Here is a 56238-nt window from a genome sequence, read left to right on the forward strand (position 1 = left end):
TGGATTAGAAAGCGTACGCATATTGAGCAAGTGGACTAAAAGATGAGTGAATTGTTGCAAGCCGTGGCTCTTTTGTTGCCTATTAAAATTGAAAGAGTATTTTGGGATGGCGATACTTTGATGCTTTTTTCGGCGGACTGGAGCTTTCGGACTGAGAGTGCGTGGCGCGTTTCTAAGGGGCGGGAACTGCTTTTCGGTTGTTGGGATGACGACGCCCTTGACCATGTTTCTGATCTTTTAGGTTTGTCTATTATTGAGGTGGGTTGGCTTATTGATTCTCAGCCAATCGATCCATTTTTCAAATTGTCTGATGGCCGCATCTTGAATGCATTTTGTTCGTTATCAACTGAGCCTTGGCTGATGGAGTTCTCGGACGGGGCCGTTTATTTAGGTAATACTTAATGCTATAAGATTTTTTTGGTGCAAAAGGATCGGCAATTGCTCTCCAGAATTTCGGTGGACGCACTAGTAACGTACTGATCGCTACGACGGGTGAACCTATCAACAAAGAAGGCTTGACTAAAGCTGCTAGAGCGCTAACAAAGCATGCTTGGTGTGGAGGGCATAAAGACGGTGCTGATCAATGAGGTGTTGCACGATGTCAGAGTCCGCTCATTTTTTATGGTTGGTGATCTGTTTTGTGAGTTCTTGATATTTTTTAAGTTGTGTGATTCAGGCTGGGTCTCATTAACAGTTAGCGAGGGAGTGTCAAAGTTTTTTAAAGCTGGATTCAGATCTGGAATTGCTGAAGCTGTCTGAGATAAATGATGAGTTTGCGTATCCAATCAAGTCACTAAGTGGGGTTGATAAATACCCGGGGTTGAAATTATTGCCGGTATATGAGTATAGGATAAGTGATGTAGGCGAAGTCCGTGTTGGCGTTTATTTGGGTTTCGGAGGCTGCGGTCTTAGCGTGACTGAGTCTGATGAGTGTCTGTCAGTTACAAAAGGTGTGGTTAAATTTTCAGATAGTAAAATTTCACTGCATAAACTAATAGTTTAGTTGGTGCAAAACCCGGTAAGCACGTTGAGGATTTTGGCGGCAACGCGGCTAGCCCAAGAGATCGTAAAATGGTACTCGATAAAATTTATGACGTTGGAGGTAATCCTGAAAAGGTAATCCCCGGGACTTTTGCTGGGCAAGGTGTAAATGGCGCACGAGGTGATGTGTTTTTCAGAGTTAAGGGTAATGATGTGGTTGTTACCAAGCCTGATGGAACGTTCGTTACTATACTGAAGGATGGGGTAGCTCTGAATCCATCTGTACAGAGTGCATTGAAGGAGGGCATCAGGTAATGAACTCTCCTGAGCTTATGATTACCTGGATGTTAACAGTGCTCGGGAAGAAATTACTGTCAGTAAATGCTCTATTCCATGTTTTCTGTTTCGAGAGGGATTCTGCCCCTCAAGAGGTTGGCCTTCTATTCGAACAGTCTGAGTTTGGGAGGCTCTATGGAGGGCCTGATGGTGCGTCTCTCTGTTTTTCTTTGAGTCCGATTTCAAACTGCGATTTAGGTGAATACGGTAGGCAAGATATTTTTTGTATCTCTGGTGAGCTTTATTTCTCCGATGTTGTAGGACGGAGGTTGGTGTCAGCATTACTTGTGCAGTCCTTAGCAGAAGACATAGTGGTGGGCGTTGCTCTTTCGTTTGATAACGGTTTTTGCCTATCCATTTTAAACTTAGGAGATGAGCTTTTTATCTATGATGAGATCCCAGAGGAAATAGTGATCAGTGAGGGGCTGAGCCTTATCTCTGTGAGTTGATGGGGGCAAAGAGGCATGTATCCTTGCTAGCGTCAAAGGCAGTCCTTCCGAAATCAATGCTCAAGGTCAAAAAATAGCTGATGATATTCTGAGTAATCCCGCGTCGACCGTAACCTACAAAGACTCCGGGAGGTTTGGGAAAGCTATAGATGTAGTTGCTCCCGACGGAAGGGGGCTTCGCTACGATGCGAGTGGGGGATTTATTGGTCTGCTGGAACCACCGAAGCCATGACACATCTATCCTCTTTGATGAGCAGCCCTCCAGATCGAGAAAATTTAGTATTCGAAATCTGGATGGACGCTGATCAACTAGCTGAAGTATCCCACGAGCCTGGAAGATCAGTTGAGATAGAAATATAACCGTCTGCTAAAGACGGGACTTGGAGTTTTGAGCTTGAAGAATTTATGTTTCTGTTGAATCAGGCAGTTGAAAAAATTAAAATAGTTATAGTTAAGAGGGTGCAAAAGGAATATCTATAGCAATCGAGTCAAAAAATTGCCGGTCAAATGGGTAAACGAGGATGGACGGAAAATGCTATCCAGTCTGTAATTGAAATCCAGCAAAAACTATTGTGACGACAGATCTTCGTTTTGATTGCATTTCAGGCAGCTGCTTGAATGATTCCGCCACAGCGTATATTACTCTGCGGGCTGAAAATCCGCGTCAGTAGCAGCATTGCAACAACCGCCACAACCAGAACCCACCAGACAGTAACAAAACTCCCCGTGAGTTCGCGAAGCCAACCCGTCAGCCATGGCGATACCGCATTGACAAGAAATCCCGCGCCTTGCACGAACCCTGCAAGCTGAGCGGCTTCGCTGGGTTTGCGGCAATGGTCCAGGGTCAGGATCAGGCTCAGGGCGAAACAGGCACCCAGGCCAAAACCAATCAAGGCCACCCACACATACGGCGATTCCAGCGGCCACATGACCAGTCCGCTATAGCCCAGTGCCTGCGCTCCCAGGCTGACCGCCAAGAGCGGGCGCCTGTCCGTGCTGCGGTGGGCCAGCGCAGGCATCACCAGCGCAGCCAGTACCTGAAAAATGGTCATGAACGCCAGAAGCGAGCCGCTTTGTGCTGCACTCCAGCCCATCTGCAAATAGTAGGCGGGCAACCACGCCACCATGCTCATATAGCCACAGTTGACGAGGCCGAAGTACAGCGCCAGTAACCATGCGCGCCGGTTGCGCCACGGGCGCATGGCTGGCTCGCCCGCCGTTCGGGCACCGCTGGCAAAGGGCAATAAGCCCCACAGCACCAGTGCGACCAGAGCAGGCGCAAGCCAAATCCCCAGACCGGCCTGCCAATGGCCAAAATGGCCGGCCACCAGCGGGCTGACGAGTGCAGCCAGGCCGCCGCCGGCCATAAGGGAGGCGGAGTACACCCCTAAAGCCAGCGCAACCCGCTGCGCAAACTGGCGCTTGATCAGCGCCGGAACCAGCACCTGGATCAGCGCAACCCCGGCACCGCCCAACAAGGCCGTGGCCATCAGGGTTTCTGCCTGATCGGCAGACAAGCGCCACAGGCAGGCGCCCAGGATCATCGACAAGCCCAGGGCCACGCCACGGCGCTCACCCAGGCCTGCCTGCAGGCGTACGCCGAGCAAGGCCACCAGACCCATGCAGATCACTGGCAGGCTGGTCAGCCAGGCACTGCTCTGGAAACTCATGCCCGTGTCATGACGGATCTCAAGCAACAGCGGGCTGATGGAGCTGAGCAGCGGACGCAGGTTAAGCCCCAGCACCACCAGCAATGCCCAATTGGCGAACACCCGCGCAGGGTGTTTATCCAGGCTCATGGCAGGCTTTCCAGTCACTATAGATCTCGACCATGGCCGGTTGGGGTATGTGTTGTATCGCCAGTGTCTGTTCGCTCAACGGCAGCGCCAGTTGCTGATAAATCGCTGCCGTAGACAACCCGAAGGGTTCCCCCTGCGGGTTGCTGGCGGCATACACCACTCGGGTTACGCCACACAGGTGCATGGCACTCAGGCACATGGGGCAAGGCTGGCCACTGGCATAGATCACGCAACCCTCCAGGCGCGGGCCCAGTTGCTGGCTGGCAGCCCGTATGGCCAAGAGTTCTGCGTGTGCAGTCGGATCCTGGCTGATATGGAGGGTGTTGACGGCCTCAACGATCACCTGGTCGTCTTTGACCAGTAGCGCAGCAAAAGGCCGGCCACCGCCGGCAACGTTGTTGGCGGCCAGGGCCACGGCGCGTTGCAGGTAAAACTCATCGCTATGCATAACAACTCCAGGGTGTGATTCAGTGCGCGCCGGCATCACGCAGCAATTGTGCGGTCACGCCCTGGCCGCGCTGCTGCGCTTGTTGCAGGGGGGTGTGGCCGTCGCTGTCCGGCAGGTTCAGGTCGGCACCGGCATTGATCAGCTGGGTGATGATCTGCTGATGCGCCGGGCCGCCGTCGGAGAGCACGATGGCTTCCATCAGGCAGGTCCAGCCCAGGCGATTGACATGGTTCAGATCAACCCCTGCTGCGATCAGCAGGCGTACCGTTTCAACATGTCCGCGCTCGCATGCCGGGATCAGGGCGGTGCCGCCATAGCGGTTGGTACTCTGCAGATCGGCACCGTGAGCCAGGGTCATTTGCAGGATTTCGTTACGCCCACTGGCGCCTGCCAACAGATAGGGGCTGTCACGCATCAGGTTCTTCTGGTTGACGTCGGCCCCGGCCTGGATCAAGGCCCGGGCGATTTCGATCTGGTTCGATCGGGTTGCCAGCAGCAGCGCGCTGCTGCCATCCAGCGCCTGTACGTTGAGGTCCGTGCCTTCACTGATCAGTTGCTGGACCCTGTCCAGTTCGCCGTCGCTGACGGCATTGAGGAGTGTCTTGTCGCTTGCCATCACCGCTCCCATTATCAACAGCGCGACCGTCAGCAGGCCGCATTTGCGTGTCAGGCTGCCCATGGTTGAGCCCTCTTTTACATCCCGTGAAAAGCCAGTATGGTCAGCGCAGCAGGTATTCTGAAATTAAATATAGCCATGCCTTAAAGTGGCAATGTGAATGGTGAGGCGGATGCTTGATCCCATACTGTTACGCAGTTTTGTCGCGGTGGTGGACTGCGCCAATTTCACCCGGGCGGCGCAGCGTCTGCATCTCACCCAGTCGACGGTCAGCCAGCAGATCCGCCGTCTGGAGGACAGCCTTGGCTGCAAGCTGCTCGACCGCGAACAGCGCCGGGTGATTGCCACCCCTGAAGGTGAGCGCCTGCTGGCCTATGCGCGGCGCATTCTGGCGCTTGATCAGGAAGCCCGCGATGTGCTGTTCAACCAGGCCAGTGAGGGGGTGTTGCGCCTCGGCGTGCCTGAAGACTTTGCTGCCGAGCGCTTGATGCCGATCCTTTCGCGGTTCGGCCTGGAGCACCCGGGAGTGCGCCTGGAAGTCACCAGCGGCTTGGGCCCTGAACTGATGCGGCTTTATCGCCAGGATGAATTCGACCTGTTATTGGTCAAGCAGATGGGGCAGGGCGATGATTGCCTGGCTTGCTGGCCCGAACCCATGTGTTGGGTGGACAGCCGTTCAGCGCCCGCACTGGGGCGCGAGCCCTTGCCGCTGGTGGCGTTTCCGGTGGGCGGTTTGTACCGCAATGAAATGCTCCATCACCTTGAAGTGGGGGGATGGCGCTGGCGCATCAACTACTCCAGCGCAAGTCTGGCCAGTGTCTGCGCCGCCGTGGCGGCGGGCCTGGGTATCAGCTTGTTGCCGTTGCGGGTGATCAGTCCGGAACACAGGGTAATTGATGCCGGCAGCGGCCTGCCGGATATCCAGGGGGTATTTCTGGCGTTGTATGGGCAAAACGGTCTGAGCCATGCGGGCAAATTGCTGCAATGCCAGCTGCTGGATCTGTGCCAGACGCTTGCTAACGATGAGCAGGCTGGTGAACGAGCCCTTCAAAACGCGGCCAGTTGAGTGAGAGTGAAACAATTTGATCCTGTGATTCCAGAATGTTTGGAATTTATGGGTGATTATCTTGTGCTGGAACATGACTAAAGTAGAGGTTTTACAGGTCAGGAGCTGATTGTCCTGAGCAGGCCAGCGCCTTCACAGGCAAGCCAGTCACTACAGAGGTCACAGGTTATGGATACCAAACTCAAAGCGTTGCTTGATCGCGAAGAGATTCGCAATCTCAGAACCCTCTATGCACATCATCTGGACAGCAACACTATCGACGCCCTTGACGAAGTGTTCTCGGCAGATGCGGTGGTGGAGGTTACGGTCGGCAAAATGACGGGTATAGATGCCATCCGCAGTGGCCTTAATGATGCCTTCAAACTCTTCGATCGCGACCACCAGGGCAGTTATCCGTTTTTGCATGCGATCGCCAACCACTGGATCAAGTTGACCGGGCCCGATACCGCGCAAGGGCGTTGCTACCTGATTGATTTCGAGACCGCATCCAAGCCCGATCCGAACCCGCTGCTGTTGCTCGGGCTGTACGCCGACACGTACCGGCGTATCGATGGCGAGTGGCGTATCACCCATACCCGCCTTGAAGTGGTCTGGCCTGAGCGTGCAGCCTGATCCAGGGCCAGCTCCGAGGATTGAGCATGAACGATGCGCCTTTATCCAGGGCGCATTTTTGTTTGCGCAGAAGGTAAGCCCCGGGGTTTTACCCCTCTATTACTGCATGGCTTTGCTATTGTTCAGCTGCAGATCCTTAAACTTTAGCCTTGGACGCCATAATGACGGGCAACCCATTTGACGGTATTCGTGAGTTTGTGTCTGCGGCCCAGTCACTGAGCTTTACAGCGGCAGCCCTGGAGCTTGGCGTGACCAGTTCCGCCGTTGGCAAGAGCGTGACTCGCCTGGAGGCGCGCCTTGGCGTCAAGCTTTTGCATCGCACCACCCGGCGCCTGAACCTCACCAGCGAGGGTGAGGCCTATCTGGCCAGTTGCCTGCGGGTAATGGATGAACTGGCCGAGACCCAGGGCTTTTTGACCACCGGCCAACAGGAGCCTGTCGGTCGGTTGCGGATCGATCTGCCGGCGGCCTTTGGTCGCCGACATATTTTGCCGACCTTGATCGATATGGCGGTGCGATACCAGCAGCTCGATCTCTCCATCAGCTTCAGTGAGCGGCTGGTGGATATCGTCAATGAGGGTATCGATCTTGTGGTCCGAATCGGTTCATTAAAGGATGACGCTGAAATAGTGGCCCGCAAGCTGGGCAGCCAGAGCCTGTTGATTTGCGCAACCCGCGAATACCTGCACAGGCATGGCACGCCCCAGGCACCGGCTGATCTCCTGCGGCATGACTGCATTGTCGGCTGGCGCAACGGCACTCGCAAAAGCTGGATGCTGGTGGATGAAAAGGGGCAGACCAACGAGCACGACGTGCGGGTCAAGCATGAGATGGGAGACGGTGAAATGTTGCTGGACATGACACTGGCCGGGGGCGGCCTGGCCCAACTGCCCACCTGGCTGGTGCAGGCGCATATCCAGCAGGGGTTGCTGGTGCCCGTACTTGAGCAATATGCCGGTGCCGAGATGCCTATTCACGTGATCTGGCCACGCACGCGCTACATACAGCCCAAGATCAGAATGGTCGTCGATGAACTGCTGGCACTGGCCCGACGCGATGCCGGGCTTTTTCGCCCGGATCAGGGCCCGCCCAACCCCCAGGGTTCATGAATGCAGCGCCTCAAGCTCCATGACGTGAAGCGCTGCAGCTGAATACCGTTACAGGTTCGGCGAGTGGAAGGGGTAATCGACATAGCCTTTTTCGCCGCTGTTGCCGTAGAACGTGGCGCGGTCCGGGGTTGCAATCGGCCAGTCATTTTTCATCCGCTCCACCAGATCCGGGTTGGCAATAAAAGGCCGCCCAAACGCGACCAGGTCCAGGGCGCCTGATTCCAGTGCGGCTTGCGCCGACTCGCGATCAAAGCCGCCAGCGGCAATCAGTGTGCCTTGATACGACTCGCGAAAAGTCTGCGCAAAGCCTTCGGGCATGCGCTCGGCGCCAATGGTTAATTGATCGCTCAAGTGCACGTAGGCAATGTCGCGTTGATGAATGGCGTGAGCCACCGCGACCCAGGTCTGGGCTTCGTCATCAAACGGCGCCATGTCGAACAGGCGGCCAAACGGCGAGATACGCACGCCAACCTTGCCACGCCCAATGGCGTCGGCAACCGCATCAATGGTTTCCAGCAGCAGGCGAATGCGGTTTTCGATTGAGCCGCCATAACGGTCGGTACGATCGTTTACACACGGATTGATAAACTGCTCGAACAGGTAGCCGTTGGCGCCATGAATTTCGACCCCGTCAAACCCCGCCTCGATAGCCCGGCGGGCAGCCTGAACAAAGTCATTTTTGATCGCTCCGACTTCTTCGGTCGACAGCGCGCGCGGCTGGCTGGCCTGGATCGGGCCCGGTTGACCGTGCTCGTCATAGGCATAGGTCATGGAGTTGGCCGCCAACTTGTTGCTGGATGACACCGGCGCACCGCCGTCCGGTTGCAGCGTGGTGTGGGATACCCGGCCGACATGCCAGAGCTGGGCGAAGATCTTGCCGCCGTCCTCATGCACGGCCCGGGTGACGTGCTTCCAGCCTTCCACTTGTTCCTGATTATAAAGGCCGGGGTTGAACAGATAGCCGCGGCCCTGGATGGAAACCGGCACACCTTCGCTGATGATCAGGCCGGCGCTTGCACGCTGGCGGTAGTACAGCACCGTCAAAGCGTCAGGAATATCGTTCAAGGCGCGGGCACGGGTCATGGGCGCCATCACGACACGATTGTTCAGTTCCATTCCCGACAAGATGTATGGAGAAAACAGAATACTCATAGGGCAGGGACCTCCGGTGTGGGGCGCTGCGTGGCGCCAGTCCGGGTCAATATACGGTGATATTGATCCCGGATAATCGGCCCTGGATTCCAAACATTGCGGAGTTGAATTCCATAATTTGCGGGGTTAATTACTCCAGAACAGTCGGATCGCGGCGGATTTCTTCCCGTGCCATGGCTTCCCACAGAAACGGGAAACCGTTGGCATCGGTGCGCTCTCCAGTGGCGAGGGCGACATGGGCAGGGAGCGGCGCGCCGCCACCGAGTGCCTCGACATGCCAGGCCAGGCGGCTGCGCCACTCCAGTGTGATCGCGCGCAAATGGGCCTGGCGAATGCCATTGGCGACCACTAGCACACCGTGGTTGGCGAGCATGGCCCATTTCTGGGCTCCCAGTGCCGTCACTACGGCGCGGCCGAGGACGGTGTCTTCGACTGTGCCGCGATACTCGTCATAGAGCACCGGGTCACTATCGACCAGGGCGGAGGTCTGGTCGTAAACCGGCGGGATGCGCCCCGCGGCTGACCAGACGCCTGCCCAGCGCGGGTGGTTATGGATGACCACCTCAACATCATGGCGCGCGGCATGTAAATCCATATGCAGGTTGATCGCCGGGGTGATGTTCCATTCGCCTTCGATGACCTTGCCGGTCTGGTCGAGGCGCAGGATGTCCGAGGCGGTTACTTCGCCCCAGGTGAGCTCCCAGGGGTTGGCCAAATAGGTGCCATCGTCCTGCTTGACGGTGACATGACCGGCAATATGGTCGTTATAACCCTCTCGATACAGCACCCGGCACAGCAGCGCCACGCGTTGGTGCGCAGTCAGTTCGGGCAACAGTGCATACCGGCCTGGCCTGGGAATGTAGCGGGCCAGGAGGTCGTGATTAAGTTCATCGTTCTTCATTCTGGTGTGCTCCTCTGCAGCGGTTGTGATCCGTGAATGTTCCTTCAGAACTCACGCCTGCAAGGGTTCGCGGGCGAATACCGAGGTGCGCTGCATGCGCCGTTGATGGGGTTGGTAGTCCAGAATGGCGTTGTGCAACACGCTTCGGTTGTCCCAGAGCACCATGTCACCGACACGCCAGCGATGGCGAAACCCGAATTGCACGTGCTGGCAGTGCGCGTGGAGATAGTCCAGGATCGCGTCGCTTTCAGAGGGGGCCAAGCCGTCGATATGGGTGGTGTAGGTCGGGCTCAGATACAGGGCTTTGCGACCGGACACCGGGTGCTGGATCACCAGCGGGTGCAGGTGGCGGCGGTTCATCTGCACGACCTCGGCATAGCGCTCATGGCTGACGACGCTCTGGCGCAGCGCTGCCGTCATGGGCCCGTTCATGTCGTGCCAGGCGCTGAGCCCGTCGAGGTAGTGCTGCATACGCCCGGACAGGCTGTCATAGGCCGTGGTCATGCTGATCCAGCATGTATCGCCGCCACAGGGGGGAAGGATCTGGGCGTGGGTCATGGTGACAATCGGCGGGTCGGGCAGGAAGCTCTCGTCGTGGTGCCACATATCCGCCCGGTCACCCAGCCTGGAGTCGATCACGGTGATCTGTTCAAAGCCTGCGCCCAGGTTGGGATAGAACGTGTGAACTTCGGGCTCGCCGAAATATCGTGCAATGGCCAGGTGTTGTTCTGGCTGTAGCCATGGGGCGTGCAGTACCAGGGCTTCATGTTTGACCAGCGCAGCTTCCAGTGCCGCCAGGGTTTGCGGCTGAAAAACAGTGGCAGGATCCAGGTCAAGCACTTCGGCGCCCAGGTGTGGGCCAAGGGGCTGGAGGGTGAGTGGTGAAGGCATGGGCAATCTCCCGGCAGGCTGAAATATCCGATCTTATAGAGGGCGTATCACTACACGTTTGGACGATGTCCGAGCGTCTCCAAAGATAATACTGACGTCATCAGGGTTGAGATATTCGCATTCTGCGGGCATCTGATTGCGTATTTAACCTAATGATAAAAAAGGAAAATATCTGAAATTAAGAACAGCAAAAAATACTCCGCTCGGGTTCCCATGAGCAAGCCAGCCGATGACAATACAAAGGGTCTGATGCCTGCGCTGCGCAAGCGGCCGGTGCAATCCCGCTCACGGGCACTGGTCGATGCTGTTGAGCAAGCCTGCCTGCAGATTCTGGATGAAGCAGGAGAGGCGGCGCTGACGGTCGCCCGCATCGCCGAGGTATCTGGTGTCGCGGTCGGCTCGATCTACCAGTATTTTCCCAGCAAGGACGCCATCGTGGCTTTGCTGTACGAGCGTGTGCTCGACGAAGAGTCCGAGCAGCTGCTGAAGGTGCGGGAAAAGTTGATTGGCGTGCCCCTGAAGTCGGCGCTGGAACAAATTCTGGCCAACATCATTCGCGTCGAAACACGCTTGTTCAGGCTGAACAAGGTGTTTCATTTGCGCTATCACTCGGCCTTGCACCTGGGCATGTGGCGCGGGCCATATACCACCACCGGGGAATTTATCGAAGCGACCTGGTTGCCGCTGCTGCAGTTGTATGAGGATGAAATATCCACGCAACACCCGGCCATGGCCGCTTACCTGCTCGGGCAGGGGCTGCGCAGTGTTATCCGCTCGGTACTGGAAGACATGCCGGACCAGCTTGAATCCAGGGCGCTGCTCGATAGCCTGGTGGCCATGGCCATGGGGTGCCTGCGGCCTTGCACGCGGGAGTGATCTGGCGGTCGGCCCGCTGTGCGGCTTCGCACGCCGAGCAGTTGCGGGCGCTACACGGATCATCAGTCAGCTTGAAACAGCCAGTTGCACCTTGACCTTCTTTATCCTGCAACTAAGGTCGTGGTAGTGCACCCACCGCGCAGCGTCTGTTCTTGAGCGTGATCCGAAGGCAGGGATATGCAAATTAATCACCCATGTTCAGCACTACGCCCGTTTCTCCGGTACGCAGCCGTCAGCTTGCTGACCCTGGCAATGGCAGCGCAAGCCCATGCCGAAGACACCTGCAGCGCCTTGGCCGCCAGGGCCTTGCCCGATGCGACCATCACCGTGGCCGAGGCCATTGCCCCCGGGCAGTACCCAATGCCGGAAAACCCGCTGATCCGGCTGGCGGGTTTCTCCGGCATGAACCCGGCAGGGCGCCCCGCAGTCGGGCCAAACCCGGCCTTTTGCAGGGTTGCTGCCACACTCAGGCCCAGCAGCGATTCAGATATCAAGATCGAAGTCTGGTTGCCGCTCAATGGCTGGAACGGCAAGTTACTGGGTGTCGGCAGTTTTGGCTGGGGCGGAGCGATGATGTACCCGGCCATGCTCGCCGGGCTTGAGCAGGGCTACGCCACGGCAGCGACCGATACCGGACACGACAGCAGTACTGAAGAAGGCAAGGGCGGGCAGTTCGCCCTGGGCCACCCGGAAAAACTGATCGATTATGCCTGGCGCGCCGACCACCTGATGACGGTACATGCCAAGGAACTGATCAAGGCCTACTACGGAAAACCCGCCAGCCGGGCGTACTGGATAGGCTGTTCGCTGGGCGGCCTTGAAGGTCTGATCGAAGCCAGGCGCTTTCCCGATGACTACGATGGTATCGTCGCCGGTGCGCCGCCCAACCCGCTGGTCAAGTTCAATGCCGCCCAGCTCTGGCCCGGCTGGTTGCTCGGTCGCCACCGCGATGTGAACATGACCAAGGCCAAGCTCGAGATGGTCAGCAAGGCGGCGCTCAAGGCCTGCGCCACGCCCATTGGCCTCAAGCAGGGGTTTATCGACGACCCGCAGCATTGCGATTTTGAGCCTGAACAATTGCAGTGCAAAGGCACCGAGACAGCCGACTGCCTGACGGCGGGGCAGGTAGAGCTGATGCAGCAGCTCTATCGAGGGCCGATCAACCCGCGTACCGGGGAAGTGATCTTTCCTGGCGTGGCCAAGGGCAATGAAAACCTGCTCGGTGATTTTGTCGATGGCCAAGCGTTCCCGGTGGCCCTGGACCTGTTCAAGTACGCGGCTTTCCAGGATCCGGACTGGGACTGGACGACCATGGACTGGGACAAGACCGTGAATGAGGCTGTGAACAGGCTCGGGCCCTTGTTGCACGTTGACTCCAACCTCACGGCATTTTTCGACCGGGGGGCAAAGCTACTGCTTTATGTGGGCTGGAACGATTTTCATAACGGCCAGGAGCTGATCGACTACTACCAGTCACTGCTGCGCGATTCGGGCAGGGCGGCCCGGGCTTCGGCCCGGCTGTTTCTGATCCCGGGCATGGGCCATTGTTACGGCGGTGCGGGCTGCGACACCTTTGACAAGTTGGCTATTATCGACAATTGGGTGGAGCACGGCGTAGCACCGCAGCGCATCGTCGCTTCGAAAATTGAAGACGGCAAGGTTGTGCGCACCCGCCCGCTATGTGCCTGGCCGCAGGTCGCCCGTTACGCGGGCAAGGGCGATATCGACAATGCGGACAGTTATGCCTGTGTCGAAGTAACGCAATAGTGGTGCAAAAAAACAAAGGCCTGCATGAGAAGTCTCATGCAGGCCTTTGTGTACCTTGCGCCGGCGCTATTGCGCTGGTTTCAGCGGCCTACCAGCAGTTCTGCGGCCTGATCCAGTAATGCCAACGGGTCCTTGGCCTTATGGATATCCACCGACAGCAGTTGACGAAAGCGCCTGGCGCCAGGGAACCCCTGGCCCAGCCCCAAAATATGACGCGTGATATGGTGCATTGAACCACCAGCGACTATATGCGCTGCGATATAAGGCCGCAACAGCGTGAGCGCCTCTACCCGCGAAATGACAGGGGCAGAACTGCCAAACAGACGTTGATCGACCTCGGCCAGAATATACGGGTTGTGATAGGCCTCGCGACCGAGCATCACACCATCAAACACCTGTAAATGTTCCTGGCATTGCTCGAGGGTCTTGATCCCGCCGTTGAGAATGATCTCCAGTTCAGGGAAATCGGTTTTCAACTGCGCGGCAACGTCATAGCGCAGAGGCGGGATATCGCGGTTTTCTTTAGGCGACAGCCCTTCGAGAATGGCAATACGCGCATGCACGGTGAAACTGGTGCAGCCGGCATCACGAACCGTACCGACGAAATCGCACAGTTGTGCATAGCTATCGCGGCCGTTGATGCCGATACGATGCTTGACCGTGACAGGGATAGCGACCGCATCGCGCATGGCCTTGACACAATCGGCCACCAGGGCCGGGTGCGCCATCAGGCAGGCACCGATCATATTGTTCTGCACCCGATCGCTGGGGCAGCCGACATTCAGGTTCACCTCGTCATACCCTGCATCCTGAGCCATGCGTGCGCAAACGGCCAAGTCAGCCGGAACACTCCCTCCCAGTTGCAAGGCCAGCGGATGCTCAGACGCGTCATGACGCAAGAAGCGCTCGGCATCACCATTGATCAGCGCACCCGTAGTGACCATTTCGGTGTACAGCAAGGCGTTTTTGGATAGCAGACGCAGAAAAAACCGACAGTGGCGATCTGTCCAGTCCATCATGGGTGCAACAGAAAACCGCCGAGACAGCGCAGCCCCTGTGTTTACTGGCTTTGAAGCAATATTCTGTACCATTGTGCTCTACGTTTTTGCAGCGTTTTTAGGGGGTAAAAGGGCGTATTTTGAAGTCGCCTGGTACAATTTACCAATCAAAACAACAATTGTACCAGGCGATCATGGCCACTATCCGAGCACGCAAGCGTACTGACGGCAGCATCAGTTACACGGCACAAGTACGCCTGTTTTGCGATGGGTTGCAAGTCTACCAAGAGAGCCAGATCTTCGCCCGATAACAGACGGCCTGGCAGCTTTGGGTCGATTGCGGGACTTTGCAACAGGCAGCAATCGGACAGATGCAGCCACTCGAACAACATAACCTGAGCGCTGTTTTGCAGCGCCAAACGGTCACTTATGTTCCGCTGCCAACATTGATCTGAACTGGGAAATACTCTCTGAAGATAGCCCGGCACCTTCGAATACTGCGCAGGTGAAGCTAACGGGGGCAGGGCCTGGAGCGGTTATGATGCGGTCTGCAATCACCGCTATCGGACTGTTTCGATAAAACCCGTGACCTTCATAACCTGCAGCATTCTCTTGTAAGAAATTAGCACTGTTTGAGGTATGTGGAGTCTTGTCGAGGAGCCCGGCTCTCGCAAGTGCCAGAGTTCCCCCACAGATACCTGCAATCGTCGCTCCACTTGAACGACTGGCATGAAGAAAGTCTCGAATATCCGGTGCTTCTGCACGTTCCCAGACCATTCCCCCGATAACGACCACAACATCCGGTTTCCAGTCCAGGCATTGTTGCAAGTTACTATCGATCGTTACAGGCAGCCCGCCCTGCGAGTGGATCTGTCCCGGAGCAAAAGCGAAAAACCTGACGTCGATCCCGTAAAATGGGGACGCAGTTCCAGCTATAAAAGCATATTCCCAGTCAGCAAAACCGGGGCTCAGTATTAAACCTATGCGTGCCATCAGTCAGAATCCTCCATGAATGCCAACACCCTATGGCGACAATAAATGGATATCAAGGGCTGCTTTGGGTCGGATAGCAGTCGCTCGCAAAAATCTGCTCCTTACCTATATATGCCAGGACTCAGCCTCGACGTAGCGGGCCAACGCACGTTTGAGGTGGTACTGACGGTCGCGGTCGGTGGCTTGGGACAACTGGTCGAGCTGCTCCACGAGCGCCTCTTCAACACAGAATGACAACACGGGCGGTGCCATGATGGAATCCTCACTCTTGAGTGTATACAGCGTATACGGGTTCTAAAGCTGCACACCCAAGTGGCTGATGAGAACAGAGGTTTCTTGTAGCTTCAGACAAACGCACCGGTGTCTCTGCAAACTACCTGCGATAGCTTATTTTCGTCCTTGGGTGCCATTAAAGCGAAAAAAGGCCAGCCACATCATGGCCAGCCTTTTTGCTTGCTTGAACCACCACCTGAAAATCAGGCTGCCTTGTTACTGATGCGAACTTCGAGTTCCAGATCTGCACTGGCCAACATATTCACCAAAGCATCCAGAGAAAATTTTTCAATTTTCCCCTTGAGCAAATCATTCAGCCTTGGCTGAGTGATATGCAGCCGCTGGGCCGCTTCTTTTTGCGATACATCCCAGGTTTTCACTACCCGCCTGATGGCTCGCATCAACTGAGAACGGACACGCAGGTTCTCGGCTTCTTCTGGCGTATCAACCAACGCATCCCAGACACTGGTAGGGCGTTCGTTTGACATACACTTTTCCTCTGATCAATCACTTGCTTACTAATTTTTGGACAACTGTTTTGCTACAAGTTCTTTTAAAAAAGTGACAGGTGTACATTTTTTGAGTCGGGTCATAGCTAGGGCTTTACCCCTTCACCGTTGGTAAAGGGGATCGCCACGCCACCCTACGCTCAACCCAGCGATTTGTATCGGGCTCTACCCAGATCCAAATCACGCTTTTCCGTCTTTTGAGTTGTCTTGCGGAAGGCATGCAACACATAGATTGCTTCCGGCCGATTGACCACATAAAACACGCGAAAAGCCCCATCATCACATGCAATCCGGATTTCCTGAACACCCTTGCCAACGGATTTCATTGGCTTGAAGTCGTCAGGCTCTTCCCCTTCCTGCAGTAGTTCTAGCTGAAAACCTGCTCGCTTCCTAGGCACTTCAGGGAAGTCCCGCAGGTCTTGCAAGCTACTTCCAACCCACATGATTTCCTTCATTTCTCGGTTGGGCATCGCTGCACCTCCGTCTTATCAAACATTTTATGCATCTGAAAGTAGTCATCGGTCGCTTCCTCTCTGGTCAAAAATCGAACAGGCATGTTGCTCGTCTCACCTACGGATTCGCGTGTGCGAATCCACGCCTGCGAGATAAACATTATATCTGTTTTGATATAAATACAAGGTCATCTCTCATCACTGTTTTGCAGACATCAAGAGGTGGGGCCATCATGCATGCGAAATGCTCCCAGTGAGGCTACGAGTCCTTGTGCGGCTCATTTCCACGTTGGGATGCGGTCAGCCGCTTCCTGACGGTGCTGGTGAATCTGTGTAGGGATTTATTCAGATGTTGGCGAATGCCAGTTTGTCGAGTGGGCTTCATTCCTGGACATTCATCCTTTGTAGGGCCGTTGAACATTGGAGGTGAGCTTACCGAGAGATATTCAGGAGTTTCGTACGACGTTTCGCTTTCCATCTCGCGAATCATCCGAGAGAATCCCGTTCGCTTGCGCCTGCTCAAATCGGGGAATAGTCTCGGCCCATCGCTGCAAAATCAGCGGTCGGGTTTAGTAGCCCGGTGTTACCAGGCGCAATGCGCCACCTTAGCGAGGCGCTTTTTTTGGCCTTCGTTTTATGGTGGCCGTGCGCAGGGCGCCCTTGTGGCGCGCCGGTTTCCTGGTACACCGGTCTACTAACCTGCGTACGGCTGCCACCCAGTCGTTTAGTAGCGATAGGTGACAGCTCCTTTTTATGTACCAGGAGTCATCACAATGAAAAAAGTTGTCCCCGATCCCCCCTCATTGACCCTGCAAGATGCTGAACAGTGCGATTCACAGTCGCTGGACCGTGCGGCCGTCAGGCGTGCGCTCGATTATTACCTGCACGATCATAAGCCTGCTCGCCCCATAAGCACGGCTATATTTGCCATCCCGGACAGTGTCAATTCAGAAGCGGCTTTGGCCCAAGCGTCAGACTTGTTGCGCTGTGCGGTTGCTTCGGCGAGTGAGGCGGGGGATGGTTTGTGCGGGCTCGCGCGCGACCGGGTGTTGTCGGTCATGCATCTGGTGGAGCTGGCCAGGGCGTATGTCGATAAATCGCTGGACGGTGTGGCGATGCACTGATGCAGCACGCGCCTGGTTGGCGGCAGGCGCGTTATTGATCTCTGGGTATATTGGGTACTTTTCTAAAATCGCGGCAAGTTGATCGGAGCCTCCCTAGGTAGCTGACAAGCTGCCCAACAATACAAGGAAGTCAATGCTGAGTTCACTGGTATCAAATGGTCAGCAACCAACGTCGGATCAATCAGAACTGGTGGTGCCTTGGTGGAGCTTTACGAAGACCATCCTGGCTGTAACCGCCCTGTCATTAGTACGTGATGGGCGGATCGGACTGGACACCCCGATACCTGATCAGCCATTCACGTTGCGCCAACTGCTTAGGCATGAGGCAGGGCTCGCCGATTATGGTGAACTTGCAGATTATCACGCCGCCGTTGCCAACCATGAGGCTGCATGGTCAGCAGACGAAATGATGCAGCGCCTTGATGGCGCTCGGCTTCGATATACCCCCGGAACTGGATGGCGCTATTCCAATGTGGGTTACCTTCTCATAGGCAAGCTAATTGAACAGCTGACTGACTTGTCGCTTGAAGAGGCAGTGGGTCGATACGCACTGACGCCTTTGGGGCTCTCGAGGGTTCGCTTCGCTAAAACGCCAGCAGACTTACAAGATACCCACCTTGGAAATACATCAAATTATGACCCCGGCTGGGTGTATCACGGCTTGTTAATCGGCCCCATTTCGCAAGCCGCACTCTTCCTCGACCGACTTTTCGCAGGGCATCTGCTCCCCACAGGCTTGCTCCAGGACATGCAGATAGCAAAGGCATTGGGTGGTTCGATTCCAGGACGCCCATGGATTACACCGGGATACGGCCTGGGTTTAATGCGGGGTTCGATCGACGGTGGTTTTACCCTTTGCGGACACACAGGGTGCGGGCCTGGCAGCGTCATTGCCGTTTACCGTATCTGCGACGGCGACACATCGGCCTGTTGCGCTGTTTTCGGCGCAGGCACCCGTGAAGGCACCGTCGAAACCCTCGCCGCCGAGCAACTGATACAAGTTTTGCGGTCGGGGGGTAAAGTCGTCTGAGTCCTTCGATGTATTGGCCGGCGATCCGCTACTTATCGTGGCGCAGCTCGCGGCTCAAGGTCTGAAGCATCTATATATTGACGGAGGTCAGACCATCCAGGCTTTCCTCGCTGCGGGATTGATCAACGAGATCACTATTACGCGCATTCCAGTGTTGTTGGGCAAAGGAATTCCTTTGCTCAGCCAGTTGGGTGGCGAGCTAAATTTAAGTCTGATTGACTCCTCAGCGTCTGATAACGGATTTGTACAGAGTCGTTATCAAGTGCTCGCCCAGGCTTGCTCAGTTGACAAAACAGGATCTGATTGCAGTGCTTCTAGAGATTTGATGACTGCCCGCACGTCATTTGGTGCATAGCGACGTTCAAAGTCAGGTCGTAGCTAACCGACCCACATTTGCAGGCGCTGGCCACCACTGGCTCGATGTCTCGAGGACGTTCTTGCTCGGCTGCCACATCAGTGGGGCACTGTTAAGTTATCGGAGATGGCAAAGTTTTAGAGTGGCTGAAACGAAATGACAAAAGAGACGGCACGTTACATCTTGATCACAGGCGCGGCAGGTACCGGCACCACGACTTTGGCGGATGCTTTAGCTAAGGAACTGAGCGCAACTCACCTGGAAGCAGATGATTTTTTGTGGCTGCCCAGTAACCCGCCCTATCTGCATCTGGCTGACAAAACGCAACGAGGAGAGCGCTTGCTACATGAAATGCGCTCTCATGACCGTGCAGTGGTTGCCGGATCAGTAATGGGCTGGGGTCAACCGCTTGAGAGCGAATTTGATCTTGTGGTGTTCCTTTATCTTCCGGTTGAACTCAGATTGGAGAGGCTAGAACGTCGAGAGGTAAAACGCTTCGGTCAAGCAAAGCCGGAGTTTCTGGCTTGGGCAGCTCAGTACGATGAGGGGGGCGTCCCTGGACGTAGCCTGGCCAGGCACCAGGAATGGCTGTCTGCGCTTACCTGTACGGTCTTAAAGCTTGAAGGGGACATGTCTGTTACAGATCGGGTGCGGCAAATACGGGATGCAGTCGACGGACTGAAGCACGCACCGTCAGTCATGTGAACGTGTGTTGGCTGTAGGCTTACGTCCAGCTTGCCAAGCGAGTGGAAGAGATGGGCCAGTCATTCAGCGGCACATTAAGGCAGTCAAAAAGCTCGAGGCAGTTATCCTGGATCGGCACGTTCGCAATCAAAGCATGATGATTGCCGTGCTCTCGAGCAAGACGGGCCGCACCAGAATTTTGTAGCAGTCGGCATCGAATGCCTGCCCTGTCAGTCTGGGGGCCAGTCTGGCTTCAGACTCGCAGGTATAGGTGCCGATATAGCGCCAGCTGTCCACGACGTGGTACTCCTCGATCTCGCCATGCTGCTCGTGCAATGCGATTGCGCCTGGATAGGGCCAGTGATGCACGGCCCAGCGTTCCAAGGCACTCAACAAGCGTTGGGTATGCGCCTTATGGCTTTCTGCCCCTTTGCAGGCACCGGCGCACTTGCCTATCTGAGCCCGAAAGCAGCCCCGTCCCGTTGATTTATCCAGGCCCAGCAGGGTGTGGCAGAGCCGGTGCTCGTCCGCAATCTGCATCAGGGCTTCGGTGGCCATCCGCCGGTTACGGAAAAGCCCGTACAACTGTGGCCCGTCGCAGATGGTGGTGGTGTCGATGATTTCCAGTACCCCGTCGACAATCCGCAATGAGCACAGACGCTGTTGACGACGAAGTCGCTTGTTCTTCAAGGGTTGCAGTTCTTTGATCAGGCGGGACTCCAACAGCAGGGCGCCGATTTCTCCTGCGGTTTGCTGGTATTCGATCCGTTGTGTCTGGCGCAGCATTCGGGCTTCTTCCGGTGCGCGCAGGTGGGAAAGCAGTCGGCTGCGTATATCGATGCTTTTACCGATATAGAGCGGCATGGACTCGCCAGCAGCGTAAAAGAAATACACCCCGGGTGCTCGCGGGGCGGCCTCGACCTGAGCGCGCAGGTGGATCGGGTATGTATAAACAAGGTCGGGGCGAGCAGTAGGGGCGGGCATGGGGTGCACCTTCAAGGTGGATCAGTAGGCCTATGTACCAAGCATGGCCAATTTCAGTTCGGGGCAATGCAATTGAACACCTCGCCTCGTGGCTTTTACCAATAGTCCAGGCGTGATGTGCCAGAAGCTCGCTCAATGCCTGACGCGTCAGGGTATTCAATGTCACGTATTACTGCTGTTTGTACCACGGGAGTGCTACAAAACACATCGCAAGAACGCCTTGCTCTACGAGGATTGATCAACGGGAACAGTTATTGCTTGAAGGGCTGAGGGCGGAGGGAAATGCAGACCGCGCAGATTTGTGTGCGCTGTAAGGGTGCGTAAGTTAATCAGGAATTGCGTGTTTTCGAGCGCAAGCAGTTGACCTACTCAGAACAGTTTATAGGGAGCTATCGCTTGGAAAACCTGGTCATTCGTCATGCGCAACTAACGGATGCGACGCAGCTCTGCAATGCCGAGCGTGAAACGGCCAAAACCCCCGGTTTGCTTGTCTCGCGGCCAGGTGAGTTTAACACTGCAGCCTTTGAGCGAAAAATTCTTGCCCTGAAGGATGATGGCCTTTACCTGGTGGTTGAATGGAATGACCAGATTGTCGGGCATGCTTTGCTTGAGCCAATGGGGCTTGAGGCCTTTAAGCACGTTATGAGCCTGACTATCGTTGTGCATCCCGACTATGTGGGGCAGGGTATCGGCCATGTGTTGATGACGCGCTTGTTGCAGTGGGCCGGGGATCGCCCGGGGCTGGTGAAAGTCGAACTGCGGGTGCGTGAGGTCAATCGCGTGCGAGGCACCTTTATCTGAAGTTCGGCTTTGTGGAACAAGGTCGTCTTGAAAAGCGTATACGCCTACCCGATGGCAGTCTGATCGCGGATATCACCATGGCCTGGTTCGCACCTGAGCAGAGCTGAAGCAGCACTGGGTGGCAGCTTGATGCCCTGACGAACTTAAGCTGTCGTCTATAGTCAGAGGACCACCCTTATTCTGAGTCCTCGACCATGTTAACGCCTCGTTCACTGATTACAGCCATTACGTGTGTTGCGCTTGTTTGTGGCCCGGTCACTGCCTCGGCCGATCCAGGTAACGGTAACGGTAACGGGAACGGTAAAGGCAATGACAAAGGCGGTCAGCACTATGACCAGGATCATGGCAAGCAAGGTGGCCAGGGCAATAAAGGTAAAAAGTCAGGCGCTGACGACAGGGCGCATGGCCCGAGTATCAATCGTGCAGCCACGCTTGAAATCATTCACGGGCATAGAGATTACTGGAGCCGAAGCCAGGCGCTGCCGCCCGGCATCCAGAAGAATCTGGCGCGGGGCAAGCCGCTGCCGCCGGGTATTGCCAAAAGCTGGATGGCCGACTGGCCAGCAGGCTGCCTCATTACGAGGGGTACGAATGGCAGCAGGTGGGCACGGAGTTGATTCTGGTCTCCATTGCCACCGGGTTGGTTTATGAGATTCTCAATGGTGCCTTTGATTGATGTGACGCCGTTGTGTCGATCAGTGCCTGAAACTCCGGGCTTATCCCTCGACTAGACCCGGGAAAAGCCCGGCCAGCCGGGGCAATGTGCCAGTGTTTCTCACTAAGTGGCTGTTTTTGAATAAATTTATTTAAAAAGTGCTTCCCATATCCTCAGAGTGCGGGTATATTTGCGCTCGTTCTCACAGCGAACCCTTACAGGTTCACGGCGATTGGCAACATTCGCAAGCTGCAAGGACGTTAAATGAATGCCAGGCATTCATCGCAACAACTACAGGGGCGTCGCCAAGCGGTAAGGCAGCAGGTTTTGATCCTGCCATGCGTTGGTTCAAATCCAGCCGCCCCTGCCATTTTTCAGATCTTGTCCAGCATCGGGCAAGAGTCTCCAAGCACAGCGTCAACGCCGTTCGGCCTGACGCAACCTCGCTAGTCACCCATCCCATACCAATTAATACCACTGTCTTTTTCTTGCCCATCCGGTTTGTGGCGGATCAGTCCTGCGCGTTTCTGCAGCTCAACCCATTGCCTGTGAAAGCAGTGCGTACTGATGAACACCTTCAGTGGATTGCGGGGGTGTGCCGAGGGCCATTTGGCTCACCCGGTCTACTGGGCCCAGGCCGGCCCGCGTCAGCCATTCACACAGACCGCTGTTATGTGGCACATCGATACGCACAAACTGGCCAGGGATCCGTGAGAGCAGGGTGGCGATCAGGTGCCTGGCCTGCCGGGGATTTTGGGCAATCACCGGGCCAATGCAATGGCCCTTTCCGGCGCGGCGCAACAGGGCAAACGCCTGTAACTGGCCACCGCACTCGATACCGGCCGTGTGTTCGATAGTGTCGTGCAGATGGGCGAAAATGGCACGGCGATCCAGCCCGCTGCCAGCGTTGGCCAGTGCCAGTTGCCGTGCCTGATCCTCTGCGTTGAGGCTGCGGCAGTGTTCGTCTGCGGCCAGCGGTTCAAGGGCCATACATTGTGCCGGGCCCTGGCGCTGCTCGAGGGTGCCGAACTCGATAAAGCCCTGGCTCAGATACAGCGGTGCGCCTGCTGCCGAGGCATTGAGGATCGCCGTGGCCGGCTTGCAGGCCTCGAGCGCCAGCTCCATCAATCGGCGGCCAACACCCTGGCCCTGATAATCGGGGCTGACCACCACCAGGCCAATGGTTGCAAACGCACCTTGTGGGCAGGCGAACGCCGTGCCGATCAAGCGCTCACCTTCGCAGGCCGCAAAGCCTTTGCACAACCGGTGCAACAACGCCCAGTCTTCCAGGCGATGGGGCCAGTTCAGTTGCGCGGACAACCTGTGGGCGGCGGGCAAGTCGGCCCGGATCATGGCGCGGTAAGTGAAGGCAGCCTGTTGCGGCGCGGGCATGATGAAACTCCTGGAACATGTGCGCACTATCTACAGGTATTGCCGCCGCGCTTTCAACCCCCGTGTGCGACCTCATGCCTGGCCGACATGATGCTCGCCACCTGACGTGGCTGGCAGTTGAGGTAGGCCGAGGATTGCAGCCATTGCTGGTCGGGGTACCAGGCAAACATGAACTGGCCATTTTTGAGTTTATCTACGACCTGACGCGCCACTTGCGGGCGGACCGCCGGGCAGCCGAGGCTGCGGCCGATGCGGCCCTGGGTTTTGCTCCACAGCGGGTTCACGTAATTGGCGGGGTGGATCACGATCGCCCGTTCACGGGCCTGATCATTGATGCCGGGCTCAAGGCCGTCCATGCGCAATGAGTAACCATGGCTGCCCACATAGCTTTCCTGGGTGCTGAACAGGCCGAGACTGGACTGGTTGCTGCCTTCGGTATTGGAGAAGCTGGTGGCGAAGTTCTCGCCGGATTGTTTTCCGTGGGCCACCAGATCACGCAGAACCAATGTCTTGCGGGTCAGGTCAAAGATCCAGAGACGGCGAGCGGTTGAAGGTTGCGAGAAGTCGATTACCGCCAGATGCCGAGCCTGTTTGGCTCCGTTATTGACCGCACACTGCATGGCGCTGAGGGCGCTTTTCAGGGCCTGGGGGTTGAGTTCCGGGGCGGCATGGCTGAGCTTGTTGAGCAAGAGCGGATTAGCAGCGTAGGCAGTAGTGCAGGTTGCGCTTAAGGCGATGACTGCAAAGCAAAAACGGCGTAAAAAGTTGAGCATGATTTGCGTATTCTCGATGGAGTCAGACCAGTAATGCTGCGCCGATAACTTGGCGCTTGGGTTTTAACTGCTAGCCTGTGGGTTTGCCGTGACCGCTGATTGAGCTGAAGTTAAAGATGACGGCCCATAATTGGAGTAAAGCAGTTGTTCAAAAAACGCGCATTTTACTTGAGCATTGCCTTGCTGACTGTGCCACTGGTCGCTGTAGCCGATCCCCTACAGGCAGACACCACAAGCCCGGTACAACAAGCGCTCAGCCAACTGCCGCAAGCCTGTCCGGTCCTGGCGCCACGGGTCAATGCACCGATGCTGCGAATGCTGCAGGGGTTTTATCAGGGGCAGAATGACCAACCGGTATGGTCGGTCAATGGCCGTTTGAGCGCCCTGCAAGGGGAGCTTGCGCAGTTGGCGGATGACGGTCTGGACCCCGACACCTACAAACTGCCTGTCGCTGGTGATCTGTGTGCCGATATCGGGATCAGCCAGCAGTATCTGCAAGCCTTGCAGGACCTGCACTATGGTCGCCTGCAGCAGTCGCGGTTCGAGCCGGTATGGCATGCCAGTGAGGTTGCACAAGACCGCCAGGCCCGCATCCTGGCCTTTGCCGGCCCGGGCCTGGCGGACTTGCCCCGGGCTTTTGAACAGGCGCGCCCGCAAAACGAGCTGTATCAAAACCTGCGTCGGGTCTATGCCCGCCAGCGTCAGCAACCCTTGCCACAATGGCAACCACTGGCCAGCGGGCCGTTGCTGCGTCCGGGGGCTGAGGATGCGCGGGTGCCCGAGCTGGCCCGGCGACTGGTCAGTGAAGGCTACCTCAGCCACCTGCCGGCGACTGTCGATCACCATTACAGCAATGAACTGGTGGCGGCGGTGAAGAGCTTCCAGCTCGACCATTCGTTGCAGGCCGACGGTGTAATCGGCGCGGGCACCCTTAAAGAACTCAACATCAGCCCCCAGGCGCGGCGTGAGCAGCTGCGCATCAATCTGGAGCGCTTTCGCTGGATAGCCCAGGATCTGGAGCCCGATATCCTGCTGGTCAATGTGCCCGCAGCGCAACTGACCGTGTACCGCAACGGTGTGCCGCTGTGGCAGACACGCACCCAGGTCGGCCGTGCCGAGCGCCAGACCCCGCTGCTCAAGTCCCGGGTCAATCGCCTTACGCTCAACCCGACCTGGACCATTCCGCCGACCATCTTTCGTGAAGACAAACTGCCGCAGATCCGTCGCGACCCGTCTTTCCTCAGCCGTCAGGACCTGCAGATTGTGGACAGCAACGGCCAGCCGCTGGCGGCTCAGGATATCGACTGGGATCGACCGGGCAACATCCTGCTGCGCCAGGGCGCGGGGCCGAGGAACCCGTTGGGCCGTATTGCCATCCGCTTCCCCAATCCGTTCTCGGTGTACCTCCACGACACCCCTAGCCAGGCCTTGTTCAGCAAGGGGCCACGGGCTTTCAGTTCGGGTTGCGTGCGGGTTGAAGCGGTGTTCCAGCTGCGTGACTTGCTGGTGACACCTGCCGAAAAAGTCCGTAGCGAGGAGCTGTTGGGTACCGGGCTGACCCATGAGTTCAGGCTGTCGAACCCGACACCGATCCTGATGACCTACTGGACCGCCCAGGCAAACAAGGACGGCAAGGTGACCTACGCACCGGATATCTACAATCATGACCCGGCATTGATTGCGGCTCTGGCCAGCAAAAAATAATTCGGTCATTGCGGACTTTCGTAGCAGCTGACGAACGCAGCCTCGCTCCGCTCGTCAGCTGCTACATAGTCTTGGGCAACTTGCCTCATCTGCAGGCGAGCCACTAGTATCCAGCTCCCGATTGTCGACCCTGAGAGCCCCCATGAGCTGCTGGCCCGATTCGCGTTTCACCGATCTGCTGGGTATCGCCCACCCCCTGATTCAGGCACCGATGCTGGGCGCTGGCGCCGATATCATGATCGGCGTGGCACAGGCCGGGGGGCTGGCCTCACTGGCCTGCGCCACGTTGAGCCTGGAGGCCATCCGCAGCGAGGTGGCAACCTTTCGGGCTGCCTGCGACCAGCCGCTCAACCTGAACTTTTTCTGCCATCAGCCTCCGGAGTACGACGAGGCTGCCATCGAGCAGTGGAAGTCGCTGTTCAAGGCCTATTACAGCGAGCTCGGCGCCGATTATGACGCGCCCACTCCGATATCCAGCCGCGCGCCTTTCGATGAAGCCACCTGCGCCCTGGTTGAGGAATTGCGCCCCGAAGTGGTGAGTTTTCACTTCGCCCTGCCGGCACCGGAGTTTGTGGCCAGGGTCAAGGCCTGTGGGGCCAGGGTGCTCAGTTCGGCCACGACGGTTGACGAGGCGCAATGGCTGGAACACCACGGCTGTGACGCAATTATCGCCATGGGCTATGAAGCGGGCGGTCATCGGGCGATGTTCCTGCATCGTGAGCTGACCACGCAAATCGGCACCTTCGCTCTGGTGCCGCAAATCGTCGATGCCGTGTCGGTGCCGGTGATTGCTGCAGGCGGCATCGCCGATGCGCGAGGGATCGCGGCGGCGTTTGCACTTGGCGCCAGTGCCGTGCAAATCGGCACTGCTTACCTGTTTTGCCCTGAAGCAAAGCTGGCCAGGGCTCATCACCGCGCGTTGCGCGAGGCTCAGGCCAGTGATACCGCGCTGACCAATCTGTTTACCGGGCGGCCAGCACGGGGCATCGTCAATCGGGTCATGCGCGAACTGGGCCCGCTCAATCCCCAGGCCCCGGCTTTTCCGTTGGCCGGTGGTGTGCTGCTGCCGCTCAAGGCCAAATCCGGGGCTGACAGCGGCGACTTTATCAACCTGTGGGCGGGCCAGGCTTTCCCCCTGAGCCCCGGGCGCATGGCCGAGCTGACGTCGTATGAGCTGACACGCAAATTTATCGACGATTATGCCGCCCGCTCTACATGCCTATAGCAATTTTGCCCGGCATGGCTGGCGGTGCGAATCAGCAACATGATTGCACCTGCCACCGGCAGGCTTACCAGCAGTAATGCATAGCGCAGCGATTCAATACCGAAAGCCGGCTGCAGGGCATCGCTGAGCAAACCGGCCAGCAACGGCCCCAGGCCAATCCCCAGCAGGGTCGAAATAATGGTCTGCAAGGCCATCGCCGTACCCCGGCGGTTGGCCGGGACCAGTTGGGTGATCAGATTGAACGACGGCGCCACCCACCACACCGAAAAAAAGCTGTAGAGCGCGCACAGCAGCATCGCACTGGGCACCGGTACGCTGCCCACCTGCAGCCACACTGTGTTTGGCCACAGCAGGTAGGCGAACAGCGCACTGAGCGCTGTCACATGCCCTATGACCGGAATGCCCACTTGCCAGTGCGGGTTGCGCCGGGTCAGGTGGTCACTCAGCCAGCCGCTGAACAAGGCGCCGATGCCGGCAAAGCCGCCACAGATAAAACCCGCCAGCAACCCGGCATGTTGCAGTGACAAACCGTGGGAGCGCACCAGAAAGCTGGTGTTCCACATGCCGATTGCATAAGAGCCCAGGGTGGTCAAACCCCCCGCCATCACCAGGCAACGGTAAGCGGGCAGGGCCCAGAGTTTGCGTGCCTCGCTGCCCATGCTCTGCAGGGGGTGGGCCGCGTGGGCGCTGGCCAGGTCCCAGCGGCCACGCGGCGGGTCCTTCACCACAAAGGCCAGCAGCGTGGAGAACATCAGCGCCGGAATGCCGATCACGATAAACGCGGTGCGCCAGCCATAGTGCTCAACCACCCAGGCGCCAAGGCTGAGGCCGATCACTGCGGAGAAGGTCGGTGCCGCCGTGAAGCAGCTGATGGCAAACGATCGGCGATGGGGCGGGTAGAGGTCGGCAATGATCGACATCGATGTCGAGGTGGTCGGCGACTCGCTCACCGCCACAGCCATGCGTGCCAGGGCGAGCATCCAGAAGCTCACTGCCAGCCCGCACAACATGGTTGCCACGGCCCACAGCAAACAGGCGATGGCCAATAAGCGGGTGCGTACCATACGGTCGGCCAGGCGACCGGCAGGCAGGGCAAGCAGGGCGAACACCGCGGCAAAGGCCAGGCCGGAAATCAGCCCCATCGCTGTGTCACTGACGCCGAACTCGGCTTTGATCGGCTCAATCATCACTGCCAGAATCTGGCGCCCGACAAAGTTGTCGGCAAACACCGCTGCCAGCAATAACAGCAAAGCATGGCTGCGCCAGCCGACATGAGTGTTGGACATGGTGGGTTTCCTGTGAGGTAAAAACGCCGAAGGCGCTGACCCGGTCAGCGCCTCCGTCAAGGTGCGACGCCTCAGGCCCGCTGGCGCGCCAGGGTCATGGCGGTGTCTTCGATCATGTCTTCCTGGCCGCCAACCATGCCGCGACGACCCATCTCCACCAGAATCTCCCGTGCCGGCACGCCGTACTTTTTCTCGGCGCGCTTGGCAAACAGCAGGAACGAGCCATACACCCCGGCGTAGCCCATGGTCAGGGCATCGCGGTCGCTGCGGATCGGGAAGTCCATGATCGGCACCACCAGATCCTCGGCCACGTCCTGAATGCCAAACACACTGACCCCGGTTTCTATGCCCATGCGATCGCAGACGGCCACCAGGATTTCCATCGGCGTATTCCCCGCGCCCGCGCCGAGCCCGGCCGCTGCAGCGTCGATGCGGGTAGCTCCGGCCTCGATGGCCGCGATGGAGTTGGACACGCCCATCGACAGGTTGTGATGGCCGTGAAAGCCGATCTCGGTGTCCGGGTGCAGGGCCTCACGCAGGGCTGCAACCCGCGCCTTGATATCGTGTGGCAGCATGTAGCCGGCCGAATCGGTGAGGTACACGCAGTTGGCGCCGAAGCTCTCCATCAACTTGCCCTGTTTGACCAGCCCCTCGGGACTGTTCATATGGGCCATCATCAAGAAGCCCACGGTGTCCATGCCCAGCTTGCGGGCATAGGAGATGTGTTGCTCGGACACGTCCGCCTCGGTGCAGTGGGTCGCCACACGGATGGTATTGACCCCCAGTTCATGGGCCATTTGCAGATGGTCCACGGTGCCGATACCCGGCAGCAGCAGGGCTGACACCCTGGCCTTTTTCATCATCGGGATCACGGCCGACAGGTACTGCTCATCGGTGTGCGCCGGGAAGCCGTAGTTCACCGAGCTGCCACCCAGGCCGTCGCCATGGGTGACCTCAATCAGCGGCACGCCGGCTGCGTCCAGGCCGCAGGCGATGTCTTTCATCTGCTGCAGGCTGATCTGGTGACGCTTGGGGTGCATGCCGTCGCGCAGGCACATGTCATGCACGGTAATTTTTTTGCCGCGAAGATCCATGATCGGCTCCTTAAGCGAGGGCAGGTTGGGGGGCTGATGCCTTGAGTTGCAGCTCGCCCTTGAGGATTTCCTCGGCGAACATCTCGGCGGTGCGGGCGGCGGCGGCGGTCATGATGTCCAGGTTGCCGGCGTACTTGGGCAAGTAGTCGCCCAGGCCTTCGACCTCCATGAAAATCGAGACCCGGTTGCCGTCAAACACCGGGCCGTTGACCAGCTTGTAGCCGGGCACATACTGCTGCACCTGCTCGATCATGCTGGCGATGGCCAGGCTGATAGCGGCTTGATCCGGTTCGGTTTCAGTCAGGCAATGCACGGTATCGCGCATGATCAGCGGCGGCTCGGCGGGGTTGACGATAATGATCGCCTTGCCCTTTTTCGCCCCGCCCACCTGCTCGATGGCACTGGCCGTGGTGCGGGTGAATTCGTCGATATTCTTGCGCGTGCCCGGGCCCACCGATTTGGACGCGGCAGTGGCGACGATTTCGGCGTAAGCCACCGGCTGGACGCTGGACACGGCCGCCACCAGCGGAATGGTCGCCTGGCCGCCGCAGGTGACCATATTGACGTTCATGGCGCCGCGCTTGAGGTTGGCCTTGAGGTTGACCGGCGGCACGCAATACGGGCCAATGGCAGCCGGTGTCAGGTCGATCATCAGCACGCCCAGCTCGTTGAGCTTGCGGCTGTTTTCAGCATGGACATAAGCCGAGGTGGCATCGAAGGCGATCTGGATATTGTCTGCCAGCACGTGCGGCAACAGACCGTCGACCCCGTCACTGGTGGTCTTCAGGCCCATCTCGCGGGCGCGGCTCAGGCCTTCGGAGGTGGCATCGATGCCCACCATCCACACGGGCTCCAGCACTTCGCTGCGCAGCAGCTTGTAAAGCAGATCGGTGCCGATATTGCCCGGCCCGATCAGGGCACATTTGATCTTTTTGCTCATGGCTAAGGTCTCGAAGGGGGGTTAGGGCACAAAGCGCAGGTTGGCAGAGCCCAGGCCGCTGAGAGTCAGGCTGACCTCATCGCCGGGTTGTACCGGAACCAGCGGCGCCAGTGCGCCGGAAAGGATGATTTCGCCCTTGCGAAACGGGATGTCGAACTTGCCCAGGGTATTGGCCAGCCAGGCCACGGCCTCGCAGGGGTGGCCCTGTACCGCCGAGCCAAAACCATGACCGGCGGGCTGGCCGTTTTTCAGCAAGTGCAACTCGACCTTGGCCAGATCCAGCTCGCGCGGGTTGATGCGCTGTTCGCCCAGGGCGAACACACCGCAGGAAGCGTTGTCGGCCACGGTGTCCTGAATGCGGATTTTCCAGTCGGCAATGCGCGAGTCGACAATTTCGAAACACGGCACCACCCATTGGCTGGCTGCCATTACGTCTTCGGCGGTGATGCCGGGGCCGTGCAGGTCTTCGCCGAGGATAAAGGCGATTTCGCCTTCAGCCCGTGGCTGCACCAGGTGGTGGGCGGCAAAGCTCACATCGCTGTTGTCGGCGACTTGCATGCGGTCGGTCAAGAAGCCGAAATCGGGCTGGTGCACATCAAGCATGTCCTGCACGGCACGGCTGGTAACGCCAATTTTTTTGCCGACCACCTGCTCGCCCAGCGCCTGGCGGCGTTGCAAGAAACGCAGGGAAATGCGGTAGGCCGTGTCCAGGGTCAAATCCGGGTAACGGGCGGTCAATGGCTCAAGGCTGCGCCGCTCCAGCAGGGCGTGAAACAACTCGTCGCCCAGGGCTTCAATCAACAGTGTGTCCATAAATACGCTCTCTAAAACGCCAGAAAACTCCTAGTGGGAGCGGGCTTGCCCGCGATTCAGGCGCTGCAATGTTTCAGGCAGACCGCGTTGATTCCATCGCGAGCAAGCCCGCTCCCACAGTTTTTGTGTCAGGTGGCTCAACCCGGCCAGACGCTCGATTCGGCGCCGCCGTCTACTTCCAGGATCTTGCCGGTGACCCAGCGTGAAGCCGGGCTGGCCAGGTACAGCGCTGCAGCCGCGATATCTTCAACTTCGCCCAGGCTTTGCAGCGGCGTGGCCTTGATCATGCCGTCGCGCATGGCCACCGGCAGCACGCCATTGAGGGCGGCAGTCAGTACCGGGCCGGGAGCAATGCCGTTGACCCGTACCTGCGGCGCAAAGTCCTGGGCCAGCAGGCGGGTCATATGGCTCAGCGCGGCCTTGGCGGTGCCGTAGGCGCTGAATTGGGTTTGCGCATAACGCGCCGCGCCCGAGGTGATATTGATGATGTTGCCGCTGCCGGCTTCGCGCATATGCGGCACGCACAGCTGGCTAAGGTGATAGGCCGAAGACACGTTGAAGCGCATGATTTCTTCAAAACGCTCCACGCTCAGGGTCAACGGGTCGTTGGGCCCGGCGCCGCCAGCATTGTTTACCAGGTGGGTGATGCGGCCCATCTGCTCGCGGGCCTGGGTGACCAGAGCGCTGCGCTGTTCGCTGTCATTGACGTCGCAGCTCAGGGCCAGGGCCCGACGGCCGAGGCTGCGTACTTCTTCGGCTACGGCTTCAACGTCGGCCAGGGTGCGGGCAGCCAGAACCACGTCGGCGCCTGCTTCAGCATAGGCCAGGGCGATACCGCGCCCGATGCCGCGGCCGCCGCCGGTGATCACCGCCACGCTGCCGGTCAGGTTGAAGCGCTGAATAATATTCATAAAAAGTCCTTTTCCTTTTTAGGTAGAAAGCTAGCGGGGCGCCCACAGGTCGGGCAAGCCGGGATCACTGGCGGCAATCAGGCGCTTGAGCAGCACCTTGAGCGCCTGGGCATCACCGGGAGCGAGACGGGCCGACACGTTCTCTTCCACCGCCTTGGCCAGCGCCACCTGTTGCAGCGAGGCCTCGCGGCCGGTGGCGGTCAGCACATAGCGTGGCGCCTGCTGGCTGCCTTCGAGGGCGACCAGGTTCTGCTTTTCAAGAAAGCGCATGCTTGCCACGCTTACCACATGCCCGGTATAGCTGACGAAGTGATTGATTTCATCCAGGGTCAGGTTGTCGCGAATACACAGCACTGACAGGATAAAAAAGGCATGTTCGTCCAGCTGCTGGTTGCTCAGCAGGCGATGCAGGGCGTCGAGCAGCTGATAATGGGCGCGGCCCAGCAAGTAACCGAGCAGGTCTTCGGTGTAACTGCATTCCGGCGGTGGCGGGGTGGTTGCCAGGCGCAGCTCGCTGCGCGGCTTGCGGGTTGCCAGGGCATATTGGCCACTTTGAAAGGCCAGCGGTGCACGGTCACTGTGATCGAAGGCGAGTACTTCCCCGACGAATATCACATGGTCGCCGCCTTCATACTGAAAAGCCGTGCGGCACTGAAACCTCGCGGTGCAGTCCTGCAACAGCGGCGCGGGGCTGATGCCGTTATCGAGTTCGATTTCGGCAAACTTGTTCTCGCCCTGCATGGCAAGGCGTCCGGACAGCGGCTCCTGCTCTGTCGACAGCACATGCACGTTCCAGTGCGAACCGGCACTGAATACCGGCAGGCTGCGGGCGGACTTGGCCAGACTCCACAGCACCAGCGGCGGGTTGAGCGATACCGAATTGAAACTGTTGGCCGTAATGCCAATGGGCGAGCCATCTTCGGCCTGGGTGGTGATGATCGTCACCCCAGTGGTGAAGGTGCCCAGCGCGGTACGGAATGCCTGCGGGTCAAAACTGCTTTGCACTGCCATGACGAACCTCATGGATTGAATTTTCGTGCTGGCAGTATTCCCCTGGCTTGCGGGGGCTACATCGTCTTAATGGACTAACGGATATGGCCGATTATCGTCCGATCGGACGAGGCATTGCGGGGCGCAGTTCGCTAGCGTCGGTTGATCGAACCGGTGTATCAGAGGACTTATCCATGACGTTGAGCAGCACTGCTCCAGAACAGCTGACCAGCCTGTTGGCGGCGCAGAAAAAAGCCTTTGTCGGCGCAGGCCACGTCAGTGCCGAGCTGCGTCGGGAGCGCATCCAGCGGGTGATCGAGTTGCTGGTGCGCTTCCAGCAGCCGCTGGTCGAGGCCATGGATGCCGACTTTGGCGGCAGGCCCCAGGGCTTTTCGTTGATGAATGACGTGCTGGGTTCCCTGGCCTCGCTCAAATACGCCCGCGACCATCTCGAGCACTGGGTTGCAGACGAGCCGCGCCAGGTGTTTGCGCCCTATGACCAGTTGGGCGCCAAGGCCTGGGTGATGCACCAGCCCAAGGGCAGTATCGGCATTCTCGGCACCTGGAATGCGCCGCTGTTCACCTTGCTCAGCCCCTTGGCCTGCGTGCTGGCGGCGGGTAACCGGGCGATTCTCAAGCCCTCTGAAGTGGTGCCGCGTACCGCCGATGTGCTTGCCGGGGCTTTTGCCGAGCTGTTCGATCCGCTGGAAATCGCCGTGGTCACCGGCGACGCCGAACTGGCGCAAGTGTTTACTGCGCAAGCCTTCGACCATCTGGTGTTTACCGGCAGCACTGCGGTGGCGCGCTCGGTGATGCGCAATGCGGCGCAACACCTGGTGCCGTTGACCCTGGAGCTGGGCGGCAAGTCGCCAGTGATTATTTCCCGCAGCGCCGATCTGGCCAAGGCGGCCTTCAGCATTGCCGTGGCCAAGGCCAATAACGGCGGGCAAATCTGCATCAACCCGGACGTGGTGTATGTGCCCCGCGAACAGATGGAAGATTTCCTTGGCCTGCTGGGCGCGGCCTACAGTGAGCTGCTGCCCGCCACCGACGCCAATCCTGACGTGGTTGCGGTGGTCAACGACCGGCATCTGCAGCGTATCGAAGGCTATGTGCAGGACGCCCTCCAGCGTGGCGCGCGTGTCGAGCGCTTCCCTCGGGCTCTTGAGGTTGACGCGCTCACACGCAGGCGCCCGTTGCAGGTGGTGATCAATCCGCCCCGCGACAGCCTGATCCTGCAAGAAGAAATTTTCGGTCCGGCACTGGTGCTGTTGCCCTATGAGCAGCTTGACCGTGCGCTGGCCGATATCCATTCACGCGAGCGCCCGCTGGCGCTGTACTACTTCGGGCAAAGTGAAGAAGAGCAGCGTCATGTGCTGCAAAACACGATTTCCGGTGGGGTAAGCATCAACGACGTGATGATGCATGCGGCTTTGCACGATTCGCCTTTTGGCGGTATTGGCGCCTCGGGCATGGGCCATTACCACGGCCGCGAAGGCTTCCTGGAGTTCAGCCATATGCGCACCGTGTACAAGGCTGCGGCTTACGACCCGCGCCGCGAGTGGGGCCTATTGCCGCCTTATGGCGAGCACTTTTTACCCGCCATGCAGGCGATGGTCACCGCCGACTGAAACCCGAAATGCCCTTGTGGGAGCGAGCAGGCTCGCTCCCACAAGGGGCGTTGCTCTTTAAATAAAAACAAGATTTGCTCTGGAGATAGACCTTGCAAAACCCTGCCGAAACACCTGAACAATCCACTGGCTGGCCCCGTCGCCACGTCCTCAAAGCGGGCGCCCTGGCCGTGGGTGCCGGGCTGCTGGGGCGTTTTGCCAATGCCGCTGAAGGCACCGCCATTTCGCCCGCCGAGTACCTGGCAATGGATGCCACCGACATGGCCCGCGCCGTACAAAAGGGCGAACTCAGCCCGCACGCTCTGCTGGCAGCGGCCATGGCCCGCTGTGATGCCGTCAACCCCAAGGTCAATGCCGTCAATATGCGCCATGACGACTACGCCCAGGCACTGCTCAAGGCCCGCAGTGCCAGCGGGACTGCGAATGCCGGCGCACTGGCCGGGGTGCCGATCCTGATCAAGGACCTCAACACCTACCTGCAAGGTACCCGCACCACCAATGGCAGCAGGTTGTACAAGGACGCGCCACCAGCGCCCCACACCAGTACCCTGATTGACCGCTATCAGGCAGCCGGGGCCGTGCCGTTTGGCAAGACCACCTGCCCGGAATTCGGCCTGACCACCACCACCGAATCCCTGCTGTGGGGCCAGACCCGCAACCCCTGGAACCTGGCCAAAAGCGCCGGCGGCTCGTCCGGCGGAGCTGCTTCGGCGGTTGCCGCAGGTATTGTGCCGGTGGCCCATGCCACCGACGGCGGCGGCTCGATCCGCATTCCGGCGTCTTATTGCGGGCTGGTCGGGCTCAAGCCGACGCGTTACCGCACACCAAGCGGCCCGGGCAAGTACGAGGGTTGGTTCGGTGCCAGCGTGGGCAACGTGGTGTCGCGCAATATGCGCGATATGGCGCTGTTTATGGACGTGGGGCAGGGACATGAGGCGGGCAGCCCGTATTGGGCAAAACCGCTGGTACGTCCTTACGTTGAAGAGCTGCGCACTGCACCGGGCCGTCTGCGTATCGGTGTGGTGCGTGACTCGTTGACCGGCTCGCCGCTGGACCCGGCGGTGGTCAGGGTGCTGGACGACACTGCCAAACGCCTGGCCGCCCAGGGCCATGAAGTTGAAGAATTGCGCCTGAGCATCGACCCACGGCAGTTGTTCGGAGCCCACGGCTCGGTGGTTGGCGATGCCTTGCTGACCATGGTGCACGATCGCGAGCAAGTGCTGGGGCGTAGCGCCACGGCCGATGACTATGAACGCATCACCCAGGTGGTACTGGGCAATGCCCAAAAAGTCACTGGAGAGGGTCTGTACCGGGCGCGGCAGTCGTTCGAAAGTATTGGCGGTTATATGGAAGAGCAGTTCCAGAAGTACGACGTGATCCTGTCGCCGGTAACGGCCAACATTACCCCGGACCTGGGCCTGCTGAGCCTCAACCAGCCGTGGGACAGCTATGCCCACAACGCCATGGGCAGCGCGGCCTTTACCGTGCTGGCCAACGTCAGCGGGCAGCCGGCGCTGTCGTTGCCGGTGGGCATGAGCGACAACGGCCTGCCCATCGGCATGATGTTCACCGCGCCATTGGGCGGTGAAGACGTGTTGCTGCGTTTGGGCGCGCAGATCGAGCAGGATCGGCCTTTTGCGAAGTTGCCGGTGGTTTAAAAAGCGCCCTGACCCTCTCCCTCAGGTAGAGGGGATTGATTGGCGTTTACCTTGCGGCTAGCTCCCTCTGCCCTTGGCAGAGGGTTGGGGTGAGGGCCAGCCTTCACCCGATATCCCGATATCCCGATATCCCGACTAGTCCGCTTTGACGATGATCCACAACCCCGCTGGCGGGATTATTCGTCACACACCGCCCGCGCATTCGCGCAGCGAGAGACTGACGGAGAACACACGGATGGATCAGATACGAGAGAAAAGTCCGATTGAGCTTGAGCTGCTGCAACGCGCGCGCAATTTGATACCTGCGCTTAAAAGCCGCTCAGCCCAGGCGGACAAGGACTGCAAGCTACCTGACGAAACCGTTCGCGAAATGCAGGAAGCCGGGCTGTTTCGTGCCCTGCAACCGAAAAAGTGGGGCGGCCATGAAATCGACTTGCGCACCTTTTTTGAAATCCAGATGACCCTGGCGGAAGGCTGCATGTCCACCGCCTGGGTTTATGGCGTAGTGGGTGTGCATCCGTGGCAACTGGCGCGTTACCCGGTAGAGGCGCAGCGTGATGTGTGGGGCGAGGACAGCTCGATGCTGGTGGCCTCGACCTATATGCCCGTGGCCAAGGTCACGCCGGTCAAGGGCGGCTATCAGGTCAGCGGGCGCTGGGGCTTCTCCAGTGGCAGCCAGCATGCGCAGTGGTGTCTGCTTGGCGGTATCGTGCCGCAAGATGAAACCGGCCCTACCGAACACGGCACCTTCCTGATCCCGGCCAGCGACTACCGTATCGAGCAGAACTGGGACGTGCTGGGCCTGCGCGGCAGCGGCAGCCACGATATCGTCGTTGAAGACGCTTTTGTGCCGGCCCATCGAGTACAGCGCACCAACAATTACGGCATCGAAGCCACACCGGGGCGGCTGGTCAACACCAACCCGATGTACGCCATCCCGTTTGCCCAGGTGTTTGCCCGTGCCGTCTCTACCTCGGCCCTCGGCGCCCTGCAAGGCGCGATCAACGAGTTCCGGGACAACGCGGCCAAGCACATCGGCAAGCATGGCGCCAAAACCGCCGAAGACCCGGCCGCCCAGGCTGCCGTGGCCGAAGCCATCATCACCGTCGACTCGCTCAAACTGGTGCTGATGCGCAACTACGCCAACCTGATGGCGCTGGCCGCCGCCGGGGAATACCCGGATGTGGAAACCCGCCTGCTGTATCGCTACCAGTCCTCCCATGTAACCAATGTGTGCGCCGACCGGGTCAGTGACCTGCTGCGCTGCATGGCCGCATCGGGCTTGTACAACACCAACCCGGTGGCGCGCTTATTCCGTGACCTGCATCAGGCTCGCGGGCATATCGCCAATAACGAGGCGGCTTACCGGCGCAGTTACGGCCTGGTGCAATTGGGCCTGCCCAACGCGGATCCGTTTGTGTGATCGGCTGATCTACATCCGGCAAAACACCTCTGACCTCAGCGCAAGGCATAACAATAATGACGGCTCACGATCAGTCTCAGTCCAGCTATGACGTAATTGTTGTCGGCTCCGGCGCCGGCGCCATGACCTCAGCCCTGTTTGCGGCTGATCAGGGCCTGTCGGTCCTGATTGTCGAAAAAAGCGATAAATACGGTGGCACTTCGGCGATTTCCGGTGGCGGTATCTGGATCCCCAACAACCACTACTTTGCCGCGCTCGGCGGGCAGGACAGCCCCGAGCTGTCGATGCAGTACCTCAAGGCGGCCACCGGCGAGCATGGCGACCCGGTGCGCCTGAAGGCGTATCTGGATCACGCCGCGCCGATGATCAAAAAGCTCACTGCCAACAGCCACGTGCGTTATGCGGTGGCCGACAAATACCCCGATTACTACCCGCAACTGCCCGGCGCCTTGCCGGGTGGTCGCACCCTGGACCCGGAGCTGTTCGACACCAGCCTGCTGGCCGAAGAACTGCCCAACCTGCGCAAGCCTTCACCCTCCACCCTGTTGATGGGGCGCATTGCCTGGACGGCCCGCGACGCGCACAAGGCCATGGCGCGCAGCTTTGGCTGGCAATGGCTGATCTTCAAGTTGATGGCGCGCTACAAGCTCGACTTCAAATGGCGGCGCAAAAGCAAGTACGACCGCCGCGCTGCGTTGGGCAGTTCGCTGGTGGCGTCGTTGCGTCGTTCGCTGATGGACCGCAACGTGCCGCTGTGGCTCAACACCGACTTTCAGGATGTGGTGCTCGACGGTGACCGGGTGTGCGGCATCAAGGTCGCCACCGGCGGCAAGGTGCTTGAACTCAAGGCCCGTCGCGCCGTGATTTTCGGCTCCGGCGGTTTCGAACAGAACCAGGCCCTGCGTGAGAAGTTCCTGCCGCAGCCGACCCGTGCCAGCTGGAGCGCCACGCCACCGGGCAACAATACCGGGGCAGCGCTTGAGGCCGGCATGCACATTGGCGCGGCCACTGCGCTGATGGACTGGGCCTGGTGGGCACCGACCATTGCCGTACCCGGCGAAGAAAAACCCCGCGGGGTGTTTGCCGAACGGGCGTTCCCGGGGGCTATTGTGGTCAACAGCCTGGGTCAGCGCTTCGTCAATGAAGCGGCGCCGTACCTGGAATTCGTCGACGCCATGTACCAGGACAATCGCAAGACTGATGGCCGATCAGTGCCTTCGTGGGTGATCTTCGACGGGCACTTTCGCTTCCACTACGCCATGGGCCCGTTGATGCCGGCCCAGGTGATGCCCGACAGCCGGCTGCGCAAGGAATGGCTCAACACCGTGTACTGGAAGGCCGACAGCCTTGAAGCCCTGGCCATGCAGATCGGCGTGGATGCGCAGGGGCTGGACAGCACCGTGCAGAAGGTCAACGGCTACGCCCAAACGGGTGTCGACCTGGACTTCGATCGCGGCGGCAACGTCTTCGACCGCTACTACGGCGACAGTAATATCAAACCCAACCCGTGCCTGGCGCCGTTGCGCAAGGGGCCGTACTACGCCATGCGCCTGGATGCCGGTGATATCGGTACCAAGGGCGGGTTACTGACCAACCAGCATGCCCAGGTGGTGCGTGAGGACGGCCAGCCGATCCCTGGCCTGTATGCGATCGGCAACTGCTCGGCATCGGTGATGGGCACCAGCTACCCGGGCGCCGGTGGCACCCTGGGCCCGGCCATGACCTTTGGTTATATCGCCGCCAATCATATCGCCAGCAGCGTGCCGGCTACGGCCAGCAGCAAGGTGCGGGCACTGTCATGAGCCGAGCACAGCATACGTCCAGCAACAGCAAAATTCTCGCGCCCTTGCAGGCCGAGCGCCTGAGTGCAGGGGACTGGCATGATACCTGTGACGTGCTGGTCATCGGTTGGGGGGCGGCGGGTGCCTGCGCCGCACTGGAGGCCAGCAGCAATGGCGCCAGGGTGATTGTGGCGGACCGCTTTACCGGCGGTGGCGCCAGTGCCAAAAGCGGTGGTGTGGTTTACGCCGGTGGCGGCACCCGGCATCAACAGGCCGCAGGTTTCACCGACAGCACCCAAGCGATGTTTGACTACCTCAAGCACGAAACCCAGGGCGTGGTCAGCGACGCAACCCTGCAAAAATTCTGCGATGACAGTGTCAGCAATCTTGACTGGCTTGAAAGCCACGGCGCGCGTTATGCCCATAGCGTGCCGCCGGGAGGGAAGACCTCATACCCGTCCGATGGCCATTTTTTGTATTACTCGGGCAATGAGCTGGTGCCTTCCCATGCCGGCACCCGGCCACCGGCCCCCCGCGGTCATCGTACGGTGGGCAAGGGCCAGTGTGGCGCGGTGCTGTATGGACATCTCAAAGCCGCGTGTCTGCGGGCCGGGGTGCAGCCGTTGTTGCAATCGGCGGCACGTCGGCTGGTGGTGGATGCCAGCGGGCGGGTAGTGGGTGCCGAGTTCTGCTGCCTGCCCGAGGGCAGCCGCGAAGCGCGCTTGCATGCACGCCTGGCGGCACGGGCCGAGCGCCTGCAAAACTTCGCCCCCGGTTACTGCGACCGCCTGCGCCTCAAAGTCAGCCAGTTGGAGCGTGACCATGGCCAGCCGTTGCTGATCCGGGCGCGCCGTGCGGTTATCCTCAGCACCGGGGGCTTTATCTTCAACCGCGGGCTGATTCGCGATCATGCGCCCAACTTCAGGCGCAATTTCAAGGTGGGCGCTACCGGTTGCGATGGCAGCGGTCTGCTGCTGGGGCAGTCGGTGGGGGCCCGAAGCGAGCGGTTGAGCCGGGTGTCGGCCTGGCGCTTTATCAACCCGCCGCACTGCTGGCCCAAGGGCATTGTGGTCAACAGCAATGGCCAGCGTTTTTGCAACGAAGAGGTCTACGGCGCCACCCTTGGCCAGCCGCTGTGCGATGAGCAGGGCGGGCAGGCGTGGCTGGTGCTGGATGCGCGTTTGCGCAAACAGGCAATCCGTCAGGCGCTGTTCGGTGGCTATTGGTGGTTCCAGAGCCTGCCGGCACTGGCCTTGATGCTGCTCAAGGTGCGCAAGGGTGACAACCCGGACCGGTTGGCCAGCGTTTGCGGCATGCAGGCGGGGGAGCTGAGTGGTGCCCTGCGCGCTTACAACGCCGGTGCCCGGGGCGATGGGCCGGATGCTTTCGGCAAGTCTGAAGGCAGCCGCCAGGTGTTGGATAAGGGGCCGTTTTACGCTTGCGATATCAGCGTCGGTAACCCGATCTTTCCGCTGGGGGCGCTGACCCTGGGCGGGCTTAAAGTTGATGAAAGCAACGGCGCTGTACTCGATACCGATGGCCAGCCGATTGCCGGCCTGTTCAGCGCCGGGCGCACCGCTATTGGCGTGGCGTCGCACCTGTATATCAGTGGCTTGTCCCTGGCCGACTGCGTGTTTTCGGGGCGGCGTGCCGGCCTTGCCGCCTCAGGCAGGAACGAGCCTGGCACAACAATCGCGAGCAGGCTCGCTCCCACAGACAGTGCAAGGGTGACCTTATGAGCGCACGTGTTGCAGGCAAGGTGGCGTTGATTACCGGTGGGGCCAGTGGCGTGGGCAGGGCAACGTCGCTGCTGCTCGCCCGTGAAGGTGCCCGTGTGGTGATCAGCGATATCGATGTGGCGGGTGGCCTGGCCCTGGCTGAAGAGATCGGTGCGCAAGCATTGTTTATTGAGCATGACGCGGGCAGCGAAGCAGATTGGACGCGGGTGATCGACACCATTCGCGAGCACCACGGGCGGCTGGATATCCTGTTCAACAACGCCGGGATCCTGCTCAAGGGCGATATTGAAAATACCGCCTATAGTGATTGGCAACGGGTGCAGCGCATCAACTCCGACAGTGTCTTCCTGGGTTGTCGCGCCGCCATAAGCCTGATGAAAGAAAGCGAGGGCGGCTCCATTATCAACATGTCTTCGATTGCGGCGGTGGCCGGACGCGATGATTACGTTGCCTACAGCGCCTCCAAAGGCGCCGTCGCTGCCCTGTCGCGTACCGTGGCGGTGTTGTGCCGCCGGCGCAAATACCGCATTCGCTGCAATTCCCTGCACCCTGACGGCATCCTCACACCGATGACCACCGCGGGCCTGCCCGACGGGCTCGACCCGTGGAGCCTGACCATCGATGCCGACCCCATGGGACGCATGTGCCTGCCCGAAGATGTCGCCACCAGCGTGCTGTTTTTGGCCAGTGACGAGTCCCGCGCCATCAGTGGTATCGAGCTGCGGATCGACAGCGGCCAGTTTGTGATGAGTATCTGATATGAGCCAACCGGCGTATTTCTCCCTGCGCGTAGCGCAAATTGTGACTGAAACCGCGGACTCCCGTTCCCTGGTGTTCGATGTCCCTGCGGCCTTGCGTGAGCAGTTCACCTATAAGTCAGGGCAGTTTCTGACCCTGCGCGTGCCCTTTGAAGGCGGCTGGTTGCCGCGCTGTTATTCGCTCTCCAGCACCCCGCTGGAGGACGAGCCCCTGCGCGTCACCATCAAGCAAGTACGTGACGGTCGTGCCTCCAACTGGCTGTGTGAGCAGTTGCGTGAGGGCGACCAGCTGGAAGTGCTGGCGCCGGCCGGGGTATTTGTACCGCGGCATTTTGACAATGACTTTGTGCTGTTTGGCGGTGGTAGCGGGGTCACACCGGTGCTGTCGATCCTGCGATCGGCGCTGATTGCCGGCACGGGCCGGATCCTGCTGATTTACGCCAATCGCGATGAAGCGTCGGTGATCTTTGCCGCCGAGCTTAAAGCCCTGGCCAGCGCCCACCCGCAACGATTGCAAGTGATCCACTGGCTGGACTCGGTCCAGGGCATACCGGCGGTGGCACAACTGGCGCAGATGGCACAGCCTTTTGTGCATGCCCAGGCTTATATCTGTGGCCCCGGCCCGTTTATGGATGCGGCCGTCAGCGCCTTGCACGACATCGGCATGGAGCACGGGCACATCCACGTCGAGCGTTTTGTCTCGCTGCCGGAAGAGGGCAGTGTGGCCGCTCCGGCACCGGTCAACACCGATGTGATCGGCAGCCAGCTGTCGGTGCGCCTGGACGGGGAGGAGTACGAAGTGCCCTGTGCAGAAGGCGAAACCCTGCTCAATGCCATGCATCGCGCCGGCCTGAAACCGCCCAGCTCCTGCCTGGTGGGTTCCTGCGCAACCTGCATGTGTACGGTTGAGCGCGGCAGTGTCGAAATGCTGCGCAATGATGCCCTGGACCCACAAGAACTCAATGACGGCTGGGTGCTGGCGTGCCAATCGGTGCCCAGCAGCGAACAGCTGCGCGTGTGCTTTCCCGAATAACCTGCCAGACGAGTGACCGATGACTTCCAGCCTGCAACAGAGCCTGCCGCGCTCGATCCCGCAACTGCTGTTCAACGCCTCGGTGCAGCATGCCGGGCGCACGGCCATTGAAGAACATGGCCAATGCATCGACTACAGCGAACTGCCGCGCCTGGCCCTGGGCGTCACCCGCAGTCTGATGGCTCAGGGCATTGGCAAGGGCGACCGGGTAGCGATCTGGGCACCCAACGGCCGGGACTGGATCATTGCCGCGCTGGGCATTCATTGCGCGGGGGCGGTCATGGTGCCGATCAACACCCGGATGAAAGGCCCTGAAGCGGCCGATATCTTGCTGCGCAGCGGCAGCCGTCTGCTGTTTGTGCAGCCGAGTTTTCTGGGCACCGATTACCTGGCTTTGCTCGCGCCCTATCGACCGGCCAGCCTCAAGTGCCTGGTGTTGCTGGGCGAAACCACGGCGGCCAGTTCCGCCGGCCTGGACTGGGACGGTTTTGTGGCCATTGGCGCGGCCACCAGCGAGTCTGCCGCGCTGTTGCGTGCAGCCAGCGTGAATAGCGATGACCTCAGCGACCTGCTGTTTACCTCCGGTACCACCGGCAAGCCCAAGGGCGTGATGAGCGCCCATGGTCAAACGATTCGGGCCTTTAGCGAATACGTGTCGGTGATCGGTTTACAGGCCGGTGACCGTTATCTGGTGATCAACCCGTTTTTTCATGCCTTTGGCTACAAGGCGGGGTGGCTGACCTGCCTGCTGGCGGGGGCGACCATCCTGCCGCACCCGGTGTTCGACGCCGAAGCGGTGTTCCAGCGCATTGCCGCAGAGCGCATCACCGTGTTGCCGGGGCCGCCGACCCTGTACCTGTCGATGCTGGCCCATCCCAAGCTGGCGGAAACCGACCTGTCGAGCCTGCGCATTGCCGTGACCGGCGCGGCGACGGTGCCGCCGATCCTGATCGAGCGCATGCGCAGCGAACTGGGGTTTGCGGTGGTGACCACGGCCTATGGCCTGACCGAATGCGGCGGCTTGGCCACTATTTGCGACCCTGCTGACTCGGCGACGATCATCGCCAGCACCAGTGGCCGGGCGATTCCGGGCACCGAGGTGAGCATCCGTGACCCGCAAAACCGGGCTTTACCGGCGGGCAGCACGGGGGAGATCTGCCTGCGCGGTTTTCATGTGATGCAGGGCTACTTTGAAGACCCGCAGGCCACCGCTGAAACCATCGACAGTGAAGGCTGGTTGCACACCGGGGATATAGGCCAGCAGGATGCCGCGGGCAATCTGCGCATCACCGACCGGCTTAAAGACATGTTTATCGTCGGTGGTTTCAACTGTTACCCGGCTGAGATAGAAGCCGGTCTGATGGAGCATCCGGGCATTGCCCAGGTGGCGGTAATCGGTATACCCGACGCGCGTATGGGCGAGGTAGGGTGTGCGTGCGTGGTGTTGCGTCATGGTGTGCAACTGGATGAGGCAGGATTGATCCAGTGGGCGCGTGAACATATGGCCAATTACAAGGTACCGCGTGTGGTGCGCTTCCATGACGCGCTGCCGGTGAATGCGTCGAACAAGGTGGCGAAGAATGAGTTGCGGGCGGGATTCATGTAACGGGCCACCTGTGCGCTCGCCCTCACTCTGGCCTCCAGGGCCGGGGTGAGGGGGGCTTTTCCGGACATAGAACCGGACATCGACAATGGCCATAACTGTCCCCTTTTGGCCTGCCTCCCTCTGTGATCGCGCCGGGCTCTCGGCAAGAATCAACCCCGTCACTCAATAACAACAAACCACTTCGTCCTTGCCCTTGGCCTTTTGCAGGCCGCTGCCGTGTACAGAACATAACAACGATCGATCTCACGCCGAATCCGGGGAACTGAGCCATGGACACTCTGAAACGCTTGATGAGCGCCACTGTTTGTGGGCTGACGCTGCTGGCCAGTGCCGTACAGGCCGAACAGCGCGAGCTGCGGGTGTATAACTGGGCGGACTATATCCTGCCGTCCGTGCCCAAGGACTTCGCCAGACAGACCGGCATCAAGGTCACCTGGGACTCCTTCGACACCAACGAAGCCCTGGAAGCCAAACTCCTCACCGGCAACTCGGGCTATGACCTGGTGGTGCCGTCCAACCAGTTCCTCGATACCCAGATCAAGGCCGGGGTGTTCCAGAAACTGGACAAGAGCAAGCTGCCCAACTGGCAGCACCAGGATCCGGCGCTGCTCAAACTGCTGGACACCAATGACCCTGGCAATCAGTACGCCGTGCCCTACATGTACGGCACGGTGCTGATCGGTTTCAACCCGGCCAAGGTCAAGGCCGCGCTGGGTGAGGATGCGCCGGTGGACAGCTGGGACCTGGTGTTCAAACCCGAAAACATGGCCAAACTCAAATCCTGCGGCGTGGCGATGCTCGATTCACCTTCGGAAATCCTGCCCTTGGCCCTGCACTATCTAGGGCTGGACCCCAACAGCCAGAACCCCGCCGACTATGAAAAAGCCAAGGCGCTGATGCTCAAGGTCCGCCCCTATGTGACCTACTTCAACTCGGCCAAGTACATGACGGATATCGCCAATGGTGACATCTGCGTGGCCATTGGTTATTCCGGCAGCTTCTACCAGTTTGGCAACCGCGCCAAAGAGTCGGGCAACGGCGTGGTGGTGGACTGGCGCTTGCCCAAGGAGGGCGCGCCGATCTGGTTTGACACCTTCGCCATCCCTAAAAGTGCAAAAAATGTCGAAGAGGCCCACGAATTTCTCAACCACCTGCTGGAGCCCAAGGTCATTGCCGGGATCAGTGATTTTCTGGGTTACCCCAATGCCAACAAGGACTCGCTGGCACTGATCAACAAGGACATCACCGGTAACCCCAACCTGACCCCGACCAGCGAGGCGCTCAAGTCGCTGTATGTGGTGCAACCGTTGCCGCAAAAAATGGAGCGCGTGCGCACCCGGGTGTGGACCAGCATCAAGTCGGACAAGTAACCCCTCGGAGGTAGTGCATGGGGGTTATCGTCAAGTGCCGGCCAGGTTCTTACACTGGCTGCACTTAATCGAACGACGAGAAAGCACCATGCGTATCCGTGAGCTTGGCATCACCATCGGTTCGGGCACCCCGGGGGCGTACAACGCCATCACCGACGTACCGGGTGTGCGAGTGGGTCATCACACCCTCAACGTTGAAAACGGCGATGTTTCCATCCATTCCGGTGTCACCGTGATTGAGCCGCGTGCGGGAGCCACCCACCTGCAACCCTGCTTCGCCGGCGTGCATGTGCTCAATGGCAACGGCGACGCCACGGGGCTGGAGTGGATTCGCGAAGCCGGTTTGCTGACTTCGCCGATTGCCTATACCAATACCCACAGTGTTGGCGTGGTGCGCGATGCGCTGGTGGCAGCCGAGCGTGAGCTGGGCAAGCAGCACACCTACTGGTGCATGCCGGTGGTGCTGGAAACCTACGACGGCACGCTGAACGATATCTGGGGCCAGCATGTCACGGCCGAGCATGTGCAACTTGCCCTGCAGGATGCCAGGACAGGCCCTGTGCAGGAGGGCAATGTGGGCGGTGGCACAGGGATGATCTGTCACGAGTTCAAGGGTGGCATTGGCACTTCCTCGCGAGTATTGAGCCCGGAGCAGGGGGGCTGGACCGTCGGTGCGCTGGTGCAAGCCAACTATGGTGTGCGCGAAGCCTTGCGGGTGGGGGGTTACCCGGTGGGTACCGTGCTGGATGACGTACCGTCCCCGTTTAAGAGCGAGAAAAATGTGGGCGTGCCGGGCATGGGTTCGATCGTGATAACCATCGCTACCGATGCGCCGCTGTTGCCACACCAGTGTACCCGTCTGGCGCAGCGTGCCAGTGTCGGGCTGGCGCGAGTGGGCGGCGGCACTGAAGACTCCAGCGGCGATATTTTTATTGCCTTTGCGGTGGGCAACAGCAATTTGCCGGCGGCCAACTTCGGCCATCCGGGGGAGCCGACCACGGCATTGCAGATGGTCAACAACGATTACATCTCGGCGCTGTTTGTGGCGGCTGCGGATGCGGTAGAGGAGGCGATACTCAATGCCATGCTCGGTGCGGATGACCTGAGCGGATGTGGCAATACCGTTCTGGCGCTCAAGCCCGAACGGTTGCTGGCAGCGTTGCAGCAGGTGGGCTGGAAAGCCTCCTGAGGGCTGCCTCAACCTTGCGTAGCAGCTGCCGTAGGAACGAGGCTGCGTTCCTCGGCAGCTGCTACGGGGATTTGCCCTTACAGTTTCGGCAACTGCCCCACCCGGGCCATCATCTCGGTGACGATCTGCAGGTCCAGCATGAACTGCTCCACGGTCTTGAATTCGTTATCGGTATGCCCGGTGTATTTCACATCCGGCATGGCCAAGCCGAATTGCACGCCATTAGGCAGTTCATGCACCGAGGTTGCACCCGCCGAAGTACCGTACGTGTGCTCCATGCCCAGGTTTTCGCTGGCTACCGCCAACAGCGCCTTGACCCACTCACCCTCGGGGTTACGGTACATCGGCTCGGCAATCGAGTACTCGAAACTCACCGGTACCTGCTGACTCTTGCTCCAGACTGTCAGCTTCTCGGCAATCTGCGCTTTCAGCGCCTCCGGCGACTTGCCCTTGGGCACGCGCAGGTTGACCGCCAGCTTGAGCGCTTTGTCGTCCAGCCCCACAAAGGTCAGTGAGGTGGTCAGCGGCCCCATAAAGTCATCGGCAAAACCGACCCCCAGCTTGCCGCCCTTGTAGTCCAGGCCCCAGTTGTCGGCAGCATAGTGCGCTGCGTCGGTAATATGGTTGTGCTTGAGGGCGATAGGGCCGTCGACGCTACTGATAAAGTCGAGCATCCGTGCCACCGGGTTGACCCCCGACTCGGGCTCTGAGGAGTGGGCAGAAACCCCGGTTACGGTCAGCACGACATCCTTGCCAACCACCTTGGCATTGACCTCGAAATCACCGCCATTGCGTTTGGCATATTCTGCACCGGCCTTGTTCAGGCTGGCCGCCAGCTCGGCGGGTTTGTCGGTCACCAGGGTTGCTACCGACGTCGACGGGATCTGGTTGGTCGCCATGCCGCCGGTCAGCGAGACGATTTCGGCGCCCTGGCCTTCGCCCTTGCGCCGGGCAAAGGTGGCCATAACGGTGCCGTAGCCTTTTTCGGCAATCACCACCGGGTAGCCGCCATCCAGCGCCAGGTTGTAGTTGGGCACCGGGTTGTGTTCGAAGTAATAAGGAATGGCATCACCGCTGGTTTCTTCGGTGGTGTCGATCAGCAACTTGAAGTTCCTGGCCAGTGGCAGTTGTTCTTCCTTGATGACTTTCATGGCGTACATCGCCACCACGATGCCGTTTTTGTCATCCTCCGTACCGCGCCCGTACATACGGTCACCGATCAGTGTGACCTTGAACGGGTCGAGTTGGGTGCCGTCCTTGAGTACCCAGTTTTCCGGGGTTACCGGCACTACGTCGGCGTGGGCATGAATACCGACCACTTCATCGCCACTGCCTTCGAGGGAGACTTCATAGACACGGTTGTCGATATTGCGAAAGTTCAGGTTAAAGGCCTTGGCCAGATCCTTGATCTTGTCGGCGATCTTGAGAAATTGCGGGTTCTCGTACTGGGGCACGTCGTCCAGGTTGACGGTGGGGATGGCCACCAGTTCACGCAGGGTGTCGGTAGCCGCCTTGCCGTATTTGAGCCGGGTATACAGGCCCAGCAGGCGATAGATCTCGTTCTGTTGCTCGGGGGCCAGTGCCTTGTTGTCGAGAAAGGCGCTGATGGTCGGGCCGAGATTATCTTTTTGCGCCAGCTCACTCTTGGCCAACGCCCCCAGAAACTGACGGAAGTCAGTGACATGGGTGTCGCTGAACGTCTTGAGGATGACAGCACTCTGTTGCGGGGTGATGGTGGCGTGGGCTGCAGTGCTGAACGCAGCGAGGCTGGCCATCATCAGGGTTGCAGCGGCCAGTTGTTTAAGTGAAAAGTCCATTTTGCAGGGCGTTCCTGTACAGGTCGTTGGATGAAAACATGAAGTAAGTGAAACAAAACATTTCCAAACTTACACTGCGAGGCGCTGCCACGTTAAGCGCTTTTTATTCTTGCGCCTGCAAAAACAGCGAGAACAGTTCGGACTGTGACTTGATTCCCAACTTGCCGTACATGTGCTTGCGATGGACCTTGACGGTCTCCGCAGAAATTGCCAGTTTTCGGGCGATTTCCTTGTTCGAACAACCACTTAGCAGCAACAGGGCGACTTCCATTTCGCGTGCGGTCAACGGCGAGGTCAACTGCTCGGCAGCCGCTTCAAGGCGGCTTTGCCAGTTGGGCGTGAGCTCCGGTGCCTCCTTGGGGTCGCGCTCAAAAACCAGGCGCTGGCGCATCAAGGCGGCCACCCACGGCTGCACCAACCCCAGCAATGCACTCTGTTCCAGGCTGAAACGGCACTGGCTGCCCAGTGACAGGCTCAGGGTGCGTTGATTGTCGAGTTGCACATTGATATGCACCTCGTCGGTAACGATATTCAGGCGGAAATAACGCTGGTAGTAGTCGGTCTGTTCAAAGCATTCGGGGGCCACGTCCTGCAGGCGGAACAAGCCGCTTTGCGGTGCTTCACGGTTGGCGATATAAAACGGGTCCAGCAGGTAAAGCCCCTTGAGGTAGTCCTGGAACAGCGAATCCATGCCACCGTCTGCACCGGGGGACTCGGCCAGAACCTGTGGCTTGCCGGCGCTGTAGATCAGCACCACCCAGTTGTCCACGGGTACATAGCGGCCCAGCAAACGTACCAGCGCAGTCCAGAAATTGGGCCGGTCCAGGGTTTCGATCACGCGGCCCATCGCGTCATGCCAGGCCACATCCTGCAAGGTCAGATTCATCTCACTACCCACCGGGTGTTACCCCATCGAAGTCATTTATTGGCGCGGTGCTGCGCACCATACTCGGCTCATCCCACCCTGCAAGGATCCGAGATGAACATTGAACTGGTGCAACTGGCAGGCCGTGACGGCGACACCGCTTATAACCTGTCGCGTACATTGAGCGCCATCGCCAGCTGCGCTGACGATACTGCGCTGCTGGTATTCCCGGAGACCCACCTGACCGGCTTTGTCGGCGGCCAGCAACTGGCGCAGGTGGCGGAGCCATTGACCGGCCCGACCCTGGGTGCGGTATTGCAGGCCGTACGTGAACGTGGAGTCAGTGTGGTGGTGGGGCTGGCGGAAAATCATCACGGCACCTTCTATAACACCTCGGTACTGGTCACGCCCGAGGGGATCGCCTTGCAGTACCGCAAGACCCATTTGTGGCCAAGTGAACGCGGCGACTTTACCCCCGGCGACCGTTTTACCACCGTGCTCTGGCAGGGCGTGCGGGTTGGCCTGCTGATCTGTTATGACATTGAACTGCCGGAAACCGGCCGAGCACTGGCGCAACTGGGGGCTGAACTGATCATTGTCACCAACGGCAATATGGACCCCTACGGCCCGGTGCATCGTACCTCGATCATGGCCCGTGCCCAGGAGAACCAGGCGTTTGCGGTGATGGTCAATCGCGTCGGTAGCGGGGATGACGGGCTGGTGTTCGCGGGTGGCAGCATGGCGGTCGATCCGTTCGGGCGGGTGTTGCTCGAGGCCGGGCGCGATGAGATTCGCCATGTTGTAGCGCTGGATCTGGATCAGCCCAAGGCTGCCCGGCGAGACTACGACTACCTCAAGGATCGTCGCTTGCTGCTGTCGGGTGAACAGATTGAGCACTCGGACGGGCGTCGCGAACTGTTGATCGGAGCCAGCCAATGAAGACTAAAAACACGACGGGACTTGCCCTGGCTGCGCTATTGGGTTGCAGCCTGGTTCACGCCGCCGAACCTCAGGTGAATATCTACAACTGGTACGACTTTATCGCTCCGGACACGATGAAAAACTTCCAGGCCGAAACCGGCACAGCCTCGATGTACGACGTGTTCGACAACAGCGATGTGATGCAAAGCAAGCTGATGGCCGGTCGCAGCGGGTATGACGTGGTTGTGGCCACCGGTGACCTGCTACCCAACCTGATCAAGGCCGGGGTGCTCAAGGAACTCGATCGGGGGCAGTTGCCCAACCTCGCACACCTGGACCCGGCCATCCTTGCCAAGATGCAGAGCAATGACCCCGGCAATCGTTATGCCGTGCCGTATTTGTGGGGCACTACCGGGGTGGGTTATGACGTCGACAAGGTCAGGGCGATACTTGGGCCGGATGCGCCGGTGGATTCCTGGGACCTGATCTTCAAGCCCGAGAACCTGAGCAAATTGAGCCAGTGCGGTGTAGCCATGCTCGATGCCCCCGGTGAAATCATTCCAATTGCGTTGCACTACCTCGGCTTGCCATACAACAGCAGCGACCCCCGGGACTATGCCAAGGCCGAAGCGTTGCTGCTGACGTTACGTCCTTATATCCGCTATTTTGACTCGTCGAAATTCATTACCGACCTGGCCAATGGCAACGTCTGCGTGGTGCTGGGTTGGGCAGGCGGGGTGCAAGACGCCAAAACCGCCTCGCAGGTGGCCGGCAATGGGCGCAACATCCGCTACAGCATCCCCCGTGAAGGGGCGCCGATCTGGGTTGAGAGCATGGTGTTGCTCAACGACGCGCCCAACCCGCAGCAGGGGCTGGCCTTTATCGACTACATGCTGCGCCCGCAGGTGATAGCCCGGACTTCGGCCTACCTCAAATATCCCAATGCGAACCAGGACGCCAGGCCACTGATGGACCCGTCGTTGCGCGATAACCCGGATATCTACCCTGACGAGAAAGTCATGGCCACTTTGTTCCCGCTGGAGCCGTTGCCGCTCAAGCTTGAACGGGTGCGCACGCGGGTGTGGAGCAAGGTTAAAAGCGGAACGTGAAGCCAACCTTTGTCGATACTCTGTTACAGGTCAAGCCCTATTGTGGGAGCGAGCCTGCTCGCTCCCACAGTTGCAGTTTCCTGTAGCCGCTGTCGAAGGAACGAGGCAACTGCTACGGTTTGTGGGTGTTAGCCGTTTCAGGCCTGCAACTGCGGCTCACGAACGCTTCTGGCCCTGGGCATCGCCGGCAACACCGCCTCCTGCAAGGTTCGCGCAGCCGGGTGAGTAAAGCGCATCTGCGCCGTGACCGGCAGGTCTTCCACCAGCTTGCCGTCTGCCAGTACTACCACCCGTTGGCAAAAACGCTGCACCAGGCTCAGGTCATGGGTGATCAGCAAAAAACCGGTGCCCGACTCGCGCCGTACCTGTGCGAGCAAATCCAGAATCTGCACTTGCAGCACCCGGTCAAGGTTGGACAGGGCTTCGTCGAGGATAATCAGCTGCGGGCCGATCGCCATGGCCCGGGCAATACCGGCGCGCTGCAGTTGCCCGCCGCTCAGTTGTGCCGGGAGCTTGTCGATGTCACGGGCCTCAAGCTGGACTTGCTGGAGCAATTGCTCAACCCGGGCCCTGCACGCCGAGGCGTCCATGTCTGAAAGATGGCGCAAAGGCTCGGCAATGCTCCAGCCAATGCTGCGCTGGGGGTTGAAAGCGCTGAGGGCATCCTGAAAGACCATCTGCACACGCTGTAAAAACGGAGGCTGACCCTTGAACACAATGCTGCCCTGGTCGGCGCTTTCCAGCCCCATCAGCAGGCGCGCCAGGGTGCTTTTACCGCTGCCGCTACCTCCCAGCAGGCCAAGGCTTTGACCTTCGTGCAGGTCCAGATTCAAGCCGCTCAGCACCTGTACCCGATGCCGTTTGCTGAACAGCCCGCCAGCGCTGTAACCGTGCTCAAGGTCGCGTACCTGAATAAAACTCATGGCGCGCAGCTCTCCATTGTCAATGAGTGGTGTGCTGCCAGCAGCGTGCGTGCTTCCTGGCTTTGCGGTGAATTGAACAGCCGGTGAACATCGGCCTGTTCGACAATACGGCCGTGGGCCATGACGCTGACCTGATCGGCGCAGCGCGCCACCACGCCCATGTCATGGGTGATCAGCAGCACGCCAAGGTTGCGCTGCGCTACCAGCCGTTCCAGCAGGTCGAGAAAACGTGCCTGCGCCACAACATCCAGATCGCTGGTAGGTTCGTCAGCCAGCAAAAAACGGCTGTCGGCGAGCAGGGCCAGGGCGATCATCATCCGTTGCAGCATGCCGCCGCTCAGTTGAAAGGCAAATGAATCGAGCACCCGTTGAGCATCGTGCAGGCCCACTTCCTGCAAGGTGCTCTGAATCAGCTGCTCGGCCTCGGCACCGTGCAGGTCGCGGGTCTGGAGGGTTTCAAGGGCATGCTGGCGCAGTGAGCGTACCGGGTTGAAGGCGCTGCGCGGGTTCTGCAGCACCAATGCCACTTCGCGCCCACGTAATTGCGCAGCATCCACCACCTGGCCATCCAGCAACAGGGTGGCGCCGCTGCTGTGTACGCCAGGAGGCAACAAGTCGAGGATGCCCAGGCTGGTTAGCGATTTTCCTGAACCGCTGGCACCGACCAGCGCATGCACCTGGCCGGCCCTGAGGGTCAGTTCGGCCCGGTCGACCAGGGTGCGTTGCCGGTGTTTGAGGGTCAGGTCGCGAATCACCAATGTGTGTTTCATTCCTTGATCTCCGCCAGTACGCTGGGGTCAAGGCGGTCGCGCAAGGCGTCGCCCAGCAGGTTGAAGGCCATCACCGAGATAAAGATCATCAGGCCCGGCCACAGCAGCAACTGCGGCTGGGTCCAGATAAACTCCTTGGCATCGTTGATCATCACGCCCCACTCGGGGGTTGGCGGGCTGACGCCCAGACCCAGAAAGGACAAGCCCGAGACGTGCAGCATCATGTGGCCAATGTCCATCGACGCCAGCACCAGCAGTTGCCCCACGACGTTGGGCATTACATGCTGGCGCAGCCTGGTCAGGCGCGAGGCACCGGCCAGTCGTGAAGCCAGCACATAATCCCGGTTACGCTGGGCCAGCACCATGCCGCGAACCATCCGCGCATACCAGGCCCAGTGGGACAGCGCGATGGCGATGATCACGTTGGTCAGGCCGGTACCCAGCAAGGCGATCAGGAAAAACGCCAGCACCAGGGTCGGGAAGGTCAGGAACATGTCGCACAGGCGCATCAGGAACATGTCGAGCTTGCCGCCGACTATCCCGGCGATACCGCCAATCACCACGCCCAGCACCAGTACCAGACCCAGCACCAGCACCACGCTGCCCAGGGACAGTTGCGTACCGACGATCAGGCGCGAGAGCACGTCGCGCCCCAGGTGGTCGGTGCCCAGCCAATGGCTGGTACTGGCGGGCAGCAAGCGCTCGTCCAGATTCACCAGGGTGGCGTCGTAGGGTGCCAGCCAGGGGCCGAACAGCGCCATCAGCAACAGCAGGGCAACCAGCCCGTAGCCGATGCGCGCGGCGTATTTTTTGCCGGTATAGACCGCCGCTATTGCGCTCATGCCATCACCCCCGAGAAACGTGTGCGCGGGTCTAGCCAGGCGTAGCAGATGTCCACCACCAGATTGCACAGCACCAGCAGTGTGGTCAGCAGCAGGGTGAAGCATTGCATCACCGGGAAGTCACGGTTGAGCACGGCGCTGACCGCGAAGCGGCCAACGCCGGGCCAGGCGAAGATGGTTTCGATCACCAGGGCACCTCCGAGCAACTCGCCAATGTGCATGCCGGTGGCGGTCACCAGCGGCATCCAGGCATTGCGCAGGATATGGTCGCGCCATACACGCTTTTCGTTCAGGCCACGGGCCCGGGCATAAAACACGTGTCGATGCTCACGCACATCCAGCAGGCTGGCGCGCAGCAGGCGGGCGTTGATCGACATCGACATCAGGGCAATCGCCAGCACCGGCATCAGCAGATGCTGCGGACCACCACGGCCCATCGGCGGCAGCCAGCCCAGCCACAGCGAGAACAATGCAATCAGCAAAAAAGCCAACCAGAAATTGGGCATGGAAACACCGATAAAGGTGATGAAACGCACCACCTGGTCGGGCCAGCGACCTTTCCAGCGGGCCGCCGCCAGACCCAGCGGAATGCTCATTACCAGCGTGGCAAGCAGCGCCAGACCACCCAGCTGAAGGGTGGCGGGCAGGTAATAGAGGATGTCATCGAGCACCGGGCGCCCGGTGATATAGGAGGTGCCGAAGTCCAGGTGCACGGCGTTCCACAGCCAGGTGAGGTACTGTTCGGGCAGTGGCCGGTCCAGGCCCAGTGCGTGGCGTGCCTCGGCCAGCGCAGCGTCGGTTGGAGGGATCTGCGACAGGCGCAGGTAGTCCAGGGCCGGGTCGCCATTGCCCAGGTGCAGTAAAACAAAGACGATCAGTGACACCCCCAGCAGCACCGGGATCAGCAGCACAAGCCGCAGGATAATATAGCGCAGCATGGTTTATGGCTTCCCTGTGGTGGGGTGCATCACTTCGAACGGCACATCAAACAGCGTGCTGCCGAATTGAACATTGTCGACGTTTTTTCCGCTGACACTGATGGCCGTCAGGTGTGAGATCGGCAGGTACACGGCCTGATCGTGCAGGGTGGTGAGGATCTCGCGGTAATCGTCAGCGCGCTTGCCCTCGTCGGTTTTGCCCAGTACTTCGGCGATTTTCCGGTCGATGGCCGCCTTCATCGGCAGGCCGAGCTGGGCCATGTAGTCGGCGTGTCCGGCGTAGCGCATGGAGCTGACAAACGAGTGCGGGTCATAGGGAGCGCCCCAGGTATCGGCGAAGATCATGCCGAACTTGCCCTCGCGCTGGCGCTGCACCAGGGCACCGTCTTCTTCGGCGCGCAACTTGACGTCGATGCCGACCTTGGCCAGTTCGCCCTGAATGATTTCGGCGAGGTTTTTTTGCAGGGCACTGGGGCCCAGAAACACCAGTTCGATACTTAGCGGCTGGCCGTTTTTTTCACGAATGCGTTTGCCTTCAGGGACTTTCCAGCCTGCCGCTTCCAGGTTTTTTTTGGCCTGCTCGGGGTCGTAGGGCAGTGCCTTGAGGCCCAGGTCGGCATACGGCATGTTGCTGGCGAACAGCGCATCGGCCCGCGGCTCCTGGCCATGCAGCACCTTGGCAATGATAGTGTCCTTGTCCACGGCCTGATTGATCGCCTGGCGCACGGCCAGTTCATTGGTCGGAGCCAGGCCGGTATTCATTGCCACGGTACGGGTGGCCAGCGGTGCGGAAATGGCCGTCTTGAAGCCCGAATCGCGCAGGCGCACAAAGGTACCGGGGGAGATTTCGCCGTCGGCACCCTGAATCAGGTCGAT

Annotated in this window: 53 protein-coding genes, 1 tRNA gene and 4 pseudogenes (2 of these 58 cut by a window edge); 31 read left to right on the forward strand and 27 right to left on the reverse strand. The window is 59.4% G+C overall.

The window, feature by feature from the left end:
* From FHL07_RS00265 to FHL07_RS00280, 4 genes and pseudogenes are all read left to right on the forward strand, one after another.
* Window positions 1–39 carry the 3' portion of a hypothetical protein gene (locus tag FHL07_RS00265; RefSeq protein WP_138737912.1) on the forward strand. Its footprint begins 1347 nt before the window's first position, so 39 of the gene's 1386 nt are visible here — the last part of the coding sequence; its start codon lies off the left edge, out of view; the stop codon is at window positions 37–39.
* 3 nt (window positions 40–42) lie between these two features.
* Entirely contained in the window at window positions 43–402 is a 360-nt protein-coding gene (locus FHL07_RS00270) for a hypothetical protein (protein WP_095024597.1), read from the forward strand.
* An 893-nt stretch (window positions 403–1295) separates the two neighbouring features.
* A complete protein-coding gene (locus FHL07_RS00275) occupies window positions 1296–1766 on the forward strand; it encodes a hypothetical protein (protein ID WP_138737913.1) in 471 nt (156 codons plus the stop codon).
* Between the two features lie 492 nt (window positions 1767–2258).
* Window positions 2259–2342: pseudogene (locus FHL07_RS00280) on the forward strand (colicin E5-related ribonuclease); the annotation flags it as partial.
* A gap of 26 nt (window positions 2343–2368) precedes the next feature.
* Here the strand turns inward: FHL07_RS00280 and FHL07_RS00285 are convergent.
* The 3 genes from FHL07_RS00285 to FHL07_RS00295 are packed head-to-tail and all read right to left on the reverse strand — an operon-like array spanning window position 2369 to window position 4692.
* Window positions 2369–3565, reverse strand: coding sequence for a CynX/NimT family MFS transporter (locus FHL07_RS00285; protein WP_138737914.1), 1197 nt, complete (start codon window positions 3563–3565; stop codon window positions 2369–2371).
* Window positions 3552–4013, reverse strand: coding sequence for a nucleoside deaminase (locus FHL07_RS00290; protein ID WP_130871356.1), 462 nt, complete (start codon window positions 4011–4013; stop codon window positions 3552–3554). Before FHL07_RS00290 ends, FHL07_RS00285 begins: the two co-directional genes overlap by 14 nt.
* A gap of 19 nt (window positions 4014–4032) precedes the next feature.
* Complete coding sequence (locus tag FHL07_RS00295; protein ID WP_095000032.1) at window positions 4033–4692, reverse strand: ankyrin repeat domain-containing protein; 660 nt, start codon at window positions 4690–4692, stop codon at window positions 4033–4035.
* A 109-nt stretch (window positions 4693–4801) separates the two neighbouring features.
* On the opposite strand from FHL07_RS00295, the gene FHL07_RS00300 reads away from it, so the two are divergent.
* The 3 genes from FHL07_RS00300 to FHL07_RS00310 all read left to right on the forward strand — a co-directional run bounded on the left by FHL07_RS00300 (window position 4802) and on the right by FHL07_RS00310 (window position 7416).
* A complete protein-coding gene (locus FHL07_RS00300; protein ID WP_095038871.1) occupies window positions 4802–5695 on the forward strand; it encodes a LysR family transcriptional regulator in 894 nt (297 codons plus the stop codon).
* Between the two features lie 168 nt (window positions 5696–5863).
* Entirely contained in the window at window positions 5864–6307 is a 444-nt protein-coding gene (locus tag FHL07_RS00305; protein ID WP_095000034.1) for a nuclear transport factor 2 family protein, read from the forward strand.
* A 161-nt stretch (window positions 6308–6468) separates the two neighbouring features.
* The gene (locus FHL07_RS00310) at window positions 6469–7416 is read left to right on the forward strand and encodes a LysR family transcriptional regulator (RefSeq protein ID WP_138737915.1); all 948 of its coding nucleotides are present in this window, start codon (window positions 6469–6471) and stop codon (window positions 7414–7416) included.
* Between the two features lie 48 nt (window positions 7417–7464).
* Here the strand turns inward: FHL07_RS00310 and FHL07_RS00315 are convergent, their stop codons facing one another.
* The 3 genes from FHL07_RS00315 to FHL07_RS00325 all read right to left on the reverse strand — a co-directional run bounded on the left by FHL07_RS00315 (window position 7465) and on the right by FHL07_RS00325 (window position 10360).
* Window positions 7465–8568 (reverse strand): alkene reductase, encoded by a 1104-nt coding sequence (locus FHL07_RS00315; RefSeq protein WP_138737916.1) that lies wholly within the window; start codon window positions 8566–8568, stop codon window positions 7465–7467.
* Between the two features lie 130 nt (window positions 8569–8698).
* Window positions 8699–9469, reverse strand: a complete 771-nt coding sequence (locus FHL07_RS00320) for a class II aldolase/adducin family protein (protein WP_095018466.1) — start codon at window positions 9467–9469, stop codon at window positions 8699–8701.
* Between the two features lie 51 nt (window positions 9470–9520).
* Window positions 9521–10360, reverse strand: a complete 840-nt coding sequence (locus FHL07_RS00325; protein ID WP_095000038.1) for a TauD/TfdA dioxygenase family protein — start codon at window positions 10358–10360, stop codon at window positions 9521–9523.
* 213 nt (window positions 10361–10573) lie between these two features.
* Between FHL07_RS00325 and FHL07_RS00330 the strand changes: the two genes are divergently transcribed.
* Entirely contained in the window at window positions 10574–11236 is a 663-nt protein-coding gene (locus FHL07_RS00330; RefSeq protein WP_095000039.1) for a TetR/AcrR family transcriptional regulator, read from the forward strand.
* A 177-nt stretch (window positions 11237–11413) separates the two neighbouring features.
* Window positions 11414–13003 carry a tannase/feruloyl esterase family alpha/beta hydrolase gene (locus FHL07_RS00335; RefSeq protein ID WP_138737917.1) on the forward strand — a complete coding sequence of 530 codons (1590 nt, stop codon included), beginning with the start codon at window positions 11414–11416 and terminating at the stop codon, window positions 13001–13003.
* 80 nt (window positions 13004–13083) lie between these two features.
* Here FHL07_RS00335 and dusA read toward each other — a convergent pair whose 3' ends face one another.
* Window positions 13084–14094 carry a tRNA dihydrouridine(20/20a) synthase DusA gene (gene dusA / locus FHL07_RS00340; protein ID WP_138737918.1) on the reverse strand — a complete coding sequence of 337 codons (1011 nt, stop codon included), beginning with the start codon at window positions 14092–14094 and terminating at the stop codon, window positions 13084–13086.
* A gap of 101 nt (window positions 14095–14195) precedes the next feature.
* Here dusA and FHL07_RS23945 point away from each other — a divergent pair.
* Window positions 14196–14309 (forward strand): annotated as a pseudogene (locus tag FHL07_RS23945) (integrase); the annotation flags it as partial.
* A gap of 115 nt (window positions 14310–14424) precedes the next feature.
* On the opposite strand, the gene FHL07_RS00350 reads toward FHL07_RS23945, so the two are convergent.
* The 4 genes and pseudogenes from FHL07_RS00350 to FHL07_RS00365 form a co-directional block, all read right to left on the reverse strand.
* Window positions 14425–14994 (reverse strand): DJ-1/PfpI family protein, encoded by a 570-nt coding sequence (locus FHL07_RS00350; RefSeq protein ID WP_095018470.1) that lies wholly within the window; start codon window positions 14992–14994, stop codon window positions 14425–14427.
* 108 nt (window positions 14995–15102) lie between these two features.
* Window positions 15103–15246 (reverse strand): annotated as a pseudogene (locus FHL07_RS00355) (ribbon-helix-helix domain-containing protein); the annotation flags it as partial.
* A gap of 224 nt (window positions 15247–15470) precedes the next feature.
* Window positions 15471–15755 (reverse strand): helix-turn-helix domain-containing protein, encoded by a 285-nt coding sequence (locus FHL07_RS00360; protein ID WP_095018471.1) that lies wholly within the window; start codon window positions 15753–15755, stop codon window positions 15471–15473.
* A 161-nt stretch (window positions 15756–15916) separates the two neighbouring features.
* Complete coding sequence (locus tag FHL07_RS00365) at window positions 15917–16246, reverse strand: type II toxin-antitoxin system RelE/ParE family toxin (protein ID WP_138737920.1); 330 nt, start codon at window positions 16244–16246, stop codon at window positions 15917–15919.
* Between the two features lie 755 nt (window positions 16247–17001).
* Between FHL07_RS00365 and FHL07_RS00370 the strand changes: the two genes are divergently transcribed.
* From FHL07_RS00370 to FHL07_RS00385, 4 genes are all read left to right on the forward strand, one after another.
* Window positions 17002–17352, forward strand: a complete 351-nt coding sequence (locus FHL07_RS00370; protein ID WP_095018473.1) for a DUF6124 family protein — start codon at window positions 17002–17004, stop codon at window positions 17350–17352.
* A 133-nt stretch (window positions 17353–17485) separates the two neighbouring features.
* On the forward strand, window positions 17486–18382 hold the full coding sequence (locus FHL07_RS00375) for a serine hydrolase domain-containing protein (protein WP_095018474.1): 897 nt from the start codon (window positions 17486–17488) through the stop codon (window positions 18380–18382).
* Window positions 18383–18395: 13 nt separating this feature from the next.
* On the forward strand, window positions 18396–18737 hold the full coding sequence (locus FHL07_RS00380) for a dihydrofolate reductase family protein (protein WP_274595684.1): 342 nt from the start codon (window positions 18396–18398) through the stop codon (window positions 18735–18737).
* A 156-nt stretch (window positions 18738–18893) separates the two neighbouring features.
* The gene (locus FHL07_RS00385) at window positions 18894–19442 is read left to right on the forward strand and encodes an AAA family ATPase (RefSeq protein WP_138737921.1); all 549 of its coding nucleotides are present in this window, start codon (window positions 18894–18896) and stop codon (window positions 19440–19442) included.
* A gap of 126 nt (window positions 19443–19568) precedes the next feature.
* On the opposite strand, the gene FHL07_RS00390 is transcribed toward FHL07_RS00385, so the two are convergent.
* Complete coding sequence (locus FHL07_RS00390; RefSeq protein ID WP_138737922.1) at window positions 19569–20405, reverse strand: endonuclease; 837 nt, start codon at window positions 20403–20405, stop codon at window positions 19569–19571.
* A 396-nt stretch (window positions 20406–20801) separates the two neighbouring features.
* Here FHL07_RS00390 and FHL07_RS00395 point away from each other — a divergent pair, with 396 nt between their 5' ends.
* From FHL07_RS00395 to FHL07_RS00405, 3 genes and pseudogenes are all read left to right on the forward strand, one after another.
* The gene (locus FHL07_RS00395; protein WP_202979096.1) at window positions 20802–21206 is read left to right on the forward strand and encodes a GNAT family N-acetyltransferase; all 405 of its coding nucleotides are present in this window, start codon (window positions 20802–20804) and stop codon (window positions 21204–21206) included.
* 194 nt (window positions 21207–21400) lie between these two features.
* A pseudogene (locus tag FHL07_RS00400) lies at window positions 21401–21882 on the forward strand (anti-virulence regulator CigR family protein).
* A 274-nt stretch (window positions 21883–22156) separates the two neighbouring features.
* Window positions 22157–22231: transfer RNA gene (locus FHL07_RS00405), tRNA-Gln, on the forward strand.
* Window positions 22232–22395: 164 nt separating this feature from the next.
* Here the strand turns inward: FHL07_RS00405 and FHL07_RS00410 are convergent.
* On the reverse strand, window positions 22396–23253 hold the full coding sequence (locus FHL07_RS00410; RefSeq protein ID WP_138737923.1) for a GNAT family N-acetyltransferase: 858 nt from the start codon (window positions 23251–23253) through the stop codon (window positions 22396–22398).
* 53 nt (window positions 23254–23306) lie between these two features.
* On the reverse strand, window positions 23307–24026 hold the full coding sequence (locus FHL07_RS00415) for a murein L,D-transpeptidase catalytic domain family protein (RefSeq protein WP_138737924.1): 720 nt from the start codon (window positions 24024–24026) through the stop codon (window positions 23307–23309).
* 144 nt (window positions 24027–24170) lie between these two features.
* Between FHL07_RS00415 and FHL07_RS00420 the strand changes: the two genes are divergently transcribed.
* The gene (locus FHL07_RS00420) at window positions 24171–25730 is read left to right on the forward strand and encodes a L,D-transpeptidase family protein (protein ID WP_138737925.1); all 1560 of its coding nucleotides are present in this window, start codon (window positions 24171–24173) and stop codon (window positions 25728–25730) included.
* Window positions 25731–25872: 142 nt separating this feature from the next.
* The gene (locus tag FHL07_RS00425) at window positions 25873–26955 is read left to right on the forward strand and encodes an NAD(P)H-dependent flavin oxidoreductase (protein WP_095024610.1); all 1083 of its coding nucleotides are present in this window, start codon (window positions 25873–25875) and stop codon (window positions 26953–26955) included.
* Here the strand turns inward: FHL07_RS00425 and FHL07_RS00430 are convergent.
* The 6 genes from FHL07_RS00430 to FHL07_RS00455 form a co-directional block, all read right to left on the reverse strand.
* The gene (locus FHL07_RS00430; protein WP_095019849.1) at window positions 26928–28241 is read right to left on the reverse strand and encodes an MFS transporter; all 1314 of its coding nucleotides are present in this window, start codon (window positions 28239–28241) and stop codon (window positions 26928–26930) included. The genes FHL07_RS00425 and FHL07_RS00430 overlap by 28 nt on opposite strands.
* 71 nt (window positions 28242–28312) lie before the next feature.
* On the reverse strand, window positions 28313–29335 hold the full coding sequence (gene dmpG / locus FHL07_RS00435) for a 4-hydroxy-2-oxovalerate aldolase (protein WP_095000066.1): 1023 nt from the start codon (window positions 29333–29335) through the stop codon (window positions 28313–28315).
* Window positions 29336–29345: 10 nt separating this feature from the next.
* Window positions 29346–30275, reverse strand: a complete 930-nt coding sequence (locus FHL07_RS00440) for an acetaldehyde dehydrogenase (acetylating) (RefSeq protein WP_095000067.1) — start codon at window positions 30273–30275, stop codon at window positions 29346–29348.
* 21 nt (window positions 30276–30296) lie between these two features.
* Window positions 30297–31088 carry a fumarylacetoacetate hydrolase family protein gene (locus FHL07_RS00445; protein WP_138737926.1) on the reverse strand — a complete coding sequence of 264 codons (792 nt, stop codon included), beginning with the start codon at window positions 31086–31088 and terminating at the stop codon, window positions 30297–30299.
* 137 nt (window positions 31089–31225) lie between these two features.
* Window positions 31226–31999 carry a glucose 1-dehydrogenase gene (locus FHL07_RS00450; RefSeq protein WP_095000069.1) on the reverse strand — a complete coding sequence of 258 codons (774 nt, stop codon included), beginning with the start codon at window positions 31997–31999 and terminating at the stop codon, window positions 31226–31228.
* Window positions 32000–32029: 30 nt separating this feature from the next.
* Entirely contained in the window at window positions 32030–33010 is a 981-nt protein-coding gene (locus tag FHL07_RS00455; RefSeq protein WP_138737927.1) for a flavin reductase family protein, read from the reverse strand.
* A gap of 173 nt (window positions 33011–33183) precedes the next feature.
* Here FHL07_RS00455 and FHL07_RS00460 point away from each other — a divergent pair, with 173 nt between their 5' ends.
* The 10 genes from FHL07_RS00460 to FHL07_RS00505 all read left to right on the forward strand — a co-directional run bounded on the left by FHL07_RS00460 (window position 33184) and on the right by FHL07_RS00505 (window position 47177).
* Window positions 33184–34620, forward strand: a complete 1437-nt coding sequence (locus FHL07_RS00460) for a coniferyl aldehyde dehydrogenase (RefSeq protein WP_138737928.1) — start codon at window positions 33184–33186, stop codon at window positions 34618–34620.
* A gap of 92 nt (window positions 34621–34712) precedes the next feature.
* Complete coding sequence (locus FHL07_RS00465; RefSeq protein ID WP_095019851.1) at window positions 34713–36278, forward strand: amidase; 1566 nt, start codon at window positions 34713–34715, stop codon at window positions 36276–36278.
* A gap of 235 nt (window positions 36279–36513) precedes the next feature.
* A complete protein-coding gene (locus FHL07_RS00470) occupies window positions 36514–37701 on the forward strand; it encodes an acyl-CoA dehydrogenase family protein (RefSeq protein WP_138737929.1) in 1188 nt (395 codons plus the stop codon).
* A 56-nt stretch (window positions 37702–37757) separates the two neighbouring features.
* The gene (locus tag FHL07_RS00475) at window positions 37758–39503 is read left to right on the forward strand and encodes an FAD-binding protein (protein ID WP_138737930.1); all 1746 of its coding nucleotides are present in this window, start codon (window positions 37758–37760) and stop codon (window positions 39501–39503) included.
* Complete coding sequence (locus FHL07_RS00480; RefSeq protein ID WP_138737931.1) at window positions 39500–41221, forward strand: FAD-binding protein; 1722 nt, start codon at window positions 39500–39502, stop codon at window positions 41219–41221. The genes FHL07_RS00475 and FHL07_RS00480 overlap by 4 nt, the downstream gene beginning before the upstream one ends.
* The gene (locus FHL07_RS00485; RefSeq protein WP_138737932.1) at window positions 41218–41979 is read left to right on the forward strand and encodes an SDR family oxidoreductase; all 762 of its coding nucleotides are present in this window, start codon (window positions 41218–41220) and stop codon (window positions 41977–41979) included. The genes FHL07_RS00480 and FHL07_RS00485 overlap by 4 nt, the downstream gene beginning before the upstream one ends.
* Window position 41980: 1 nt before the next feature.
* A complete protein-coding gene (locus FHL07_RS00490; RefSeq protein WP_095018485.1) occupies window positions 41981–43012 on the forward strand; it encodes a ferredoxin--NADP reductase in 1032 nt (343 codons plus the stop codon).
* A gap of 19 nt (window positions 43013–43031) precedes the next feature.
* Entirely contained in the window at window positions 43032–44618 is a 1587-nt protein-coding gene (locus FHL07_RS00495) for a FadD3 family acyl-CoA ligase (RefSeq protein WP_095019854.1), read from the forward strand.
* Between the two features lie 269 nt (window positions 44619–44887).
* Entirely contained in the window at window positions 44888–45988 is a 1101-nt protein-coding gene (locus tag FHL07_RS00500; protein ID WP_095000079.1) for a polyamine ABC transporter substrate-binding protein, read from the forward strand.
* An 88-nt stretch (window positions 45989–46076) separates the two neighbouring features.
* Window positions 46077–47177: a DmpA family aminopeptidase gene (locus FHL07_RS00505; RefSeq protein ID WP_095024615.1), complete on the forward strand. Its 1101-nt coding sequence runs from the start codon at window positions 46077–46079 to the stop codon at window positions 47175–47177.
* A gap of 77 nt (window positions 47178–47254) precedes the next feature.
* Here the strand turns inward: FHL07_RS00505 and FHL07_RS00510 are convergent, their stop codons facing one another.
* Together FHL07_RS00510 and FHL07_RS00515 are read right to left on the reverse strand one after the other, a co-directional pair.
* Window positions 47255–48994, reverse strand: coding sequence for a dipeptidase (locus tag FHL07_RS00510; RefSeq protein WP_138737933.1), 1740 nt, complete (start codon window positions 48992–48994; stop codon window positions 47255–47257).
* A gap of 103 nt (window positions 48995–49097) precedes the next feature.
* The gene (locus FHL07_RS00515) at window positions 49098–49880 is read right to left on the reverse strand and encodes a helix-turn-helix transcriptional regulator (protein WP_095000082.1); all 783 of its coding nucleotides are present in this window, start codon (window positions 49878–49880) and stop codon (window positions 49098–49100) included.
* A gap of 93 nt (window positions 49881–49973) precedes the next feature.
* Here FHL07_RS00515 and FHL07_RS00520 point away from each other — a divergent pair, with 93 nt between their 5' ends.
* Together FHL07_RS00520 and FHL07_RS00525 are read left to right on the forward strand one after the other, a co-directional pair.
* Entirely contained in the window at window positions 49974–50798 is an 825-nt protein-coding gene (locus FHL07_RS00520; protein WP_138737934.1) for a carbon-nitrogen hydrolase family protein, read from the forward strand.
* Window positions 50795–51889, forward strand: coding sequence for a polyamine ABC transporter substrate-binding protein (locus FHL07_RS00525; protein ID WP_095038886.1), 1095 nt, complete (start codon window positions 50795–50797; stop codon window positions 51887–51889). The genes FHL07_RS00520 and FHL07_RS00525 overlap by 4 nt, the downstream gene beginning before the upstream one ends.
* A gap of 137 nt (window positions 51890–52026) precedes the next feature.
* On the opposite strand, the gene FHL07_RS00530 is transcribed toward FHL07_RS00525, so the two are convergent.
* The 5 genes in view from FHL07_RS00530 to nikA are tightly spaced (at most 3 nt apart) and all read right to left on the reverse strand, a layout consistent with a single transcriptional unit that may run on beyond the window.
* The gene (locus FHL07_RS00530) at window positions 52027–52812 is read right to left on the reverse strand and encodes an ATP-binding cassette domain-containing protein (protein WP_095000085.1); all 786 of its coding nucleotides are present in this window, start codon (window positions 52810–52812) and stop codon (window positions 52027–52029) included.
* The gene (locus FHL07_RS00535) at window positions 52809–53582 is read right to left on the reverse strand and encodes an ATP-binding cassette domain-containing protein (protein WP_095000086.1); all 774 of its coding nucleotides are present in this window, start codon (window positions 53580–53582) and stop codon (window positions 52809–52811) included. Before FHL07_RS00535 ends, FHL07_RS00530 begins: the two co-directional genes overlap by 4 nt.
* Window positions 53579–54424 (reverse strand): nickel ABC transporter permease subunit NikC, encoded by an 846-nt coding sequence (gene nikC / locus FHL07_RS00540; protein WP_095000087.1) that lies wholly within the window; start codon window positions 54422–54424, stop codon window positions 53579–53581. The genes FHL07_RS00535 and nikC overlap by 4 nt, the downstream gene beginning before the upstream one ends.
* Window positions 54421–55362 (reverse strand): nickel ABC transporter permease subunit NikB, encoded by a 942-nt coding sequence (nikB, locus tag FHL07_RS00545; RefSeq protein ID WP_095000088.1) that lies wholly within the window; start codon window positions 55360–55362, stop codon window positions 54421–54423. The genes nikC and nikB overlap by 4 nt, the downstream gene beginning before the upstream one ends.
* Before the next feature lie 3 nt (window positions 55363–55365).
* Window positions 55366–56238, reverse strand: partial view of a nickel ABC transporter substrate-binding protein gene (gene nikA, locus FHL07_RS00550; RefSeq protein ID WP_138737935.1) — the 3' portion only. Its footprint extends 702 nt past the window's final position; 873 of the gene's 1575 nt are visible here — the last part of the coding sequence; the start codon falls outside the window, past its right edge; it ends in the stop codon at window positions 55366–55368.

Source organism: Pseudomonas sp. FSL W7-0098 (assembly GCF_005930585.1).
Classification (GTDB): Bacteria; Pseudomonadota; Gammaproteobacteria; order Pseudomonadales; family Pseudomonadaceae; genus Aquipseudomonas; species Aquipseudomonas bubulae.

Bases quoted from the DNA above. Each gene is read 5' to 3' on its own strand.
- FHL07_RS00440 (WP_095000067.1), bottom strand. From the start codon at position 30,275: ATGAGCAAAAAGATCAAATGTGCCCTGATCGGGCCGGGCAATATCGGC.
- FHL07_RS00475 (WP_138737930.1), top strand. From the start codon at position 37,758: ATGACGGCTCACGATCAGTCTCAGTCCAGCTATGACGTAATTGTTGTC.
- FHL07_RS00350 (WP_095018470.1), bottom strand. From the start codon at position 14,994: ATGGCACGCATAGGTTTAATACTGAGCCCCGGTTTTGCTGACTGGGAA.
- FHL07_RS00520 (WP_138737934.1), top strand. From the start codon at position 49,974: ATGAACATTGAACTGGTGCAACTGGCAGGCCGTGACGGCGACACCGCT.
- FHL07_RS00315 (WP_138737916.1), bottom strand. From the start codon at position 8,568: ATGAGTATTCTGTTTTCTCCATACATCTTGTCGGGAATGGAACTGAAC.
- FHL07_RS00445 (WP_138737926.1), bottom strand. From the start codon at position 31,088: ATGGACACACTGTTGATTGAAGCCCTGGGCGACGAGTTGTTTCACGCC.
- FHL07_RS00285 (WP_138737914.1), bottom strand. From the start codon at position 3,565: ATGAGCCTGGATAAACACCCTGCGCGGGTGTTCGCCAATTGGGCATTG.
- FHL07_RS00510 (WP_138737933.1), bottom strand. From the start codon at position 48,994: ATGGACTTTTCACTTAAACAACTGGCCGCTGCAACCCTGATGATGGCC.
- FHL07_RS00305 (WP_095000034.1), top strand. From the start codon at position 5,864: ATGGATACCAAACTCAAAGCGTTGCTTGATCGCGAAGAGATTCGCAAT.
- FHL07_RS00390 (WP_138737922.1), bottom strand. From the start codon at position 20,405: ATGCCCGCCCCTACTGCTCGCCCCGACCTTGTTTATACATACCCGATC.
- FHL07_RS00375 (WP_095018474.1), top strand. From the start codon at position 17,486: ATGCTGAGTTCACTGGTATCAAATGGTCAGCAACCAACGTCGGATCAA.
- nikC (WP_095000087.1), bottom strand. From the start codon at position 54,424: ATGAGCGCAATAGCGGCGGTCTATACCGGCAAAAAATACGCCGCGCGC.
- FHL07_RS00505 (WP_095024615.1), top strand. From the start codon at position 46,077: ATGCGTATCCGTGAGCTTGGCATCACCATCGGTTCGGGCACCCCGGGG.
- FHL07_RS00295 (WP_095000032.1), bottom strand. From the start codon at position 4,692: ATGGGCAGCCTGACACGCAAATGCGGCCTGCTGACGGTCGCGCTGTTG.
- FHL07_RS00275 (WP_138737913.1), top strand. From the start codon at position 1,296: ATGAACTCTCCTGAGCTTATGATTACCTGGATGTTAACAGTGCTCGGG.
- FHL07_RS00480 (WP_138737931.1), top strand. From the start codon at position 39,500: ATGAGCCGAGCACAGCATACGTCCAGCAACAGCAAAATTCTCGCGCCC.
- FHL07_RS00335 (WP_138737917.1), top strand. From the start codon at position 11,414: ATGCAAATTAATCACCCATGTTCAGCACTACGCCCGTTTCTCCGGTAC.
- FHL07_RS00500 (WP_095000079.1), top strand. From the start codon at position 44,888: ATGGACACTCTGAAACGCTTGATGAGCGCCACTGTTTGTGGGCTGACG.
- FHL07_RS00270 (WP_095024597.1), top strand. From the start codon at position 43: ATGAGTGAATTGTTGCAAGCCGTGGCTCTTTTGTTGCCTATTAAAATT.
- FHL07_RS00430 (WP_095019849.1), bottom strand. From the start codon at position 28,241: ATGTCCAACACTCATGTCGGCTGGCGCAGCCATGCTTTGCTGTTATTG.
- FHL07_RS00425 (WP_095024610.1), top strand. From the start codon at position 25,873: ATGAGCTGCTGGCCCGATTCGCGTTTCACCGATCTGCTGGGTATCGCC.
- FHL07_RS00415 (WP_138737924.1), bottom strand. From the start codon at position 24,026: ATGCTCAACTTTTTACGCCGTTTTTGCTTTGCAGTCATCGCCTTAAGC.
- FHL07_RS00485 (WP_138737932.1), top strand. From the start codon at position 41,218: ATGAGCGCACGTGTTGCAGGCAAGGTGGCGTTGATTACCGGTGGGGCC.
- FHL07_RS00320 (WP_095018466.1), bottom strand. From the start codon at position 9,469: ATGAAGAACGATGAACTTAATCACGACCTCCTGGCCCGCTACATTCCC.
- FHL07_RS00490 (WP_095018485.1), top strand. From the start codon at position 41,981: ATGAGCCAACCGGCGTATTTCTCCCTGCGCGTAGCGCAAATTGTGACT.
- FHL07_RS00455 (WP_138737927.1), bottom strand. From the start codon at position 33,010: ATGGCAGTGCAAAGCAGTTTTGACCCGCAGGCATTCCGTACCGCGCTG.
- FHL07_RS00385 (WP_138737921.1), top strand. From the start codon at position 18,894: ATGACAAAAGAGACGGCACGTTACATCTTGATCACAGGCGCGGCAGGT.
- FHL07_RS00310 (WP_138737915.1), top strand. From the start codon at position 6,469: ATGACGGGCAACCCATTTGACGGTATTCGTGAGTTTGTGTCTGCGGCC.
- FHL07_RS00515 (WP_095000082.1), bottom strand. From the start codon at position 49,880: ATGAATCTGACCTTGCAGGATGTGGCCTGGCATGACGCGATGGGCCGC.
- FHL07_RS00530 (WP_095000085.1), bottom strand. From the start codon at position 52,812: ATGAGTTTTATTCAGGTACGCGACCTTGAGCACGGTTACAGCGCTGGC.
- dmpG (WP_095000066.1), bottom strand. From the start codon at position 29,335: ATGGATCTTCGCGGCAAAAAAATTACCGTGCATGACATGTGCCTGCGC.
- nikB (WP_095000088.1), bottom strand. From the start codon at position 55,362: ATGCTGCGCTATATTATCCTGCGGCTTGTGCTGCTGATCCCGGTGCTG.
- FHL07_RS00365 (WP_138737920.1), bottom strand. From the start codon at position 16,246: ATGCCCAACCGAGAAATGAAGGAAATCATGTGGGTTGGAAGTAGCTTG.
- FHL07_RS00290 (WP_130871356.1), bottom strand. From the start codon at position 4,013: ATGCATAGCGATGAGTTTTACCTGCAACGCGCCGTGGCCCTGGCCGCC.
- FHL07_RS00330 (WP_095000039.1), top strand. From the start codon at position 10,574: ATGAGCAAGCCAGCCGATGACAATACAAAGGGTCTGATGCCTGCGCTG.
- FHL07_RS00470 (WP_138737929.1), top strand. From the start codon at position 36,514: ATGGATCAGATACGAGAGAAAAGTCCGATTGAGCTTGAGCTGCTGCAA.
- FHL07_RS00535 (WP_095000086.1), bottom strand. From the start codon at position 53,582: ATGAAACACACATTGGTGATTCGCGACCTGACCCTCAAACACCGGCAA.
- FHL07_RS00410 (WP_138737923.1), bottom strand. From the start codon at position 23,253: ATGCCCGCGCCGCAACAGGCTGCCTTCACTTACCGCGCCATGATCCGG.
- FHL07_RS00325 (WP_095000038.1), bottom strand. From the start codon at position 10,360: ATGCCTTCACCACTCACCCTCCAGCCCCTTGGCCCACACCTGGGCGCC.
- FHL07_RS00300 (WP_095038871.1), top strand. From the start codon at position 4,802: ATGCTTGATCCCATACTGTTACGCAGTTTTGTCGCGGTGGTGGACTGC.
- dusA (WP_138737918.1), bottom strand. From the start codon at position 14,094: ATGGTACAGAATATTGCTTCAAAGCCAGTAAACACAGGGGCTGCGCTG.
- FHL07_RS00495 (WP_095019854.1), top strand. From the start codon at position 43,032: ATGACTTCCAGCCTGCAACAGAGCCTGCCGCGCTCGATCCCGCAACTG.
- FHL07_RS00460 (WP_138737928.1), top strand. From the start codon at position 33,184: ATGACGTTGAGCAGCACTGCTCCAGAACAGCTGACCAGCCTGTTGGCG.
- FHL07_RS00360 (WP_095018471.1), bottom strand. From the start codon at position 15,755: ATGTCAAACGAACGCCCTACCAGTGTCTGGGATGCGTTGGTTGATACG.
- FHL07_RS00370 (WP_095018473.1), top strand. From the start codon at position 17,002: ATGAAAAAAGTTGTCCCCGATCCCCCCTCATTGACCCTGCAAGATGCT.
- FHL07_RS00525 (WP_095038886.1), top strand. From the start codon at position 50,795: ATGAAGACTAAAAACACGACGGGACTTGCCCTGGCTGCGCTATTGGGT.
- FHL07_RS00450 (WP_095000069.1), bottom strand. From the start codon at position 31,999: ATGAATATTATTCAGCGCTTCAACCTGACCGGCAGCGTGGCGGTGATC.